Here is a 52761-nt window from a genome sequence, read left to right as displayed (position 1 = left end):
GGTACCCGCTGGCCACCGGGGGAGGCGCTCGGCGTCCTGCGCCGGTGTCGCCGGCGAGCCCGTCAGTTCGGCGAGCGCGTGGCGGGCGCTCAGCCGGCCAGCCAGAAACTCGGCCCGACGCTTGGGCGCCGCCGTCGCCAGGCGTTCCGGCAGCGAAAGGTGCCAGCCATCGAGATCGGCCTCGCACAGCACCCCGGTATCGAAACGCAGGGCACTGAAACTCGCCCAGGGCAAGGCTTCGCGCCAGGGCCACTCGTTCAATGGCGAGTGGCACCCTGGCGGCAATTCAGTGACAGCGGCTTCGAATCCGGACATCGCTCAGCGATCGACCAGGACGGCATTCAGCTCGACCGGCACCTCGTCGCCAATCTGCTGGTATCCCATCAGCGAGAGGATCGAACGCACGGTCTGGTTCTTCATCAGCTCCTTGCCGTCCAACGACACCGGCTCGGCATTGCGGGCGCGCACGACATCGGCGGCCTCGCGGGTGAAGCGCACCGGCAGCTTCTCCTGGCGCTGCTCGCCGTTGGAATCGGTGCGGAGCGTTAGTATTTCTACCGTCGACTGGCCGACGGCCAGCGAGTTGATCCTTTCCGGAGGCAGGTGAGTGACGACCGTCACCAGGGTGGTGTTGGTGAGCGAGGACATCCACGGCGGCAGATCGCCGAGGCGATCCAGCACATCGGTCTGGTTGAGCCGAATGGGCAGCTTCAGCGTGCCGTCCGCGCTGATCTGGCCCTCCATGCGGCGCAGGGCGTGCTCGTGGGTGATCGACTCGCCCCCGCTGGTGATCTCGGTCACCGTGGCCGTGACGCGGGACTGATTGGGGTCGAGCTGCCACGCCGCCTGGGCCAGGCCGCAGGACAGGAGCAGCCCGGTGGCCAGGCCGATACCCATGACGCGGCGAACGATCGGTTTCGGTGACATCGTGTCCTCCCTGGACATTCATGGCCTTCAATAGCGGCTGGCCTGTGCCGACCGCTTTGGTTATCATACGGCTCCCGCGTTTCAGGGCCTATAGCTCAGTTGGTTAGAGCAGGGGACTCATAATCCCTTGGTCGTAGGTTCAAGTCCTACTGGGCCCACCATCAAAATCAACATCTTACCGCAATTTATCTTTTCTGGCATTTTGCTAGGTGGCTGTACAGGGGGCTGTTAGGTATTCCCTTAGTGAGTCTGCTCCATCCGCTTCACTGACTCTTCGAACGTTGCCTTCCTCCATCCGCGAACGCCCGGTGAATACTCCGTGGGCGGCGGAAACCGACCATACTTCGCCCACCAGTTGTAGAGCGTCTTGCGGCTGATACCCAATGACTTCGCCGCTTCTCCTACCCGTATGATCGGGTTGTCGCTGTATCGTTCCATCATCTCAACCTCCTCTCAGGCGCTTTCGATGCGCCATGTCTTCGTCACGCTGCCGCTCTTGCTTTCGCTCATACTCGGCGGCGAGCGCTTCTCGGACCCCTGGGGTATGCAGTAGCTGGCGGTAATGCTGGCGGGCCTCCTCGAGCTTGCCGGCTATCCGATCGCGCTGGCGGCGCATCATCGCGAGCAGATCCTCGCGGGGCAGTGGCTCGCCGTCCTCTCCAACCAACCCGGTGCCGTCACACATCGCGCAGGGCCCCGAGCCGAACATGCCGCGCCACTCGCCGGATCCGTTGCACTGCGGGCAGTTCTCTGTCTCCGGCTCTTTCCAGTGGAGCGGTTTGGATTTAGCCATCGGCGCCCTCGGTGGTGTCGAGCTTCTCAGTTACCGTTACATGCAGCGGGTAGTAGATCTCATGGAAGCGCCCGCGCAGCTTGAGCCGGCGTAGCGCGGAGTACATGAGCTGCATCTCAGGCAGTTTATTGCCGTTGAATGGCTTCCCCATCCAGTATTGAGTGTTGTTTGGCACGCCGTGAACCTTCTCGACCCTCCTGGCGTGGCAGTAGAGTAGTCCCCAGCCTTCGGGTAGCTCGCTCGGAACAATCATGCCTGGCGGACACATATAGAAGCGCCAGTCGCCCATGCCGAGGGATGAATCGCTCCGGAATTGTTTCTTCTTGTCGGCAAGGAAATCTGCTCGGCTGACCTTCACCTCGACCAGAAAAGAAAGCCCATCTCGCCAGCCGATGGCGTCGGGTTGTTCGCCGTTATGGGTGGCCGCCTGGAAGCGATCATCGAAGGTCACACCACAACCGATTGAGTTTCGCAGCCACCTCTCGGCGCGCAGGCAAAGTTCTGAATGGGTCCGCGTCTCTGCCTGAGTTTCATCGCCCATATCACTCTCCTGGCTTCGGCAGCAGCGGCGGCATGCTGCCGCTGTCGTATGATTTCTTGACCTGCGGGAGCATCCATCCGCCGACCGTGCTGCCATTGGGTAGGACGATGTGGGCGAGGAACTCCTCTTCGAACATCGTGATGCCGGACTCGACCGCTTCGAGCTTGGCCTTGATGACCAGGGCGAGGGCTCGCCAGCGCTGGCGGCAAGCCTGCTCCCAGGCTTTGGCGGCCTGGGCTGCCGATCGGTCGCGGCCGGTCTCGGTCTTCGTGAACTCCTCGGCGTTGCGCTCCGGCATCTGCAGGTCGAAGCGAATCCGCCGACCGTGCATCTGGAACGCCAGTACCGCGGTACCGCCGTCCCAGCCGTACATGAAGCCGTCGGCGCCATAGCGGGAAAGCGTCTGCTCGATCTCGGCGCGGCTCCGCTCGCTCGAAACCGAGGTGTTTTCGGCGTATCGGCTCATGCCGTCTCTCCGGTCCGGTCATGCTCGATGGCTTTGTTGCGATCGGCTGTTCGCCAATCAGGCCACGAGCGGTTCTCGTTCTTGGTGAGCTTCGCGTCGAGAGCTCGGGCGATATCGTCCGGCGAGTGGCCAGCGCGCCAAGCGCCGTCGAGGGCGAGGGTGGCCACGTCGATCCACTCCTCTAGATCCCTTGGCGCTGACTCGATCTCGCGCAGCTCCTTCCGGATGTGGTCAACGACACCCTGTGCGCGATCACCTGGGCCGAAAGTCGCCTCGCTGAAACGCTGCTGGCGGGCGATGTGCTCGGCGAGATCCAGCCGGAAGGGCTCGGGGATGCCCAGATACTCACGCCACGGCACCTTCTCGCCGCCGACGAGGAAGCCCCAACTGCCGCGATTGGGTCCGGAGATGAAGAGCGTGTAGACGCCGCCGTGGCTGACGTGAGCGATGCGATGGAACTGGCCGAAGCCGATCCGGGCGGTGTCGCCTTGCTGGCGGAATTGACCGACACGCTGTCGGTGCAAGCGATGCCCTCGGATCGGATGGCGTCCGTCAATACCGGTTGGCAGTTCTTCGAGATAGCTCCCGCGCAGGATGATCGTGCGGGCGCTCCACGGGTGGTCGTGCAGGTGGCGGTCTTCATCCGGCTTCACGATGTGATGCACGCGGATCGAGATAGGGCACCACCGATGCCGCGGCTGGCGGCTCTCGTAGCCGTACGGATTGAACAGCCACCAGCGGCGCATGTAGGTCTCGCCGTCCTTCACGATGTCGAAGTAGGGCGTGCGCTGGCTGCGCTTGATCAGCCAATCGGCAACACGCCGGCGGCTGACGATCCAGGCGATCAGGTTCCAGATGTGGTTCATGCAGCACCTCGGCGGAAGTCGCGGAATAGGTGGGTTGAGAGTCGGCCACTGGGAGAGACAAGCCAGGCATTCAGGTCGCGCTGGAATCGGCGGACGCGGTCGGCCTTGGTCGTAGCCCGCGAGCGCTTGTAGTGATCACCCGTGGGCGGATCGATCAGCTCCGGGCCGCGCTGGTTGAGGTCGTAGTAGCGGTACCGGAGCGTGTCCTTGGCGATGCCGGAGAAGGTGGCGAGTTCCGAGAACGTGGTCGGCTCGCCGGTCATCGGGTGGTCGATAATCGTTGCGTTGCTCATACGGTCATCTCCCTTGTAGCAATCGAGCAGGGACGGCCATGGTTCCGTGGATCAGCCGGCGCTGCTCTTCAAGCGCATCGGCACCGCGGCTGGCGGTTCCGTCCCAGTGCTGGACGTAGGCCTGGCGATCGTTGCCATGGCCGCAGCAGGCGTTCATGACAACCTGCTCGGGGAGGGTGCCGAGGCACCCGTCGTGGCCCTCAGGCGTTGGCGGCTTGCCGCAGTGAGCGCAGATTCCGTGCTGCCCGCTGCCGGCCATGTCGGGGGTGTAATGAGACTGTTCCACTCCTTCTCGCTGGCGACGGGCGTGCACGGCGCGCTTGGCATTCCGCCGTGCCCGGCGTTCCTCGGCGGCGGCTTTGCGTTCCCGGCCATTCGAGGGCGGCCGCTTGGCCCGGTAGGGGCGGATCGGCGCGGTGTCGATCTCTTGACGCTTGCCGGTGTGAGCCAGCGCCAGGGCGAGTCCTCGGAGCCAGCCGCCCGGCGTGTTGCGTTGCACCTCTCGATTCATGACGACACCTCCAGGGCGTTGATCTTGTCCGGGCGGAAACCCGACCACTCGTCGAGCGTTTCGCCGTGGTCGTTGGTGACGACCACCACCGGCAGTGACCGGTGGCCGGCGGCTCGGAAACGCTCGCGATCTGATTCGCCGGTGTCCCACGTGCTGTACCCGTGGCCCGCCTTGTCGAGCGCGCGCTTGGTGGCTTCGCAGCGCGGGCAGGCCGGACCGGTGTAGACGGTGATGTTCATGCGGCCACCTTGGCGACGCGCTCGCCCAGCACCTGCTGCACCGCCGCACAGATGTCGAGAACGTACTGGCCGTGGCTGCTGGTGCGCTCACTCATGCATTCCCACCAGTCATCGCCGAGCGTCTTGTGGAGCAGCTCGGCTTCGCTCTCGCCGATAGATCCCCAGCGCTCGTCTGACGCGAATGCTTCGATCTCCTCCCAAAGTTCGCGCGCCTCACGCTCATCAATTTGCTTATCTCGCCGATCGGTAATGACGCCGTGCTTCATCTTCGCGACCAGTTCGTCACCATCGATCTCGGTGAACTTCTCGTCCGGCCGGCGCAGCTTGTTGGCGAGGTAGTGGGTGCTGACCTTGGCAACGAACGACTCGATGCCAAAGTCGCCCATTGCCGGCCAGTAATGGCTCCAGGCCTCCCCGAAGACGTTGATCGTGATTTGGCCCCGAGCAGGGCCGTGATCCTCGAGAATCACATCGATGGGGTCGATCTCGCCCAGGCCAGTTGCCCGACCCGCGCCTACGATGGTGAGCTGTGTCACCTGTTTCTCGATCACTTTCATGGCGTCTTCTCCATCGACGCTGCCGGATCGGCCTCGCCGCCCAGCCACTCGATCAGCTGGTTGGTGAAGGTGACGAGGGCGCCGGTCATCAGGGCGAAGTCGGTTTCGAGGCTGACCACGGGGTCGTCGCCGTCGTCGGTCTGGCTGGCTTCGTCGAGTAGGGCATCGTCGAACTGCAGGGACTTGAGCGCGAGGTCGTCATGCAGCACAGCGCGAAGCTGGCCTTCGCTGCCCAGGCTCAGACGGGACACTTGGCGGCCGCCTTCGAGCAGGCTCTGCATCTCCTCGCTGTCGAGGTCGACCGAGCGTGCGCCGATCACGCCTTCATCCTCAGCGGCGCGTAGCTCGACCCGGTCACCCAGCAGCAGGCTGGCGGGGCGTTGGCCGGGATCGGATAGCCAGGCCGTCATGCCGCGTGATGGCGGCGTCTTAGTGGCCAGCGGGGTGACTTTGAGCGACCCCAGCGTCTGGCGGAGCAGGTCGAGCACCTCCTCGGCACGCTTGCGGCTGGAGGCGTTGATGCCGATCAGGTGGCGGGTGGTGTCCCACCAGAGCTCGACACGCTGGGTGCGGGTGAACGCCTGGGGTAGCAGCTCCTCGAGCACCTGCTCCTTGAGAAGCTGACGTTCCCGCCGGGAGAGCGGCTGGCCTTCGGCAAGTTCCCTGGCCTCGGCGCGCTCGCTGACTTCGTCATTGACCACGGCGGCGGGGAGCAGACGCTCCTGGCGCAGCATCGCGATCAGGCGGTGCCCCTGGATCTCGTGGACGCGGACCTGGCTGCGCTTGCCGGCCGGCGTCGTCCAGCCGACCCGGCGAGCTTCTCGCGGCGACACCGGCCGGAAGGCGAACTCGGCCAGGGCGGCTTCGAGGGCGTCGAGCTCGATGATGTCTGCGTCATGGACTCGGAATAGGTGGGCGTTCTTGAACCACATGGGTAAGCCTCCTTGGCGGCGGTCACGCGGCGTTCGCCGGCGCGGCCATGAATTTCTGCTCGTGGGTGAAGTTGGCCTCGACCAGAGCGCGGGCCAGGGGCGGGCACACGCTGTTGCCGATCAGGCGCACCTGAGTGCGCTTGGGCACCGGCTTGCCGTCGATCTCTGCGAACTGGTAGCTGGCAGGGAAGCCTTGGGCGGCCGCAAGCTCGTGTGGCTGGAACATGCGCGTGCCAATGTCTGTAATGGTGTAGCTCTCGCCATCGATCGTGACGGTGACCAACTGGAAGCGATCAGTAGTAGTGATGGTGGGGAGCGGCTTGCGCAGATCTCGCCCTGTCTCGCCTGACCCGGTGCCGTAGTACGGTGCGAGGAAAGCGGCTACCAGAGCTGGCTTGGCACCACTGGCTTGCGCGGCAGGCGTAAGCGATACGGTGACGAGCCCGTTATGGTCGGTGGCGGTGATGGTGGGTAGCGGCTTGCGTAAGTCGTCACCGATCACGCCGGTGTAATGCTTGGCCACAAAAGCTGCGACCTTGCACGACTGATCTTCAGCGCTAGCGATTACCGGCGCTATGAATGGGTCTGATGCCTGGACGACAAAGCGCATCACGCCATTGGCGATACGGTCCAATGTGGCAGCTGCAAGCGTTTTTTTCCGGCCGAAGATGCTGGGGCACGGTATCGACCAGTCAATGCACTCTGCGGCGGTGCGGTAGGGCGCCAGCTTGCCGCGCTGGACAGCCGGTGCCGCCGGGTCTCCGTGGGTGGCCTTCGGCCAGGAGATCGGCAGGCTGTCGCGCCGCGCTATCAGGAACAGCCGCTTACGAATTGTCGGCGTGCCGTAGTCGCATGCTCGTAGGATGCGCCAGTCGACCTCGTAACCGTGGCGCTGGAGCGCGCGTACAAAGCCGCGGAACATCTGTCCCTTGCGCTTCGGGTCTGGCACCAGGTGGCCCTTGGCGTTCTTGACCAGGGGGCCCCAGTCGAGGAACTCCTCGACGTTCTCCAGAATGATCGCACGCGGTTTCACCCGCGCTGCCCAGCGCACTGACACCCAGGCCAGGCCGCGCACGCTCTTGCTCACCGGGCGCCCGCCCTTGGCCTTGGAGTGGTGTCGGCAATCGGGCGAGAACCACGCCAGACCCACTGGCTGGCCACCTGTGGCCTCGTCGGGGTTGATGTCCCAGACGTCGGCGACGGCATGCCTTGTGCCGGGGTGGTTGGCAGTGTGCGCGGCAATAGCCACGGCGTCGTGGTTGATCGCGAGATCCACAGGCCGGCCCAGGGCCTGCTCGATTCCCTCCGATGCGCCGCCGGCACCAGCGAAGTTATCCGCCGTCTGCTCATGGCATAGGTTGAGTGCAAGACTGGTCATGTTGTCGTATCTCCAGGGTCTTCCCATGCGCTCAGGCAAACAGCCGCCGGTCTTCGTCTACCGGGTAAGCTGGGTTGTGGTAGCACCAGAGCGAGCCGCGCCGGTGCGGGAAGTGGTAGCCGTCGCAGCGGCAGACCTGCTGGCGCCAGGGCTTGGCGTCGGCCCACTTGTCGATGCGCAGCGTGTTGACTCGGTGGCAGTTGCGGCACCGCGGCCCGCGCACGTATTCGTCGGGGTGCATGGGTTTCGTCTGTCGGGCGCCGCACACCCGGCATCGGCAATGCCGCCGGGTCGGCAGGTAGATCGGCATGGCTGACTCCGGTGGGTGTGCAGCACAGAGGCCAGCACCCGGACTGGGGCGCTCGCCGCTGTGCTGGTGGTGGAAAAAAGAGCCCGGCGCGGGGCCGGGCGAAGGTACGCAGGAGATGCCGCAGCATCGGGGAGGGCTCTGCTTCACCGGGCCCGCAGATTCACCCGGTGGTTAAGCCACCGACGCTGCAAAGCCCTCCCCGATGGCCAGCGGATTACGCACCGCTGGCACTGCGTGGGGTCCGAGTTGTTAAAGAGCTACTGCATCAGGCAGCGCCCGGTAGGCGCTCTCGGATACAGGCCGCCATACGCTGGCGGCTGCGTCGTTCAATTGCTGGCGTAGGCGCTGCCGTCGACCGGTGAGAGCACGGGGGCGCAGACCTCGGCGGCGATGCCGTCGTAATCCGGGTGGCCGTAGCGGCGGGCTGGTGCCACGCCGCGGGCGGCTTCGGCATTCCATGTCGCGACGCTTTCGCAGTACTTGTCCTGCTGCATCAGCTGGACGTCGTAGTCGCTGGGGCCGGTCAGGCCGACCGAGGCGACTGTCAGCAGCGCCAGGGTGGCGATCGCGCTGGCGATGCCTGCGGCCGGGTGGGTGATCAGTTGGCGCATGGGTTGTTCTCCTTCTGGCGCTTGCGGGTGATGGCGATCAGGCGGACCTGGTCGGCGATCCAGGCGCGGGCGTTGCCCTCTCTCCCGAAGCACTTGTCGATGATCACGATTCGATGGTTCTTGCTCGGCACGTAGAGAGCGGGGCGGTAGCCGCTGCTCGGCGTGCCGTTCTCGCGATCCCGCGCCAGGTACTGGGTCTCGACGTCAGGCACCCCGTCGGTGCAAATGTGGGCGTCATAGGCGGCGCTGATCTGGCGGGCCGGGTAGCAGAAGGTGGGCGCGTCCAAGGTCATGCCGCGATCCCCGAGAATTCGTGGCTCTCCTGCCGACGGCTCAGCTTGGTGATGCTGATCGTCTGGCGGCTGCCGCTGGAGCGCAGGCGCTGCATGTGAACGTCGGGCGAAATAGCGCTGACCGTAATGGCAAGCAGTAGCGGGGCTATCCAGCCCTTTGAGATAGCCAGCGCCACCAGCTGGGCAAGCGTTCTAGCGCCAACACGCTCGCGGGCCTGCTGCAGCGTGATGCGGGCGGTGTTCTCGGTGATGCCGGCAATCACGGCGATCTGCTTGGCCGACAAGCCCTGAGCAACCAGTGTGGTGATTGATGCTTGTCGAGGAGTAAGGTTGTTCATCACTTGACTCTTGTTGATCAACTGTTGCGCTTAGTTAATCCTAAGCGTTCAACAGTGTCAACAGAGTTGCGCAACAAAAAGCCAGCGAAGATTCTCTCCGCTGGCATCAAGTCCTGATTTCGGTAGCGATTTGGCAGGCTCAGCCCGGGTTTCGGACCTCTCTGCCCTTAACTGCAACGATCAACACTAGGAGGGGGCTCAGCGTGGGGTCCGAGCGTTCGAGTTGGCGTAGGCGGTCGCTTGCGCGACGGAGACGTTCATCCTGGTCGGGATTGGAAGTCACAACACACCTCGCTTCTTGTTACTGGATATATATACAGCATAACCAGTATAGCGATGCGGCTGGCGGATGGAACCGTTGAACGTGTAGGAGATTGGCTATTCACAACGTATGTGACTGACAGGCAATAAAAAACCCGCCGTAGCGGGTTCATGAAAATCCAGAAAACCTATTCCGATTCTGTGATAAATAATTTGTGCAGTTGATCCTGCTTGAACACTGGACGACCCCTCACCCTCAGTGGGGAGTGGGCATCAAGCGCACGTGAATAGGGGTTGCCGGGCTGTTTCAACCCGATGTCATCGACCTTGCCGTTCACGAGGCCTTCGAAACCCTCAATCTCGATTGTGCAGGCACCTGTATCGAGGCTAAGTGAATGAATCCGATTGACGATGAACGGTCCAGGCTTGCCCACCACTAACTCCTCCTGCGATCTGATCGCCATAGCCTCTGGCTCAGAGACGCTTACTGGTTCAGGCAGGTCATGAAATTGAGTCATCGTACTGCAGCTTGAACCAACCGGCGCGACGGCCTTTCGCATGCCAGATTGAGCTGCAGCGATAAGTGAAGGCAGGGTATCCAGAAGGCGTTCACTCAGATCCGCATGCCGCTCGTTGGACTTTATCAAGCCGTTGGCAAGAATCGTATTCAGCTCAGAATTTTTCTCAGCCTGAAGCTTGATAACTTCTACGAGCTCGTTCACGTCACCTTGCCCCGAAAGCTTGTCTTTGATGAAACCCACCAGCTTGGATATCAACCAGTCGAGTGCTGACTTGTAGACGTCTGAGAAGGCGGGGATCTCATGCGCAGCAGCTGTAAGTATAACCAGTAGTGCTTCGTATGAGCCAGACTTTGCGGGCAGGGTGTAGCAACGAAGATCAGATCGTGAGCGTGGCCTCAACACTTCACCGTGCAAGCAGTAATGGGCCACGAGCCGATAGATCCTTGAGCTCCCTTCAAGCGATTTAGCGTACTCAAGGCTATCAAGAATATGTCGGTCAGAAGAGAGGCCTTCATACCTCAGGCCCATAGCTGACATTGATCCGGGTGGGCACGCTATCGTCATAAGCTCACTATGTATCTTTTTGTATTCGAAGTGAGCTTAACCAGATTAGCCGCGGCTTGGCTACTCGCCTCCAGTTTTTTTCAGCAACGCCAGCCCGAGTCCGGTCATCTCGTTCTCGTTCATTTCCGGGCGCTCGGCGACGCGATCGAGCAGTTCCACCGTCGCCTTGGCAAACTGCTGGTCGCTGACATCGCGCGAGATGGAGCGCAGCTCTGCCATCATCGCCAGCACGTGCAGAAGCAGATCTCTGGGTATGCGTTCGTCCAGCGCCTGCTGCGAAAAATCGCCAGAGGGTGCGTCATCGTTGCCAACGAGGTACGCCGGATCGCACTCCAGAAGCTCGGCTATCCGTAGCAGATTCTCAACGCCTGGCAGCGAGCCCCGCATCCAGCGCGACACGTTGCTTTTGTCGATCACCAGTTCATTGGCAAGCTGCGTCTGCCAGCCGTAGCTCGAGTTCCCTGACTTCCGGTACTTCGCCTCAGCGAGCATCTTCAGACGCTTCGGAAATTCCTTCTTGGCCCACTCCGGGCTTGCCACCTTGAACGGCTCGTCAGCCATCTTCGCGGTCCTTGGTTTAGCGAATGCTCAGCATTCTACCAGTTGCGTCGACCGTGCCTATATTGCGCTTCCAATACATAAGTTGCTCAACAGTTGAGCATTCAGTATGCTTTGTTGACCAACAGTTGGGCGTATTCCATGCAACTAATCCCCGAACTCAATCTCTCGATGCTCATTGACCGTGCTGGTGGCACAAACCGTGTCGCGCGCGAATGCGGGCTGACATCCGGTGCCGTATCGCACTGGTTGCGTGCTGGCCGTCTCCCCGACAGCGACCTGAAAGGCGAGACCGATTACGCGGTCAAGCTGCTGGCGCTGGCGGGCCTGACGGGGGAGGTCGACGTGTGGGAAGTGCGCTTGCTGGGAAGACGAGATACGGCGCCCGAGAAGATCGGCGCCTGACGGGGAAGGGGGAGCACGACTATGACAGAGCGAAACGAAGGCCTGTTGGCCTGGGCAAAGACAGCAACGGATGCCGAGATCGGCAGTACCGGCACGACTCGCGATTACCTGCGACAGATCGGTTACGGACACAAGACCGCTTCCGTCGAGATGGCAGTGCGTATCGAGACCGTCTCTAAAGGCGCGGCAACTCGCCAGCAGCTTCGTCCGGATGACTGGCGTGAGATGTGGCCGGAGCTGGCTTTGGAGGCCACGCAGGAGCGCACGGCGTCTCACGATGTGCCGACCGCTGAGCCAGGCACCCCACAATCGAGTTTCATCCTGGAATCGAGGGGACCTTTACCAGGCACACACTTCTTCGACAATGACCGATCAGGCTTCCCTTCAGCTGAGCATATGCTGCAGAGCCGTCTGTGGTTCGAAGAGGGCGCCTCCGGAAAGCTCGAGCTTCGCTTCGCCTGCCGCCCTCAGCCTTTCCAAACACTCATTTTCTGCCTCAATGGCGGCTATCTCGTCTTTGATCTCCTCGACTTCGTGCGGTCTAGAGCAGTGTTTTCAGCGTCTGGATGGCATTCGGTGTTGCCTGAAGGGCTAGCTGAACCAATTGGCTGGTTAGATGCTTCAGGCCCTCTTCCGGGAGCGCCTCTAGCTGGCGGCGAATCAGGGTCTTCTCATGCTTAGGTGCCTGCGAAAGCTCAACCTGAGCCATGACGAGATCGCGGATCGTCTGCGCCTCCAGACGCACGGTGATGACTTTGCCCTGCGCGGTCAGTCCACCGTCTTCGCTGATGTGGTCAAGCCCCTTGGCGGTGATGGTTATCTCGGCGTAGCTATCGAGAGTTCCCATCCGTCGCCGTGCAGGACCTTCGGCCAATCCGTGCTGAACCAAGTAAGACACGGTCGGCGTAACAACGTCTTTGCCCAGAGCCTTGTTGTAGTCGTCGATCGGCAATGGCTGAGGATTTTTGTCGGCTGCCTTTTCGAGCAACTCATTTCCCAAATTCATATCCGGTTTGGCCATGTCGCCGGCCCTTCAGTCGGTTGTGTGAGAACTCCCACTGTAACCGCTGGCGGCATGGCCCTCTATTGCCCGGAGATTGGCCGTTCGCTGATCTCGGGAACGTCTCGGGGGAGCACGCTATGACAGTACACATTCCGGACTATTCGCAGTGGACGCGGGACGCTCTGCTCGACGAGACCCACAAGCAGGCCTCTATCCAGGCAAAGCTATCCGGCGAGCCCGGCGATGCCAACGCCCGACGGGTGAAGATCGCCACGGCCGGTGCGCGTTATCACGCCGCGATGCTGGCGCTGCTGGAGTTGACCGAGCCCTTCGACAAGGAGGCCGCTGCCCGTGTCGAGAAGGCCAAGGCATGGAACCGCAAGGAGCGTGACCGCTACTTCTCCGTGGCGCTCGGTACCGAGTTCCTCCAGCGACATGACGCGGACGCCATGGGGCAGGTGAGGGTATGAGCCTCCTCGCCATGAGCTGGGCGCGTCAGTCCCTCAAGACGCTGCCCACGGACGTCAAAACCCCATCGCGCTTGGCGCTGATGCTGCTGGCGGATTACGCCAACGAGCAGCATGTCTGCTGGCCGTCGATCCGCGCCATGTCGGACGAGATGGGCTGTTCAGTGCGCAGCGTCCAGCGTGCCATCGATCTCCTCGAGGAGCGCGGTCTGGTGGTGGTCGAGAGTCGCCAGGACAGGACGGGGCGCCAGCAATCGAACCGGTATCGGCTGGCCGTTGGGGGAGGGTGTCAATCTGACACCCCCACTACCTCTACCAATTCGGGGGAGGGTGACAATATGACACCCCGGGGTGACAGTCCTGACAGGGGGAGGGTGTCACCGGTGACACCCCTTGAATCTACCAATGAATCTACCACCAACCCCAACACTCACACCGCGGGGCCGGATGCGCTTCTCGATTACTCGGCCTTGGCCGACGACGGCCAACCGCTGACCGGTGCTCGCCAGTTCCCGATGACGCTGGACTGGCAACCGGATTCGGAACAGTTCACCGCGGCTTGCCTCCGAGCCGGTCTGCCGTTCGAAACCATGATCAACCCGGCCCAACTGGCGAACTTCACCGCCCACCATGCCGACAGCGGCCGCCGCTACGGCGCAATGGCCTGGACCCAGAAGCTCGTCGACTGGATCCGCCGCGACCTGAGCCAATCCCACACGAAACCGACCGGAGGTGCCCATGCAAACGGCCGCCAACGTACTCCCTCGCGCCGTCTCACAGCTGCCGAAGCGCGGGAACGAGATCGCCAGCAACGCGAACAGCCAGCCGGCGGGCAGTGCTTCGAAGGCGAATGGCGCCCTGGTCACTGAGCGCAACGTCGACCACTTGTTCGATGCCATGGGTCAGCTGTTCGGTAACAAGTTCAGCTCGCAGTGGGGCACCTACGACGACGGTTCATGGCTGGCGGAACTAGGCCACCTGAGCGAGCGGCATATCGAACTGGGCCTGGCGCGTCTCCGCCAGCAGGTCCGTGACGCTGCGAAGAGCGGCGACGAGGCATGGCCGCCGCAGCCGGTGGCACTCGCTGGCCTGTGCGAGCCGCGCCCGGAAGACGTCGGGCTACCAACCGTAGACGCGGCATGGCGCGAAGCCTGCGCCCATTGCCACGCCCCGGACGGCTGGCGCTGGAGTCATGAGGCGGTGCGGATGGCCGGGCAGACGGTGGGCTGGCGGGAAATCCACGGCACCACGGCTCAGTCGGTCCGGGCCCGGCTGGAGAAGCGCTTCGAGCGGGAATACGGCGCCCTGGTCAACCGGGTGATGGCCGGCCAACCGCTGCAGGCGCAGGGGCTGATCGAGAACGATGCGACGCGCAACCGGGCCGAGCTGGCGGAGCGAGCCAGCCGGGAGCAGGCCCAGCAGCAAGCGGAGGCCGCCGGCTTGCCGCACCGGATGAATGCCAGCCAGGGGCTGGCCGCACTGAAAGCCGCCACGGGGAGGGTGTGATGATGACGGATATCGTGATTGCCGGTGATTCCGGCGAGCTACTGACCACCACGGCGGCGATTGCCGAAGGTGTCGATCGTGACCACGCCTCGGTGATCCGCCTTGTGCGCGAGCACATGGAAGACCTGGAGGATTTCGGAAGGGTCGGATTTGAAATCGTACCCTTCACCACCGCCGGTGGAACCCAGCGTCGCGAGGTGGCCAGCCTCAACGAGCCGCAATCGACGCTGCTGCTGACGTTCATGCGCAACAGCGACATCGTGCGGGCATTCAAGAAACGACTGGTGCGCACGTTCTACGAGATGCGCGACCAGATCCACATGAAGCCGGCAACAGTGCAGATGGATGACACGACGGCTCTCTCCCGTGCATCTGCCATCGCCAGCGTTCTCGACGGTGCCGCGCGAGCGCTTGGGCTCGACGACAACATGCGGCTGCTCTCGGTCAATCAGGCCGTGCAGAAGCGTACCGGGGTCAACCTGCTGGGTGAGTTGGGCGCAACGCATCTCCTCAGCCCGGTCAATGAGCGCTATCTCACACCGACCGATCTGGGCCTGCCGTTCGACATGAGTGCGGTTGCCGTCAATCGCGCACTTCGCGACCTGGGTTACCAGCGCCAGGAGCGCGACGCCAAGGGCAAGGCCTACTGGGTCATGACCGAGCGCGGTCGTGCTGCTGGCGGCCGGATGATGGATACCGGCAAGAAGCACGGCGACGGGGTGGCAGTGCAGCAACTCAAGTGGCCGGAGAGCGTGGCCGACGTGCTGCGGGAGGAAGCGGCGTGAACGAGCGACAGATTCGAGAGAAGTTGGAAACCATCGATCGCCTGAGGGCCGATGCAGATACATGCCGGAGGATGGCCACCGGCTGGCTGGGCATGGACTTTGAGCTCGTGGCGGTAACACCGGTGGTGGTGAAGCGCCGTTTTCGGCATAGCAAGGTCGTGAGCCAAGAAATCACGATGGACGCTGCTGAGAGGGGCATCTTTCGAGACTGGTTAGCCGAGCGTGCTGGTCGCATGGATTTGGAGGCTGACAAGCTGGCCGGCTCGCTCGCTGGCGGCGAGAACGAGGTGTCGGCATGAACCCGCTACGCCACAAGATCCAGTGCCCGACCTGCCGGGAGTTCAAGTCGCTGGGCAAGATGAAGCGCCAGGGCGAGGTGCTGCCTTCCTGCGTCGATTGCCAACTGAGCAAGCATCGCCCGCACTACCGTGGCCGGAGGTACATGGCATGACGCGATCGACACGACCCAATCGCCCGCGCCGCCGGCGGCCGGCTCGCCGCCATTGCGGACTGTGCGGGCAGGCACGTGACGCGCTGGCCTACGAGCCCGGTTCCAGCCTGTGCGCGCTGTGCCGCAGCCGAAGGGGGATTTTATGACAATCAAGTTCAGCCGACGTCGGTTTCTTCAGTTGCTAGCAGGGCTCTCTGCTGCTGGTGTAAAAATCCCCGCGCTCGCCAGCTCTCGACAGCCATATGTCGAGAAGGGTGAGGTGGTGGACTATATCGGGAGATGCCCTGGTGGATTTACAGGCGGGCAAGCAGTCGCGATGGTCCATCCGTGGGATGGCTCAGGTTACCCCGTCGATCTGCGGTGCAACTCCTTTGGAGAGAACGTCGCTCTAGAGCGCTACTACGACTTCGAACTTGCGTGCTTTCGTCGGGAGGTCCCTCCGGGGTTCTGGCATCTTGTGGAAAACTGCCAGCGGTACAACAACGTGCATACCTATGTCCGGGTCAAACGGTTCGGCGAGACTGTCGAGCAAGCGGTTTCACACATGAATCTGTTTTCTGGTAGCCGTGAGGCTGGCCGATGACACGACACAGCAGCACCCAGGCACGCCGGGCGGCGTTGATCGGCACCAATCCACGCTTCCGGCTCTATCTCGACCATCGCCGTCGGCACAGGGAGGGCCTGACGCCCGATCAGCTACCGGATGGCACTCACGACGAGCAGGACGCCGCGGACGCCATCCGCCAGGCCTGCGGCGTCGAGAGTCGTCGCGAGCTCGACACGAACGACGACGCGCGCCAGATGCTGGACCGCATCGTGGCCGACTATCAAGCATGGGAACGCCGGCAGGCGAGGGGGTGGTGATGGAGGACAAGCTACTACTCGTGCTGGCGGGCATCGCGTTGTGCCAATCGTTCTGGGGAGTGGTCATCACCGGTAACTGGTCGGGTGCTGTGGTTATGGTTCCGCTGGCGGTGCTGGCCATCAGGATGGCTGGAGGTCCCCAATGACTACGTCGGCAATGCGGCGACGCCCAGTTCGGACCACTCGCGCCCCACGCATCGATCACGAGGGCGTCGAGCAGATGGCGCTGATTCGGTGGCTCTACGGCGAGCAGCAGCGGGGCGAGCCGGTCGGGGCGTTCTACGAGGTCATCTACCACGTGCCCAACGGGGGGCAGCGCAACAAGAAGACGGCGGCGGATCTCAAGCGCCAGGGAGTGAAGTCAGGTGTCTCGGACCTGGTGGTGATGGAAGGCCGCGGCGGCTGGCTGGGCCTGTACCTGGAGTTCAAGGCGACGCCGCCCAAGCATGCGGCCACGGCCGCAAGCCAGCGAGAGTGGCTGGAGAAAGCTGATCACCGGGGCTACTGCGCGGTGCTGTGCCGGGGACTGGAGGAGGCCAAAGCTGTACTGAGGGAGTACGCGTCGTGGGAGCTGACGATCACGCCCGGGCGCAACGAGATGACGCTGGGGAGCAATTGGAGGGGATGATGCGGCAACTGGAGCTGATGGGGATCAATCAACTGCTGGCGGTGATTCGTCGCGAGCCGGCAGAGAGCGAATTGAGGGCCCGGGCGTTGCGCCGGTGCCTTGATGAGCTGATCGAGGTCGAGATCGAGTGGCGGATCGACTATCGGCATCTCAACCTCGGGCATCACAACGTGAGCACGATCGCGAACATGGGCGAGGGGCGCGGGGATATGACGGGGCGTGTCGACCATGTGGGCGAGGCCGCCGAGCGATTCCGGTATGCCTGCCGCTGGCGGTCCATGGCCCAGGCGCTGCTGGGTCACGTCAACGAGCGGCAGCGGATGGCGTTGCTGCTGGCGGGTTATGCGATCCCGGCGCAGCGGTGGGCCCAAGTGTTCGATACCGATATGGCGCGAGTGCAGGCGATCAAGAACGGATCTCGCGGGCTGACGCTGGCGGAGGTTCGAGACGCCCAGTTGATCGTGCTGCAGCGACTGGGGTGGCCGGTATTCGCCGGGTACGGTGTCGATCAGTTCCCAGCGTTCCGGCGCAAGACTTGGCGGCTCTCGCCGAAATTCTCCCGCCAGCGCCAACGGGCCCGGATGACGTGCCTGCGGACGTATGAGAGGGAGGTGTTCGCGACGAAGAAGGCGCTAGAGAGAGTCGCCGAGAAAGCGCGGGCCAAACTACTGGATGTGGTCGGTCAACAAGCTCTAATGGCTGCTTGAACACAAGATGTTGTAAAAGAGGGGGAGAGCAGGTACAGTTCAGCTACTATGTGATTTCTGCGCCCTGGACGGTTCCAACCGTCCAGGGCGCTGTCGTTTCAGCGGGTGGGTCAGACGGCAAGACGCTGGGCTCATAACCCGGAGAAGTTGGTTCAACTCCAGCACCCGCTACCACGTTCGCCGCCCTTGCCTCGCTCCCGCGTGCTCCCCCACGTTTCCCAGGGCATGGGTGGCAACTTATTCGCGCCACCTGGCTTGCTGCGCGATCTTGCCGCCTGCTGGCGGCTTTTCTTTGCCTGGAGTTCCCCATGCGATTCATGCGCGATGTCGAGATGATCGGTAGCGGACGCTATCCGCTGCGCGTGCGCCTCGCCTGGGGCGCCCATGTGTCCGATGCCTTCGTCGATGCGCTGTTCGCGCTGGCGGCCGGTTTCGGATGGTCGTTGGATCACGTCAACTGGCTGATGGCCTGTATGGCATTCGAGACCGGTCGGACGTTCGACCCGGCCCAGAAGAACCTGGCCGGGTCGGGCGCCACCGGGTTGATTCAGTTCATGCCTCTGACGGCCCGCGGACTGGGCACGACTACCGAGCGGCTGGCGGCGATGACCGACATCGAACAGCTCGAGTATGTCGAGGCCTACTTCCGCCCTTATCACCGGCGCATCAACACGCTGGCTGACATGTACCTGGCGATCCTGATGCCGGCCTATGTCTCGCGCCCTGGCGGCACGGTGATGTTCACCGACGGCACCACCGCATATCGGCAGAACGCCGGGCTCGACGCAAACACCGATGGCCGCATCACGAAGGACGAGGCGGCCCAGCGCGTGCAGGCGATGCTGATCGAGGGGCAACTGGCGATCAATTCACGCGATGTCTGGCAAGCAGAGGAGGCGGCATGATCGGTTCCCTGATGGCAGCGGCCAACTTCCTGATCGCTGCCGGTCTCATCATCCAGTGCCTGATCGCCCTCAACCGCGTCGATGACGGCTGGACCCGCTTCGCCATCCACCTGGTAATCGCGACCGCCGGCGGGCTGTTGGCGTTTCGTGGCGCCGACGTGGCGGTGGACATCGCACTGAGCGACCGAACGGCCATTGGCCGATTCCTGCTCAACCTGTCGATGATCCCCGCCTGGATACTGATTCACCGGGCTTCGCACAAACGAGGGTAGCCGCGCGACATAACCGGGGATCGAGATGCCGGACCAAATCACTGAGCTCTGGCTGACCGTTTCCGCGTTCGCCCGAGAGCCTGCCCAGTCTGCGGCCCTCTGCGCGATCTTCATGTCGTCGTTGCGCGTGCTGACGTCTGGCGGGCTACGCAAGCCGAAGCGTTGGATAGAGACGCTGATGGTCGGCTTCCTGGCCTGGACCTCGCTGCCATTCATTCAGCATTGGGGATACGAGGCCGACACCGGCCGATTCTTCGCGGCTTTCCTGGGGTACATCGGCGTGCACGGCTTCGAGAAGCGTGTCGATCGGCTGCTGGACAACATCGCCGACGTTGCGTCGGCACTGAGGCGGAAATGATTCAATGGATCGGGAGGCTGAGCCGCGATAGCCGCTCGCATCTGCTGGTGGCGTCGGTGGCGGTGGCCTGGGCGGTGATGTCGCAGATGCAGGCGAGCGACGCGGGCAAGCGCTTGGATGCTGCGCAGGACTATCAGCAGGCCGTGGGATATGGCCTCTGGTACGCGCTGGTCGAGGAGCAGGACAAGGCCGGCGGGTTCGAGGCTCAACGCAACATCGCACGCGAGAAGCTGGCCGACCTGCGTTACCAGCTGGGCGTTGCCGATACGCGGCTGGCTGCCTGCCAAGCCACCACGAACATGACCACCGATGACGGGTTCACCGGTGAGCTGCTGCTGAGAACGGAGCGGAAGCGATGAAGCTGGTACCGGAAGCGCGCAAGGCACACAAGCTGTGGTCGGTGCGGCTGGCGATCCTCTCGACGCTGATCTTCGCGCTGCATGACGTGCTGCCGCATTGGGAGGGCCTGCTACCCGAGTGGGCCTACACGGTGCTGGCGTCCGTGGTGGGTGTCGCCGGCGCCGTCGCCCGGCTGGTCCCGCAGAAGGCCATCGACGAGCACATCCGGAGCCGGCTGCAATGAGTCGGCTCTATGGCTGGCTGGCTGCCGGTGTGGCCGTTGCCATGGGCGCGCTCGCATCTCTGGCTCTCCTCATGCGTGGGCAGCGAGACGCCGCTCGTGACGAGCTAGACAAGGCCAAGGCTAGGACCAAGGGCGTCGAGGCAGCACGAGCGGTAGAGCGACGAATCGATGAGCGCCAGCGCGCTGATCAGGCACAAGCACGGGAGGTCGAGCGTGAACAGATGGCCCAGCGCCGCGCTGGTTTTCGCCCTGAGCTGTTCGGCGATCCCCGGTTGCGCGACGACAGCACCAACACCGACCAGCCCTAAGTGCTCTGTTCCAGAGATGCCGGTGCTGCCGGTGATCAAGTCGAGCCAGCTGCAGTGCCTGGCCGACGATGACTACTGGATGCTGCAGGACCGCGAGCGCCGGCTGACCGACTGGGCGTTCGAGATGCGCGGGATGCTCGGGGAGTTGTGTGATGCCCCCTGATCAGGAGGCATCTTGCACCTGGGAGAGCATCGTGGCGATGTCGACGCGTGCATCGTCCAGACTTCTGAAGATGTCAGGAGTGCTGCCGTTTGATCTCGCCCTGAGTCTTCGTTCTGCCCCCTCTAGGGCCGGCTGGTAGAAGAACTCTTCGGACTCGGTGAGCGGCCGCCTATCGCCAGTCACTGTCCCAGCCTTTGCGGATGCAATGAGTCGTTGCTTAAGTGCGCCATAACGGCTTTGGATGTCGGTTGCCTCCCTCGGGGGTGATTCCTCAATCCCCTGCATGATGCTGTCGATTTCATCCTGAATCTGCTGCAGGGCTGACGCTACCTCAGCGCTGTTGTCCATTGATCGACTCCGGTCTCGAGAGCACCAAAGGATATCGAAGTGGACGCGACTGAGCGACCTCAAGGCATGCACCTCGATGGTGCAAAAAATCGCGGGTCCTTCCCGCCAGCGGCGGCTACGCCACGGGGACGCAGCAGCGCGGAATTCGACATTTTTTCGGCAGCACTGGGTCGGCAGCAGCACCGGGCTGCAGGGCGCATGGCTGCTTAGTTCAGGGGTGCCGATGGTGCCGAAGCGGATAAGGGGACGGTGCCGAACATAGGATGACCAGCGTGTGGCAGAGATCAATCGCCTTGAAGAGGCCTACAACTGGAACATATCCAGACTGGCCGACGCGTTTGGGCTGCATCGCGATACCGTCCGCAAGCGACTGAAGGAAGCCGGCGTCGTGCCGGCGGGCAGCCGCAACGGTGCCAATCTCTACGCGCTCAAAGATGCTGGCCCGGCGCTGTTCTCTGATCGGATCGGATCCGCCGGCCTCTCTCCCGACGATTATCCACCCCAGGATCGCAAGGCGTGGTTCCAGTCCGAAAATGAGCGCGTGAAGCTCGAACGGGAGATGCGCCTCTTGGTCCCCGTTGAGGATGCGCATCGCGAAATGAGCCGACTTGCCAAGGCGATGGCGAGCGCGCTGGACTCCCTGCCTGATCTACTCGAACGCGATGCCGGCCTGGCGCCGGAGGGATTGGAGCTGGTCGAGCGGGTGACCGATAACCTGCGCGAGCAGATGTATCAGGCCGTGATGGCCGATGACGACTATACGGAGATCGCGCATGGGTAGCTTTGCCAGTGCCGCGATGATCCGGAGAGACGTTGCCGAGCTGATCCGACCCCCGCGGCGGATCCGGGCCAGCGAGGCGGCCGCGGACGTGATGAAGGTGGTCGGTGGCGATGGCACGGTTCGCGACTGGAGCCCAGACGCCACGCCCTACATGACAGAGCCTCTAGATTGCATGGGCTCGCGCCGCTACGACGCGGTGATCTTCGTCGGCCCGGCACGGACGGGCAAGACGAATGCGCTGGTCGATGGATACGTCGCCTACAAGATCGAGTGCGATCCGGGCGACGGTCTCATCGTTCAGATATCCGAGGACAAGGCCCGCGAATTCAGTAAGAAGCGCATCGATCGGATGCTTGCCTATTCGCCGAAGCTGAATGCACGGCTCAGCCCGCGCGGGCATGACAACAACGTCCATGACAAGACGTTTCGCGCTGGCAACTACCTAGGCATCAAGTGGCCCTCGAAGAACGTGCTGGCCAGCTCCGATTATCAGTTCGTGCTGATCACCGACTACGACCGTATCGAGGATGATGTCGACGGTGAAGGTTCGGCGTTTCTGATGGGCAGCAAACGAACGCAGACGTTCGGCTCCACCGGCATGACGCTGGCGGAGTCATCGCCGGGCCGGTTGATCACCAATGAGGACTGGCGGCAGCCGGATGGCGAGCCTCACATGGCGCCGCCAACATCCGGCATTCTCGATCTCTACAACCAGGGTGACCGGCGACGGTGGTTCTGGCAGTGCCCGCAGTCATCCTGTCGGCGCTGGTTCATGCCGGTGCTGGAAACGTTCAACCTCGGGAGCGCCGTCGCATTCTGCCCGCACTGTTCGGTTGAAATCGATCCGCGGGAAAAACGAGCGCTCAACCTCAACGGTCGGTGGGTACCTGAAGGGCAGTCACTCACGGTCGATGGCGAGCTCATCGGTACCCCGCGCAAGACGCGCATCGCCTCATTCTGGATGGAAGGCCCGGCCGCTGCGTTTCAGACATGGCGCTCGCTAGCGGACAAGCTGGCGCGCGCCGAAGAGACCTATCAACTCACCGACAGCCAGCAGAGCCTGCAGACGGTGATCAATACCGACTGGGGCCGCCCGTACAAATTCCGCCGCGCGACCACCCAGCGCAGTAGCCAGCGGCTGCTCGACCGCGCCGAGCAAATCGAGCACCGCACGGTTCCGGCCGGCGTTCGCTTCCTCACCGCATCGGTCGATGTGCAGGGGGGGAAGAATCGCCGCTTCGTCGTGCAGATTCACGGATGGGGGCCGGATCGCGAGACCTGGGTGGTCGACCGCTTCAACATCAAGGAAGACCGCGGGCCGAACAATGATCGCCCGCCGCGTTCGATCAGCCCGGCAACGCAGCCTGAGGATTGGGACCTGCTGACGCGTGACGTGCTGCACCGTACCTACCGGCTGGCGGATGGCAGTGACCGGCGCATGCCGATCGCTGCGATGGGCGTTGATACCGGCGGCGAGGGCGACGGCACCGAGTCCGTGACGTCTCAGGCCTATGACTGGTACCGCCGTCTTGCGCGCGACGGCCTGCAGAGCCGCGTGTATCTGTTCAAGGGCGGCAGCGCCAAGACCATGCACCGGGTGCGCAAGACCTGGCCGGACAACTCAGGTCGCAAGAATCGCAAGAGCAGTGCTCGCGGCGACGTGCCTCTCTATCTGCTCGGCACCGATCTGCTCAAGGACGTGGTCGCGCAGATGATCGACCGAGACGATCCCGGAGCCGGCTACATCCATACGCCGCATTGGCTCGGGCGCTGGTGGTACGAAGAGCTGACCTACGAAATCCGCGATCCCGGCACTGGCAAGTGGTCGCGTCCAGGCAAGCGCCCCAATGAGGCGTTCGACCTCTGCGTTTACGCGCTGGCGATCTACATCCTGCTCAACGCTGAGAAGATCGACTGGCAGGCACCGCCGGCGTGGGCGGAGGAGTGGGAACGGAACATGCTCGTCCTGACGCCAGAAGGCGAGACACAGAGAGTCGAGGCGCCCGCCGCTGAACCCACGCGTAAGCGCCGCAAGCGCCCGCGCGTGCTCAAACCCAGAATCTGAGGAGTCACCATGGCCGCCTACACCGCAAAGGATCTGGCGCGGGTCAAGCAGGCGATCGTGGATCTCGCCAGCGGCGCACGCGTCACCAGCGTCACCCATAACGGGCGCACCGTTCAGTACGCCGCCTCCGACATCGACAAGCTGCGGACGTTGGAGAGAGACATCGCTGCCGAGGTCGCGCTACATGATCCCAGCCGCCGCCGGCGCAGCCGCACCCGACTCACCCGGACCACGAAGGGACTCTGATGACCGCACACGTCGCCAAACCGCGCATCCGGATGACGATGCGCGGCGGGCAGCTCGTGCCCGTCAGAAACCAGGCCTACGAGGGCGGATCGTCTGGCCGCCGGATGGCAGGCAAAGGCAATGTGCTGAGCGGCCCGAACATGCCCATCGCGCACTCGCTGCCGCTGCTGCAGTCCCGCAGCCACAACGCCATCCGCAACAACCCCTACGCGGGCGGTGCGAAAGAGAGCTACGTCACCAACCTGATCGGTACCGGTATCAAACCCCAGTGGGGTGATGCCCAGATTCAGGCGCTCTGGGATCGGTGGGTCAAGGAATGCGACGCCGACGGCATCGACGACTTCTACGGTCTGACGTCTCTGGCGACCGGCTCCCAGTTTGAGGCCGGCGAGGCGCTGGCGCGGTTCCGCTACCGACGTACCAGCGACGGCCTGAGCGTTCCGCTCCAGGTGCAACTGATCGAATCGGAGCATCTCGACCCCAACTACAACAGCCTGCTGAGCGGCCGGCTGGTCAAGATGGGCATCGAGTTCGATGCCATCGGCACCCGCACGGCCTACCACCTATGGCGCTATCACCCGCATGAGCAGCTTACCGCCGAGATCAATCGGCGAGTGCCGGTGCCTGCGGACTCCGTCGTTCACATGTACCGCCGCACTCGGCCCGGGCAACTCCGCGGCGTGCCAGAGTTGACCAGTGTCATCGTGCGTCTCTACGAGATTGACGAAATGCAGGACGCCACGCTGGCTCGGCAGAAGCTTGGACAGCTGTTCGGCACATTCGTCAAGCGCAAGACGACGGCAGATACCGATGATGAAGGGCCTGATTTCGGCACGCTGGTCACCATGCCGGGCGAAGCCGAGAACGATCCGATCAGCGAATTCACGCCTGGCGGCATCCACTACCTGGAAGACGACGAGGAAGTGTCATTCTCGACCCCGCCGGACATCCAATCTCAATACACCGAGTGGCTGCGCACCGAGCTGCTGGCACTGGCCAAGGGTGCCGGTATCACCTACGAGCAGCTGACCGGCGATCTCAAGGGCGTCAACTACTCCTCCATCCGTGCTGGTCTGCTGGAGTTCCGCCGGCGCGCCGAGGCGCTCCAGGCGCATCTCATCGTGCACCAGTGGTGTCGGCGTATCGCCGCCAAGTGGCTCGATGTCGCCATCACCAGTGGGGCACTCCGCATTGCCAACTACTGGCAGCGACGCGATGACCTGCTCGCCATCGACTGGATCGCACCGAAGTGGGCGTGGGTTGATCCGCTCAAGGAAGTCACCGCCGACGTCATGGAAGTTCGCGCCGGCTTCAAGCCACGCAGCGAAGCCGCCGGCGAACGCGGCTGGTCGCTCGAGCAGCTTGATGCCGAGATCGACAAGGGCAACAAGAGCGCCGAGCGCTACAGCCTGGTGCTCGACTCCGACCCGCGCACCACCGGCAAGAACGGCGCGCTGCAGGCCGCCGTCGAGGCTCTTTCCACCGAAGATGAGGAAAACGACGAATGAAATGGTTCACGGCCAAGGCGCAAGCCGGCAACTCCAAGGCAGCGCATATCACCATCGACGGCGAGATCGGTGAGAGCTGGTGGGATGACAGCGGCGTTTCGTCCAAGGCGTTCATGTCAGCGGTCAAAGGGCTGGGTGTGCTCGACGAGATCGCCATCGACATCAACAGTCCCGGCGGAAGCGTCACCGACGGTATCGCCATCGCCAACTACCTGCGCGACCACCAGGCGAACGTGACAGTCAACGTGTTGGGACAGGCATCCAGCATCGCGTCTGTCATCGCATCCGCTGGGGACACGGTCAATATGGGCCTCGGTGCCTGGATGATGGTCCACAACCCGTGGACGGTGGCGATCGGTAACGCCGATGAGCTGCGCGCGTTGGCGGGCGATCTCGACAAGATCGCCGACGGCATCATGGCGCATTACGTCGCCCGTGTAGGTGCTGACAATCGCGAGCGCATGCAGACGCTGATCAAGGGTGACGACGGCCAGGGCACGATCCTCTCCGCCGAAGAGGTCGTCGAGCTCGGTCTGGCCGACTCGGTCATGGTTGAAACGAAGGCCGCAGCCTCCCTCGCGGGTCTCGCCAAGGCGATGGCCCACGGTGCCGAGCAGGCCAAGGCCAAGCTGGCAAGCCGGCACAATGCACCGATGACGGCCGCCGATGCGCTGGCACTCGCCTTCGATCTCACGCCTGAAGAGGCCGAGGCCCAAGCGGCGGATCTGGGCGATCGCATCGTCGCGCTGATCGCGACGCCAACCGTGGCGAGCCTGCGTGAATCTCATCCTGATCTGGTCGCCGAGATCGAGGCCAGCGTGAGCGGGCAGGAACAGGCGCAAGCGGCCGTCACTGCCGAGCGGGGCCGAGCGGTCGCTATCGTCAAAGCATGCCAGACCACCGGTCAGCCGCAACTGCTCGAGAAGCTCATCGACAACGGCATGGCCGAGGCTCAGGCGTCCGAGTACGTCTACGACGTGGCTGCCGCGCATGGCAATCGGCTGAACATCAACGGCCATCACTCGCCTGAGGGTGGCGGCCAGGCCGCGGCGCTGGATCACTCCAAGATCTACAGCCGCTTCAATCGCAAACCGTCGGCCTGACGCCGGCACATTCCCCCGGCGCCTTGCGCCACTCCATCCCAGAGGTAGCAACTCATGGCAATGATCACCGAACCCCGCTGGACGGGGGAACACGTCGTGTCCGAAGCCAACGGCCAGCGCTCGCGTGAGCAGGGCATTCTGGCAGCAGGCAAGCATGCCGCCGGCACCGTGCTGGCAAAAAACGCCGATGGCGATTTCGTCGCGCTGGCGCCTGGGGCTAACGACGCAACCAAGACCGCCGCCGCGATTCTCTACGCGCCCACCGACGCCAGCGAAGGCCCCGTTCCCTGTGTCGTCCACGCCCGCGACTGCGAAGTTCACGACGAGTGCCTGGCCTGGCCGGACGGCATCACTGATGCCCAGAAGACCACTGCGCTCAAAGCGCTGGACGGCGCCGGCATCGTCGTCCGCTGATCGAATCAACCTCTCTGCCGCCGCAGAGCTGAAATCTCGCAAAATCTCAGGAGCAACGCCTCATGAATCTGTTTGAAACCGACCTGTTCACGGTCACCAGCCTGACGGCGGCCATCAACGAGCAGGAATACGTTCCGCGTCGTCTCGGCGAGCTTGGCTGGTTCCAGGCCGAAGGGCTCACGACCACCTCCATGGTGATCGAGAAATCCGGCGGCCAGCTGCAGCTGGTGCCGACCAAGGAGCGCGGTGCACCCGGCACGGTATTCGCCGGTGACAAACGCCACGGCGTGACGTTCTCCGCGCTGCACCTGCCGACCCGCGCCACGCTACTGGCGGACGAGACGCAGAACGTCCGGGCCTTTGGTACCGAAAACCAGCTGCAAGCCATCGAGACCCTGCGCAACCAGCGCCTGACGAAGATGGCTCGTAGCATCGACGTTACTCACGAGTACCATCGTATCGGCGCCATCAAGGGCAAGATCCTCGATGCCGACGGCATCACGGTGCTGGTGGATCTCTACAGCGCATTCGGCATCGAGCAGAAGACGATCAACTTCGCGCTCGGCACGGCCAGCACTGATGTGCAGATGAAGTGTCTGGACGTGCTGGAAGCGATCGAAGAGGGGATGGGCGAAACCATCTTCGCGGGCGCGCACGCGCTCTGTGGCAAGTCGTTCTGGCGCAAGCTGATCTCTCACTCCAGCGTGAAAGAGACCTACCGCTACCAGATGAGCCAGCGCCTGCGTGATGACGCCCGTGAATCGTTCGAGTTCGGCGGCATCGTCTGGGAGCGCTACCGCGGCACGGTGAAGGGCCAGGCGTTCGTCGAGGACACCGCGGCCTACGTCGAGCCGACCGGTACCGTCGACAAGCTCATCACCCGCTTCGCGCCGGGCGACTACCTCGAGACGGTCAACACCGTTGGCCTGCCGCTCTACTCGAGCGCCGAACCGCTGCCCCACAACAAGGGCATCGATCTAGAAGCGCAGTCTAATCCGATCCACCTCAACACCCGCCCCGGGGCGACCATCAAGCTGGTCGAATCCGGATCGTGACATTCCGCGACCTGACACGGCGGCTCAATGCCGCTGTGACTGACCATCTCGCCGACGGCCTGGCCACCTACCGGCGCGCCAACGGCGAGACGATCGCGGGCGTGCCGTATGAGCTGGACCTTTCGTTCGAGGTGTACCGCGAAGGCGATCAGCTCCCCACGTCGGTCAAGGCGGTCGAGATCCCCGTGGCGCTGGTGCCGACGTACCAGCGCGGCGACGAGATCGTCATCGACGGCAAGACCTGGGAGGTGCTGGGCACGCTCACCGACGACGGCGATTTTCGCCAACTGGAGGTCGGATGATCGAGTACAAGCACGACATCAACCGTCTCAACAGCCTGAAAAAGCGCTTCAACGATGGTGTGGTCGAGAAATCGCTACGCCAGTCGGTGGCCACGGCGACGAGCCGCGTGCGGACCTATATCTCGCGCGAGGTTCGCGGCGTGTATCCGCTGCGCGCCAAGGATCTCAACGGCAAGGTGCAGATCCGCAAATATCGGCAGATGGCAACCCGCGCGCTGATCTATACCGGCAGACGATTGCCGCTGGAACAGTTCGCGCCCAAGACCCGCTGGGTGACGGTCAGTTCCCGCCGCAAGGTCAAGAGCGGACCGCGCAAGGGCAGCATGGCACGGCGTCGGGGCGTCTCAGTCGCGATCCGCAGGGACAAGGGCCGGCAGCTGGTTGCCGGCGGTTGGTACGCCAAGGGCGAGATCATGCGCCGGGCCAAGGACGGATCGCCACGCATCCAGTATGGCCCCTCGATCCCCGGCATGGTCGCGCATGAATCCGTGATCACCGGCGCGACCGATGTAGCGCGCGACGTGCTACCGCGAGAATTCTCGCGGCGCATGGAGGTGCTGCTCGAGGAGGAAGGCAAAAAATGAGCGAGATAGCCAGTGGCGACGATCTGACGCTGGAGGTGATCGAGCGCCTGCGCGCCGAGTGCACCTTGCTGCAGAGCGTCAATGAAGCCTGGTTCGCCGAGCCGATCGATGACCTCAGCGAAGAACTACCCGCCGCGTTCGTCTACATCGAGAACGATGCGGCCGAAGGCGCGGCGGAGACGCTGCGACCCGTGCAAGCGGTCAAACAGGTCTATGGCATCTGGATCGTCTCGCCGCGCGACCAGTTCCGTGAGCTGCGCCAGCAGGTTCGCCGCGCGCTGTTCGGCCACGACTTCAGCCCCTATCACGACCCCATGGAGTATCAGAGTGGCCAGCAGGCGGACGTGAAGGGCCGCTATGTCTGGTGGCTCGAGATGTGGTCGACCGACACACACATTCGCTAACGCGAGGAATCCCCATGCCCGCAAGATCCGGCGGCAGCTATGTGCTGCGCGGCGGCAAGCGTGAGCTTGCCCATTTCAGCGGCGGCAAGAAGCAAGCCGAGCCGCAGCCAGACACCGAGGACGCGCCGGTAACGGCCGTCGAACCCGAACCCTCCCAGGAGCCCGACGCCGATGAAGACGCGTAAAAAGCTGCTGCTCGTTGCCCCGGAAGCTGAAGATGACGCAGGCGCTGACCTACAAAATGCCGTCGTTATCACCGTTTCCGAGCTGGACAACAGTCCCTATGAAGGGGATCGAGTCACCAGAGACAGGCTGCGGGAGTATTTCGGTGCCGTGCCCGAAGCCAACGCCGCGCCATACGCCACTGTGACGGCGACGGTTCCCATTGCGGGCTCCGGTACCGTGGGTACGCCTCCGGCCTATGGCTTGCTGCTGCGTGCCTGCTCGATGTCGGAGAGCATCGAGGAAGGTGTTTCGGTTACCTATCAACCGGCAACAAACAATGCTGAATCCGTGTGCCTTTGGTTCGTCGAAGACGGGCAGCTTCAGAAAGTCCCAGGGGCTCGCGGCACGGTGGAATGGTCTTTCACGGTCAAGCAGTACCCGACGATGTCATTCACCTTCACGGGCCTCTACAAGCGTCCCGAAGCGCTGACCAACCCAATCAATAAACAGCCGACCAACACTATTGCCGAGCTGATCGTGAATAACCAAAACACGCCTGATCGCAGCGTTCACGGCTTTAAGGCTGTTCTTCAATCGCTCAGTCTGAATGTGGGAAACACTGTTGAGTTCGTTTCGAAGTTGGGAAAAGAACAGTCTGAGGTAACCAATCGAGAGGGTGCTGGAAGCGTCGAGATTGAAGCGCCTGACATCACGACGAAGAACTACTTCGAGGCGATCGAGAGCCACGAGGTGATTACGCTGGAGCCGGTCACGCTCGTGCACGGCACGAATCCCGGCAACATCGTTACGGTCGCCGCGCCGAAAGTTCAGCTGTCCACGATCAGCCGCAGCGATAGCAGCGGTACCGTTCACTACACGATGGACATGCGTCTGAACCCCGACCAGGGCGATGACGAGTTCACCATCAAATACACCTGAGCCTTGGAGCGCGCATGATCGTCAAGAGCGATAGCACCACCATCAAGGTCGACGTGACTATCGTCGACCCGGAAAGCGGCGAGCCGGCGACCTGCCAGGCTCGCTGGAAGCTGTACCCGGTCGATGACAGTCAGGCGAGGGTCAAGGAGATCAACGCCGGCAACGTCAGCGACGAGCAGCTGGTCGAGGATGACCTGGTCGAGCTGATCGGCATCACCGACGACAAGGGCAAGGCGGTCGATGATGATGCCGACCTGCGGGCGTGGTTCCTCAGGTGGCCCCACACGCGTCGACCGCTGATTACGTCGTGGTTCCGCGCCCAAGAGGGGTACGCCTCGGCCGCGCAAAAAAACTGAGAGACCTGGGCCGGCATTGGGCCGGCGCTGGCTCAGGTGGCAAGAACGAGCTGGCCAGCGACGCCGAGATCCTCGGCGTTTCATTGCCTGATAGCTATTTCGAGCCGGAGACGTGCGACTGCTGGCCGGAACACTGGGATGCACTGCAGGTGTTCCTGTCGTGCGGCTCCCAGTGGCGCACCATCGCGGGCGCCAAGTCGATCATCTACCAGGGGCTGGTCTACGAGGCAGTGTACGGCCACCCGCGCTATGCGCGGCTCGGCTGGGAAGATCAGGAGAAGCGGCTTGCTCAGATTCAGGAGATCGAGCGCGGGGCCATGGAAGTGATCAACGAGTGACCGTTGCCATATCGGGCGCATCGTGGCCTAGTGTTGCGGATACGATACAAAGCGACACGCGCGGGGGAATTGATGAAAGTCATTGGAGGATCGTTTGGCACCAGCGGATCGGCCCATATCAGCCGGGACAACACGTTGGTGGTAAAGACGGGGAAAAAGCATCTTTTCAAACCCGAACAGGTCACTAGCATTGACACCCGCGTCGAAAGCGACAGCGGCTTCAATGCTTCGAAGGGTTTGGTGGCAATGCTGATATTGGGTGGTATCGGTCTAGTGGTGCTTCACCTGCTGGGCGCTATTGTGGGCCTCCTCATGGGCTTTGGCATTGGCTTTCTGCGCGAGAAACGGAACGTTGCAGAGCTGGATATCGAGGGTGGCAAGCGGCTCACGCTCGAGTGCTCACCTAAAGCTATTCAGTGGCTTCTGGAGTTCCAGCAATGAACGATGATCAGCTCTTGCCGCTTGATCGAGAGGGAATCAGAGAACTGATACTGGCTCAGATACGTATACAGCGTTCAGTAGGCTTCGATAGCGCTGAGGGGGAGCGCTTGGGGTTGCAAATGGAGCAGAACATCCAGGATCGACTGGATCTCATGACTGAAGAAGATCAACGTACTTTCGAGACCCTATACGTCGAAGAAAGCAAAGCGATCGTGAGAGATATTCAAGCTCCCCCTAAGTTTACCGAGAAGGAAGAGAAAGAGAGAGACAGTGCTAAATTTCTCTTGATTATAATTATCATTTTCGTGGTCATCATGTTTTTAACTATCCTCAATTGAGATTATAGGCCACACCAAATGCTACCCCGCTTCGGCGGGTTTTTTTATGCCTGTCGTTTGAGGTTCCCATGGCCAAGAAATTCGAAACCGGCATCATAATCTCGGGTGACGGCAAGGGTGGCGTGCGCGCCATCAAAGCGAACCGTGAAGAGCTCGAGCGGTTTGACCGTCAGTCCAGGCAGTCACGCAGTAGCACCGAAAGTCTCTCGAACAGTTGGAGTACGGCGACGCGTGTCGTTGGCGGACTGACAAGCGCCTTGGGTCTCTCCGCCGCTGGCTTTGCGGCCATGGTGACGCGTCAGGCCAGCGCGGCCCGTGAAACGGCAGCTTTGGCCAGTTCTATCGGTGTGTCCACTGGACGGCTGCAGGAGCTGCAATACGCAGCCAAAAGTGTAGGGCTCGAGAGTGACGCCATGGGCGACATTCTCAAGGACGTCTCCGACAAGATCGGTGACGCCTATGCCAACGGTGGCGGGGAGGCGTTGGACGTCATCAACAATCTGGGCTTGTCGGTTCAGGATCTGATCAACCTGCGGCCCGACGAGCAGCTGCTGGCGATTTCCGCGCGGCTCAACGAGCTACCGCGTGCGGCCCGGATCAACGCGCTGGAATCGTTGGGCAACGATCTATCGCGCCTGCTGCCGCTGCTGGAGAACAACGCGGCCGGGCTGAAAGCCGCAGCCGATGAGGCGCGAGACTTCGGCTACGCGTTGGATGAGGAGCAGAACAAGGCGCTCGTCGATGCCGGCAATGGCCTGACGCGCCTGACCGGTTTTGCCGAAGGCTTCGCCAATCGTATGACCATCGCGGTTGCGCCGGCGATCACTGAGACCACAAACAACCTTGGCGAGCTGAACGATCTCGTCTCTGACCCGGGTTTCCAGCAGGCGCTGAACGATGTCGCCAGCATCGGCGCCAAGATGGCCCAGGGGCTGGCTAAGGGCTCACTCCAGCTGGTGCGTGAGGTGGGTACGATCGATGACAAGCTCCGCGTCTGGGCGTCCGATCAGTTCGGCATTGGCGACGATTTCAGCGTGGATATGTCTCGGACCAATGCCCTGCGCACCGAGATCGACTACCTGCAGACGCTGGCCAACGGAAACTGGTTTGACCGTATCAGCAACGGCTATGCCAGTGTCGAGGCGGTCAACGAAAAGCTGGCTGAGAAGCAAGCCGAGCTGGCAGCGGTCAACGGTCGGGTGTTCGACAGTTTCGGGTCGCTTGTTTCGGGAATCGGTGTCGCCAACGGTGCCGCAAAGGCGCACGCCGATGCGACCGATGAAGATGCCGCCGCAACGGACAGGCTGACCAGCGCCCTCAAGCCGCTGCTGACCACCTACGACGCCGACCATGCCAAGCGTCAGCAACTGATCGCTGATCGCAAGACGTTGACTGATGCGCTCGATAAAGAGCCTGAGAAAGCCGAGGCAATCCGTCGCTCGATTGCCAACATCGATGATCAGCTGAAAAAGCTGAATGGCACGCAGAGCACGACGAAGTCAGAAGCCCAGAAACTCTCCGATCAACTCAAAAGCCGCTATGAGTCGACGGCGCAGAGCCTAGCTCAGCAGATCGCGCTGATGGGCAAGACGTCGAATCTGGCGCGCATCAATTACGAGGTCGAATCGGGAGCGCTGAAAGACCTCGATCCTGACCAGAAGAAACTGCTGCGGAACCGAGCGAAAGAGGTCGATCTACTCCAGCAGCGCCAGGACCTGCTCGACAACTACGTCAATTCGGCGAGCCTTTCGGACTTGTTCGACGCACGGAATCAGGCGCAGCAGATCGGCGGAGCGACCGGACGCATCGCCGAGCGCAACGTGGGCAAGGCGATCACCGATCAGGCTCGCGAAGGCGCGCCGCAGATGCAGGGGCTTGACGCGCAGTATTCGGGCGCGTTCGGTGAAGCCAACCGCATCGAGCAGGAACGCGCGCAGCTGCAGGCGTGGTACGCCGAACGCATCGCGATGTACGAGGACTTCAAGTCCGCCGAAGCCGACAAGGCCGACGAGTATGGCGCGGTGATCGCGGATCTCGAGCGGCAGCGGGCCACGCAGCTGCAGCAGATCGACATGCAGACCCAGCAGGCCCGGCTCGCGGGCTGGTCCTCGATGTTCGGCGATCTCGCGGGGCTGACCAGCGCCTTTGCCGGCGAGCAGTCAGGACTTTACCGCACGCTATTCGCAACGCAGAAAGCGTTTGCCGTGGCCCAGGCACTGATGAACGTGCCGTCTTCCTATTCCAAGGCATACGACGCCATGATCGGCATCCCCTACGTGGGTCCGGTTTTGGCACCGGCAGCGGGCGCGGCTGCCGCTGCGGCACAGGTAGCCCAGGCGGCAGCGGTTCAGGGCATCACATTGTCAGGCCAGGCTCACGACGGCATCGACAGCATCCCTGCCGACGGCACCTGGAACCTGCAGAAGAACGAGCGCGTCGTTGATCGCCGCACCAACGCAGATCTCAAGCAATATCTGGATCGAGCGAACGCGCGCAGTGAGACGAATGCGGCCGGCACCTCTAGCGGTAGCGAAGCGAGGACGGTTGTCACCAACACCTTCCATATCCAAGGGCAGGTTGATGAAGCGACGCTTCAGCGGATCGAGCAAGCCGAGGAAAACGCGTATCGAAGGGTTTTCCAGGACGCCAAGACTAATGGGCCCATTCGCCGGCAATTGAGGGTGTAACCAATGATCGAATGGCCGGAAGGTCTGTACTGCGACCGGATGCGCTGGGGCCGGGCGTTCAACAATAAGGCGTTCACCTCGGTATTCACGAATGCTCAGCAGATCCGTACCTATCCGGGGGCTTACTGGAAGTGCACGATGCAGTTCCAGAACCTCAATGATCGTGAGGAGCGGCTGCTTACGACGCTGGTTGGCTCCCTTCAGGGAATGGCTGGCACCTTCAAGCTGTATCCCTGGCGGCGCTCGGGCCGTCCAGATCATGGCACCGTTCGGGTCAACGGCAATGGAAATGCCTCAGGGACGCTGCCTAGCCGGGGCTGGCAGCCAAGCACATTAGTGCTTCGCATGGGTGATTACATTACGGTCAATGACCAACTCCTCGAGGTGCTGGCTGACGTGACGAGCAATGGTCAAGGGAACGCCACCATTCAGGTGGCGCCCTGGCTACGCTTGCCGCCGGCCGATGGCACGGAAATCAACTACACACGACCATTCGCGATCATGAGGCTCACGAGCGACGACGAAGAGAACACGATTCGTAGCGCGATGGCGGATGGCACGCTCGACTGCCGGGAGGCGTTCTGATGTCGGCATTCCCGTTTTCTGATCCGGTGGTGGAGCTGCTGAGCCGGCCCAACGTGAAACTGGCTTATGCCTGCGAGCTGGATTTCGTGAGTGGCATGGTGCGGGCGCATACCGGTACCGGCCCGCTGATCATCAACGGCGAGACGTTCGACGGCGTCGGCACGTTCGGGGATATCTCCTCGACGAACGAGAAGCTCGATAGCGGATCGCCGGCCAGCGTGACGCTGACGCTCTCCGGCCTGGACGCCGAGCTGATCGCCGGCACCCAGGTAGAGCGGTGCCGTGGCCGCTTCGGTCGCCTGCTGCTGGTGGCGATCGATGACGACGGCAGCTATGCCGCCGACATCCTGTTCAGCGGCAAGATGGATGCACCCCAGTTCAGTTATGCCGGCAGCGACGACGACAACGCGATCAGCGTGGCGATCACGGATCGGATGGCCGATTGGCAGCGGAAGGGCACCGAGCGCTGGACCGACGAAAACCACCGGCAGCGCCACCCCGGCGACCGATTCTTCTTCGCGGTGGCTCAGCTTGCCGATTGGCCGATATATTGGGGAGCGAAGAAGGATGCTCCCTCATTCACGTATCCGAGGTGATCTATGCCCCCGGCTCTATATCCCCAGGTGCTGACCGGTGTCTTCACGTTACTGGCGGCATTCGGCGCGATTGTCCTAAAGCACTTCCTTGATAAGAGCAAACGAAAAGACGCTGTGCGATATGCGCTATTCACTGAGGTCGCATCAATCATTGGGATTATCGAAAAGCGTAACTATCGGGAAATGATTCGTCTTCGAGCTGAGGGTGATGTCGATACACTCACGGCTGTGATACCCAACAGCTACAGAGTTGTCTACGACAGTTTGATTGGAGATATCGGTCTCTTAAATCGGGAGGATGTGATTGGCCTTATCTCGTTCTATATGTCGATCATGGCTGTTGTGGAGGATATAAAGCCTGGAGGGACATTCTCCCGGCTGGAGTCAGCGACTCCTGAAGCGTATCAAGAAGCTCTGCAGATACTCGACGATGCCCTTTCGACTGGGCGTGGTCTGCTAGGGATAGATCCCGAAAAATGAACCGATACCCCAACTGGCCACGCCAGCTACAGCAAGCCCTACAAGCCGCCCGCGAGGCGGCTTTTTCGTGGGGCGAAAACGACTGCTGCCTGTTTGCCGCGGACTGCTGCGTCGCCATCTGTGGCGTCGACCCGGCTGCCGATTATCGCGGCCGGTACCACACGGCCGTTGGTGCCAAGCGCGTGCTGGCCAACACCCACGGCAGCCTCGAGGCGGCATGGGATGCGTGCTTCGAGCGGGTGCCGGTGACCCAAGCGATGCGCGGTGACGTGGTGCTGTTCGATGCCCCTCTGGGCCGCTGCATCGGGGTGGTCTGGTCCGGCGGGATCTGGTGTGTGACGGAAGAGGGCGCGGCCCGGGCGAAAGCCGCGCCGCTGATCGCCTGGCGGGTCGAGGCCCGCGACGAGCAGAACGAGGAATAACGGATGGGTAAGGCGGTCAAGGCGGTAGCCAGCGTCGCGGTCGGTGTGGCCGTCGGATTCGCCACCGGCAATCCGTATCTCGGCGTGCTCGCCGGCGGGGCGATGTTCGCCTCGTCGTCGCTGACGCCGGAGGCCAACATCGGCGCGTCGACCCAGACTGAACTCAAGCAGGTCATCCGCTCGAGCAAGGAGCCGGCCCACTACCAGTTCGGCCGCTGTGCGGTCGGTGGCCTGCTGGCTTGGGCACAGGAGGAAGAGGGCGACCAATCCAAGCGCGAGTGGTTGCACCTGGTCTACGTCCTGAGCGAGGGCGATATCGAATCCCTCGACGAGCTCTATCTCAACCAGGAGCCGGCGGCCGATGCCGACGACCTGGTCCAGTACGCGCTGATCCGAAGCCCCAGCACGGCCAACCAGTACCTGCTCGACAACTCTCCGGACTGGCGAGACAGCCAGATCGGTAAGGGCCTGAGCTACGTTCGCATGTCGCTCAAGTACGACCGCGACTACTGGGCGTCGGGCATCCCCACACCGCTGTTCGTGATGCGTGGCAATCGGGAGATCTACGACCCTCGCACCGAGACCACCGGCTATAGCGATAACTGGGCGCTGGTGATCCTCTGGTACCTGCGCACCCGGCTTGGCGTGCCCGATGACGAGATCATCTGGGACATGTTCATCTCGGCGGCCAACGTCAGCGACGAGACCGTGACGACACCGGACGGCGGGACCGAGCGGCGCTACACCATCGGCGGTGGCTTCAAGGCCGATACGCGCAAGGACCGCGTCCTGGCCGATATGGAAGCCGCCGGCGGTGGCCAGGTGGTGAGAATCGGCGGCAAGTTCGGACTGATGGCCGGGGCCTACTACGGGCCCTACGAGCTGACCATCGACGAAGACATAGTGATCGGCGCCGTCAGCGGCCAGACCGAGGTGGCCCAGGCAGACGCGGTCAACACCATGACCGGCAAATTCATCGACCCGGACCAGCGCTGGAGCGAGACCGACTATCCGGCCGTGAGCGTGGCGGAGTGGATCGAAGCCGACGGCGGCCCGATCGAGGATTCGCTCGACCTGCAGTACGTGTTCTCGCCGTATCAGGCCCAGCGGCTGGCCAACATCGCGCTTCGCAAGAAGCGCGCCGGCGGCTCGCTGTCGCTGACGCTCAACTTCCGTGGCTATGCCTGCCGGCCGGGCCGGGTCGTGCGCGTCTACCTGCCGTCGATCAACATCGACGGCGAGTTCCGGATTACGGACTGGGACTTCCACGGCGACAGCGGCTGCAAAGTGACGCTCTCGGCGGAAGATCCTGAGATCTACGACGACGCGGTGGGCGAGCCCTATGACCCGTTGGGCTTCATCTCGCTGCCGACCGGTGGCATTGCCGCGCCCTCCGGGCTGATCTACACCCTCGAATCGATCGGGGAGACGGTGCAGGGCCGGCTCGACTGGTCCGCCGTCACCGGCGCGCAGAGCTATAGCGTCGTGCTGCGATCCAACGGCCAGGCCGTGCAAGCGATCGAGGTGCCACCCAGCGCGACCACCTGCACCGTCGGTGGGCTGCCGGCCGGGCAGTACGTCGCCGAGGTGCGCACCCGGGGCAGCTTCGGCCAGTCCGGCGCGGCCACGGTCACGTTCAGTGTCAACGCGCCGCCGATGCCGGACCGCGTCATCGTCCAGGTCACGAACAACGAAGTGACGCTGATCCCGCAACTGGCGTGGAACGGCACCCCGGTCTCGTTCCGGTTCTACTACTCGCCGACACTGCTCGACATCAACCAGGTGCGCGGCTCGGCCCAGCTGCTAAGCACCGGCGCCAGCCTCGTCCACACGGGCCGCGCCTTCGGCACGACCTATTACTACTGGGTCGAGAGCGTCAACGCTTACGGGCACAGCGACCTGTACTTCCAGGAAGTAGCGACGACGTCGGATTTCACCGAGATCTTCGGCGCCATTCAGTCCGACATCGAAGCCGAAGGCTCGCTTTACGAGGCCATGGTCAACGGTGTTTCGCCGGGCGTGATCGAACAGGTTGGTGGGCAGATCACGGAAGCGGCGGAGGAAGCTGTGGCGCCGTTCCGTGACAAGCTCGATGCGAACACGGAGTCGATTGGTGAGCTGCAGCACGCCGATCAGGAAACCGCCCTCAAGCTGCTGTTGATCAAGGCCGGTGGCGAGGCGTCAGCCTCAACCTTGCGCGTTGAGCAGGTCGTTCGCGCCGGGCTGGCGCAGCAGGTCACGACGCTGCAGACCGGGCAGTCGAGCCTGGTGCAGCGAATGACCGTCGCCGAGAACGCGCAAGGGTCGCTCGCTGAGCTGACAAACGAGCTCGAGGCCGGGCAGGCGCAGGCCAATACCCGGCTCTCCGCGGTGGAGACCACACAGGGCAGCCAGGCCACGCTGATCAACCAGGTCAAGACGGCCCAGGCGAACGTGCAGGACGAGTTCTACGCGATGTGGGACCCGCAGACGAATTCGTTTACCTCGACTGCGCTGCGTGTCGTCGAAGTCGGCGGCAAGAAGGCCGTGCTGGGAATGCGGTCGGATGGCCAGGTTGCGGAGATCGGCGCCGTTGCCAATCGCTTTTACATCTACAACGAAGTATCGGGTGAGATGGTGCTGGCGTTCGTCGTGGAGGGCGGCCGCGTCGTCATCCCCGAGGCGCTGATCGGCACGGTGAAATTTAGCAAACTGGTCAGCGATACCGGTGAAGTCCTGATCCAGAACGGGAAGATCAAGGCGAAGTTCCTGGATGCCGACAACATCACGGCGCGCGAGGTCATCTCTAGCATCAATGCTGCGAATGGGCGCCCGACATTCGCCTTGCGCAAAAACGGTACGTTCGAGTTCAACTCTCTCGACTCCAGCGGCGGCGGGATCAGATGGAACGGCAGCACGCGTGAGGTCTTGGACTCGCAAGGACGCGCTGTAATTCGCGAGGGGAGACTGGACTGATGGCGACTTACGGATTTCAGTTCCTCTCCCCTAGCGGTGATGTGCTCTACGACCTTTCAACCTCGTTCAGCCGAATACTCGGGATTGCCAGCACAGGCACATCGAACGGATCGTTAACAGTTCCCGGCAATGGGAAGGCATTCCTCTTTTCCCTTCAAGGAAATTCCACTGGAATGTTCGTTCCAGCGTTTTCGATCAACGGCATGACGATAAGCTGGGTGTTTGATCCAAGAGAATATACAAGGATAAACACCTCTTTCTATTACGGGTTTTATGTCAATGGCTGATTACGGAATAAGTATAGTTAATGATCAAAGCGAGATTTTGGTTAACGGCTCATACGAAAATCTGTGCTTAAGATACAAGTTCAATGTATCCGTTGATGAAAGCCCGGGTTCTGCCACTGGGTACACAAAGCAATTTTCAAGGCAGTGCGATACCCCGGCAATAGTCCTCACGGGTGACCCCGCTTTTGTTCGTCTGATAGAGAAAGATGGCAATGGCTTTACGTTTTATGTCATCGCGAATCGAAGTGATGATAGCCCTAATCCAAAAAACATTACCGTATGGATATTCGACAAGCCCCGCTATGGTGAAAAGTTCAACACCAACTATGGAATCCAAGTTTTAAACCCTTCAAACAACTCGACCATTTTTGACTCACGTAACAAATATCTGAGAATCATCGACGTAATATCAGGCGATAGAGGCGACATCATCAACGGCGGGTCTATCTCACGGAGCTATCCCGGGCGAATTGTGGGAATGCTTCCCGCGACCAGGCAGGCGGGAGCGACATATCAGATTCTCAACCCTGGCAGCATTCCGACATACCTACTCACCATCAACATATTTCCCGTCTCGTCGGCTAATAGTGACGACGTTCGCGTGGAGCGTGGTGGATCGTCTGTACAGCAGGTTGCTAATAGCACATCAGAGCAGCCAGCCTCTAAGGAAGACTTCTCTTTCCTATACCTAGTCGTTGATTTGACAAACTTTTGATCCCGGAGGAACTATGGCAAACGACGGCACGGTCGACCAGCAGCAGCTGCAAGCGACGATCGACGAGGCATACCAGACAGCCAGTCAAATGATCGCCAAGATCCTAGCGGCTGCCCAGGTCGTCGACGATCGCACGCTAGGAGAGCTGTCACTATTTGATACGCTCTCAGCAGCAGAAGTCGGTAATGCATCAACGCTACGTTCGAAAATAAATTTTGCAGGTGCTTCTTTATCTGAAATGCAAAAATACGGTATTGGGACTAGTACTACCCCTCCGACATGGCCGCTAGAAAATCTAGATTCTGATCCAACTAGTGTGCCCTCCGGTTTATATCGCGTCACAAGCAATTTTTCATATCAAGGCACTGTCCTCTGGTCATCATATAACTCGGGTGTTGGTTCTATGATTCTAGTGGAAGTGACGTTCTCAGCAGCTCAATTGAGAACGCGGGCATACGGATCAACCGGGTGGGGTGATTGGTATACATATTATAACTCTACCCAGGATTCCGGCTGGATATCACCAACGTTGAATAGTGGCTGGACTAATTATAGCAGTGGGTCATATGACACTGTGCAATATCGTCGTGACGCCTTGGGGTATGTGCATCTTAAAGGTTTGTTGAGAACCTTCGAGGGGTGGTACAAAACTAATATTTTCAACCTGCCCAGTGGTTTCCGCCCTGGAGATAATCAAATTCATTTGGTGTTCTGCGACGAAGGTGCGTCTAACGTCAACGTTGGTCGACTTGATATTACGAGTGGTGGCGGGGTGAACGGTGGCAGCGGGGCCTGGGGAGATGATCCAACAAACGTCGATTGGGTGAGCTTGTCTGGTATTACATTTCGAGCAGAAAGGTAACCAATGAAACTATTATTTGAAATAGATAGTGATGGGTATTTTGTCGGTGATGTAATTTTTGATGGTGCTGATGAGTCGCTACCATCAAATGTTATTGATGTTAGGCCGCCTCAGCCTTGCGTTAAGCCCCGGTGGCTTAACGGCAAATGGATAGAGGAAGACCAGGAGACTCTCGACAAACTGATTGCGCCGAATCGTAATTTGAACCGCGCCCGCAATCAGGCCTTAGTGGAACTCAACGCTGACTACGAAGCCGCTGCCACGCCGTTACTGCGCGAGTACCCGACGATCGAGCGCCTGAGTTGGACCCAGCAGCAGAACGAGGCGACAGCGTATCAGGCGTGGCTGGACTCTGGCAGCGAAGGCGATATGCCCGCGACGCCGGCGCTCTCTGCGATCCTCAAGGGCAGGAACGGCACTGACGGTACAGAGTCCCTGGCGGATCTCGTAGCCGCCGTGCTGCGCAATGCCGAGGCGTTCATACAATGGCAGGAATACACCGGCCTGCGCCAGAGAGGGGAGTGGATGATTCAGGCGGCCGAGACGGTGGAGGAGGCCCAGGCGGTGACGTGGGAGAGTCTGGCGGTGGGATAGTTAGCTGACGCTTGCCGTGTTTTTCCTCGCTTCGTACCCGATTCCGTCTCTATCTCTGATTAGTGTCCTCGCCGCGTGGTCATCGACTTTAGGAGATAGATAATGCGGAAATTGACGTTCGTTCTCATGGCTGCACTCGCGCTATCCTTGAGTGGGTGCGCTTGGTGGGGACCACACCACGGTGGTTCTGATCATGGTGGCGGCCATAGCCATGGTGGCGGCCCTGGAGGCGGCAGCGGGCACCCTTGAGGATGCATATCTCCCGCTGTAACTGACTCCCCGGCCACTACGGCCGGGGTTTCCTTCAAGCTTCCCATTGCGCGTTTGTTACGGCTAGCTATTCATCGGCTATGCTGCGGGTATGTGCGGCCGATTCGCTTTCCATTCACTCGACCTCTCAACGCTCGCCAAGGCCGTCCATCAGCACGACCTGTTCGTTGACGCCGAGCCTCGCTACAACGTGCCGCCAGGCACGCTGATCAGCGTTGCGCGCCGTGTTGCGGCTGAGGCGCCAGTAACGATTGAACAGCTTTGGTGGGGGTACCAGCCCTACTGGGCGGATGCCAAAGCCCCACAGCCGATCAATGCCAAAGCCGAAACCATTGCCACCAGCCATTACTTCGCACCTGCCTTCAAGCGTCACCGCTGCCTGATCCCGGTTGATGGCTGGTATGAGTGGCTCAACGTGGACGGGCGCAAGCAGCCGCACTACCTGACGCGGGTGGATAACCAGACGCTGTATCTTGCCGGGGTCTGGACCGAGCGGGGTGATGACAAGCCGCCCGGGGTGGCGATCATCACCGAGCCGGCGCGGGGTACTGCTCGCGAGGTTCACGACCGGATGCCGCTGGCGCTCGACGATGACTCGCTCGAACCGTGGCTCGATCCGCATTTCACGGAGCGCGAGGCGATCCGTGGTGTCATCCGTCACATCGGCGCCGAACTGATACAACACTGGACGGTGAGCACCGCTGTCAATCGCCCCGGCGATAATGGGGGCCCGGCGCTGATCGACCCACTGTAATTACGGTCACTCTTTAGAAGCCTCTGCTTTTAATTTTTTATCAATGGGATTTTGCAACATAAAATACCAAAGCAGGAATCCCGCCAATATAAAAAACAAGCCGATTGCCAATAGTGCCCACTTGACAAGCTTTACCTTGTCCTCGTATCGGATTAGCGCTTTGATTCTTTTTGTGTGGTATTTATTTTTAATATTTGCTATCGCGTTTTCTTGGTTGACTTTTTTAACTCTTTTTACCAGATTGTCTATTTTTGCTTTAGAGACTTGGTTGGACTTTTCGGCTGCATCACGCATTTTGTTGAGCCTTTCCACATCAGATGTGTTGTAGTCAATTCTTTTTCCTAATATTGCCTGATTCATGTCTTGAATATCTAACTCTTTTGTAATTGTGAAGTTGAGGTAAGCGCTTGCTCCTAACGTACCGAAAAAGATAAAAATGCCTGTTATGGCAAAAAATTTATATAGATTGTCTGTTGGTATGCTGGGTATGTTCACGGCTCTTCCATAGGTGTGGTTATGATGTTTTTCCAATCAACGGCTGTAATGGTGTAGTAATTTATCACGAGTCTGTTCTTGATTTTAACCTGACTGTTAGCGATGAGATGCAGCCAATCTCCTACAACCCTTGGAGGTAATGTCTTACTCAATCAAGCCAGACAGTCGCCGATAGTCTCTTTGTCAGGAGCGACTCTCTCCGCGCCTGGCGATATTGTTGGGTGGAATGATGACCCGGCCCCTCGTGGGGCCGGGTTTTTCTATGGCGGGATTCGAGTTCGTGGGCCACATTGAGTTCGGCGCCATGGACCGGCGCCGAGTCCTCGATCCGGTGAATCGGGACGCTGGGCATGGATGCCTTGACTCACTGGGCGTGGATTGGTCCGGCTGGCAACAGCCGGCTTTCTTGTACCCTCGGTTACAAATCTCTCTCGAAACTTGATCTGTATCAGTATCGCTAATCATTCTTTGCGCGTAGCCTGTGCTCGTCCACGGAATGGACGCTCGCTAGGAACCCGGAAACGGATTTCCCTGTGCCAAGGACGTACGGATGCGAGGGCCGTGATAGCAGCACCTATCGGCAGTGCTGACTGAGGGCCCTCGCGCATGCGCATTGGCCCTCTTTTATTTTCTCCTACAGTTTGGCCACCGGCAGTTCATCCCACCGCGTTGTGTAGCGCTGCGTCAGAAGCTCTGCTTTCAACTTCCAATCTGCCTTTCCCTTCGTTCCGCCCAGCCTTACCGTGCCAAGCCCCATGCGTCGGTTCAGCTCGTCCATCACCGCGCTGGCCTTGGCCGATCGCTCTCGCTCGGCATCGCTCTCTGGTGAATCGAATATGTCGTGCTGCAGAGAATCGCTCTGGCATAGATCGAGCATCATCACGCCGGCCTTCATGTAGCGATAGCCGCCGCGGTAGATCCGTGTGAGCGCGGCTTGGGCGGAGCCAACGATCACGCGCGTGTCGTTGCTGGGGTGGGGGAGTTGGACGACCAGGGCGGGGTGGTATTGCGCCAGGTCTTCCCTGTGCTTGTTGGTTTTCAGGTGCACCTGGATTGCCCGGGCGACCGATCCCTGTTTCCTCAGCTTCTCGGCGCCGCGGGCCGCATGCGCACGGATCGCCTGCTCGACTTCATGGCGGTCACTCGTCAGCCGCCCAAACGATCGGCTGGTCATGATGTTCTTCTTCGGCTCGCCGTAGTCATCGGTGTCGATGCAGTCGATGCCGCGTAGCTCGTAGACGAGTCGCTCCTGCACTACCGAGAATCTGGACCGGATCCGCTTTGGATCTGCCTCTCTCAGCTGCCAGGCAGTGACGATGCCCATCTGCGCCAGCCGCTGGCCGAGCCGGCCGGAGACGCCCCACAGGTCAGTGACGGGCATGTCTTCGAGTATCTGCCGCGTGATATCGCTGTCCGGCTGGAGCAGACAAACGCCCTCATAGGCCGGGATCTTCTTCGCCAGACGGTTGGCAGCCTTGGCCAGCGTTCGGCTAGTCGATAGGCCCACGCTCACCGGAATACCGGTGTTGCGACGGACGACGTAGCGTAGCCGCTGGCAATGGTCCTCGAGCTGCTCGACCGGGAAACCCTCGAATCCCAAGAACGACTCGTCGATGCTGTAGATCTCGACGTAGGGTGTGAACTCGCGAAGCGTCGCCGTCACGCGCCGGCTCATGTCGCCATAGAGCGTGTAGTTCGACGAGACCAGGATCAGCTCGCGCCGCGCCGCCGGCGGTATCTTAAATGTCGGCGCGCCCATCTCGACCAATTCCTTCGCTTCGTTCGATCTGGCGATCACGCAACCGTCGTTGTTCGACAGCACCGCGATAGGCCGGCCTCCCCAGTCCGGGCGGAAGACCCGTTCGCACGAGGCGTAGAAGTTGTTGCAGTCGACCAATCCGATCATCGCGCTACCTCATACGACTATAGTTATCTTGACCATCTGGTTTATGAGTGGACACTCGAAGCTGCCCTCCAGTGCGGGGGCAAAGGAGCTCCATTGGCAGGGACGCCTCCTACCGCTTTCTGCGCAGCGAATGGACGTTGTCTGTCACCACACCCCAGCAATGGCACTCGCACCCTGCGAGCGGGATCGGCGGGAAGTGTTCATTGCCCGAGCACAGGTAGTAGCGCTGGCCGATTTTCTGCATCTGCTTGCACGTCAGCTCGCCGTCCACCGCCATGATTAGCACATCGCCAACGCCAGCCTCCAGGGATCGATCGACGATTAGCAGGTCGCCGTCGTAGATTCCGTGACGCTCCATTGAGTGGCCTTTGGCCCTGACGAAGAACGTCGCCGTCGGGTGCGGGATCAGCAGCTCGTTGAGATCGAGCGTCGTCTCCAGATAGTCATCCGCGGGCGAGGGAAAGCCCGCGCGGACCTCTCCCGCGGCGAGAGGAATGGAAGCGACCGGCGCGCCCAGGTCGGCCTGGCCTAAAACATCGACGACGGTATTCATGACGCCGCCTCCGCTTCCGCTGCATTCCAGGTGATCAGCGCCTCGGCCACGCCGACGCGGCTGACCGTGACATAGTCCAGCTCCTCGAACTCGTTGAGCATGCGATCCCACGCTGCGGGGTCGTCTTCATCGAAGCGGTAGACGGTGACCGCGTACTGCTTGCGATCGCGCGCCCGGGCGATCTGCTGCTGGATGCGCTTGGCCGAGCGCTGGTATGACGCGGCGGCTTTGAACTGTGCAGACATGACAGCGTGCTCCCTAAGAATACTGTATGCACGTACAGTATCAGGCAAGGAGCCCGCAGGAGGCAAATCAATGCGTGCCACTTTCGTCTAGCGCATGAGGATAGCCAGTCACGTGGCCTCGAACTTATGATGTATGACAAATACCTGAGGTCGAGTCGACGATGACCCACGATGTTTCTCTCCGCCTTGAAGAGGCCGAGTCGCTGAGTCTCCGCATTCTGGACAAAGCGGGATTCAGCCCAGCCCATGCGAATGCCATCACGCGCAGCGTCGTTGCAGCCCAGCGCGATGAGTGTCATTCCCACGGGCTCTATCGCCTGATCAATTGTGTGGATGCCGCGAGAAAGGGCGGACTGGATCCCCAGGCCGAACCGGTAGTTCGTGACCAAGCGCCGGGCGTCGTCAAGATCGACGCTTGTGGCGGATGCTCGCTACTGTCGTTCGAGACCGGCAAGGCGCACCTGAAAGAGAAGGCGGAGCGCAACGGTGTAGCGGTGCTAGGCATCAATCATTGCTTTCACTTCTCCGCACTCTGGTCCGAGGTGGAGGCGCTAGCCGAATTGGGTCTTGCAGCGCTGGCGATGAACCCGACTCACGCCTTTGTCGCGCCGACCGGCGGATCAAACCCTCTGCTCGGCACCAACCCCTTTGCCTTTGCCTGGCCACGACCGGGTCGGTTGCCCTACGTTTTCGACTTCGCCACGAGTGTCGTGGCACGCGGGGAGATCGAGCTGCATCGGCGCGCCGGCGACTCGATCCCGGAAGGGTGGGCGCTGAACTCAGAGGGGGAGCCGACCACAGATCCTGCCGCGGCCCTTGAGGGAGCCATGCTCCCTTTCGGCGGCCACAAGGGGGCAGCGCTTTCCACGATGATCGAGCTGCTTGCTGGCCCGTTGATCGGTGATGCCCTGAGCCACGAGACATCACCCGCCAATGATGCTGGTACCGGCAGACCGCAGCATGGCGAGATCGTCATCGCGTTCTCGCCAGAGACGTTCCTCGGTGCACAGAGCGAGTCTCAACTCATCCATGCTGAAGGGCTGTTCGATCGGATTCTGGACCAGGGCGCACGGCTACCTTCTCAGCGTCGTTTCGAAGCGCGTGAGCGGAGTCTTGAGCGCGGCGTGACGATTCCGATGCCACTGTACGAGGAGTTGGAAAGGCTGGCTTGATTCATTCTATGGCGCCGGCGGTGGGCCTGATAGAGGAATTAGGCCATTGCCCGGAGTCATGCATTGACGCGTCTATTGGCCAATGTCGTCCAGGCCGGCAGGCGTACAAAACCATGGGGCAAAAATGGGGCAAACCGAGCGCCAAACTATGCCAATTTGGCGCTGTCGAAGGATATAGTCTGGCAGTGCTGAGGCCAGATATGGCGCGGCTTACGCCGTTTCGGCGCTGGATAAACCGACAGTGCGCAGCATCATTGGCGTATGCTGGATGTTATCGAACCATCACCACCAAGGTCCTAGCCGATCACTCAAAGCGGCCAGCAGCTGAAGAGCGAAACCGGCAGCGATTAGAAAGATGCCTGCTCGACGGACGAGCCGCTGGGCTATCAGCCATCTACGACTGCAGGCGTTGTACTCGGGAACAGTCAACTCTGAGTCTTTCTTTTCGATATAGACCTTCGTGAACTTCCCCAAGATCCAACTGTTCGGATCAATCAGCAGGCATATGGCCCCAATGAAGCCAGCTATGAGTCCAATTATGTTGAGCATGCAATTCTCCCCAAGCGCACGCGGGGAATGTAAGTCACTGTGACGCTGGTGGGAATAGATAGTGGTCGCATTTTGGTCGCAGATGCTGCGACCGCGACGATTGCGGTGTGACTTGTGGGACTGTCTAACTAACTGATTTATATAGAAAGGCCCGTTGCAAGCGCGGCCGTGGATCATATTGGAAACGGATTCAAAATCCGCTGTAATAGCTAGATCTGAACCAAATCCTCTGGCGCAGGAGAAGGGGAGTCAGCAGACGATAATCTGAGCCTCCTTATGGCAATGCTATCAAACTCAATCACGCTATCGTAAAAACGGTTAGAAACATCCACAAGCTCCTCGCTTTCTCGCCGACAGCGTTGCTTCTCATGATGGTCCGCCCTGGACCTATTAGACATCGTGGTTATAATCGCGTTAGGTCGCTGACCCTCCGGAGTCGTTCTTGACGGAACCTCCTTCGAAAACTCTTCGGCGGCCGCTATCACTCTTCGCAGCGCTTCGTGTAGTTTCCTATCGTGGAAGTGCCAGTTGTTCTTATTGTCGTCGAGCCTGGCTATGTCATAGATTGGATACACAACCCACTGGGGCAATCCGTCGAAGAAGTCGGCATTCTTGATATAAGTTAAAGAGTTGTTTGAGCACAGCTTTTTGATGGATAGGTAGGTTGAAATATCAGCCTGCTTCTTTTCAGACATAATCCCTGTCATGTAGGAAACGATACCTGAGCCTAAGAAAGCTCCAACTATGGAAGCCCCGCCGCCTATTAAAGCTTGTTGGATCTCTGGTGACATGTTTTATCGTCCTCGTTTTTAAATTTGTTCGCTTCTATTTCATACCTGGTTGATGACTCCATTCAGCCAGGCGGCCCAAACCTGCATAGCTGCCCGCTTCTCCGCTAGGTAGTCGTAGCGATCGTAATGCCTGCTCGAGACGTCGTGCATCGCGTGCCCATGCAGTCGGTCACGATCTTCCTTCGAGACGCCGAGTTGCCCAAGCACCGTCTTAGCGGTTCGCCTGACGTCCCGCGGCGACCACCTTTCCCGTTTGCCATCGCGCTGCCACTTGCCTAACAGATGAGGCACGGAGGTAATGCCGATGTGCTCGTCGGGATTCTTCGGGCTGGCGAAGAGCAGCGGAGAGTGACGAGCCAGCGCCTTCTCGCAAAGGTAGGTGAGGATGTCGCGCGAATACTCGTTGAGCGGCACAACGTGGGGCTGGCCGTTCTTGCTGGCGGCCGCTGGGATTTCGATGATGCCCTGATCAAAGTCGATGTTTTCGACCCGGAGCCTCAGCAACGACTGGGGGCGCTGGCCGGCTGTGGTCATGACGAGGCGAAGCGCCATTGCCGCGGGCGAGTATTGGGGTAGGCCGTGCCAAGCCGCTGACAGCTCATTACCGGAAACGACGCGCTCGCCCTGGCGCTCCCAATCCGCTTGCCGGGGCACCACCGACACCGGATTAGTCTCCAGCTCCCAGCGGATTACGGACTGGCGCCGCGGATCATGCTCGATCGCCAGCCCGTACTGGTAGGCGGTGTGCAGCCAAGAGCGAAGGCGGTTGGTGGTGGTCGTCAGTCCACGCTTGATGTGATGGGCGAGGATGTCACGGATATCGCCGCTGGTGACTTCCTTCGCTGGTTTCGACCACAGGGCAGGGAAGGGCCCTTTCACGTACCGCTGGCAGCGCTCCATCACCTCGTCGGCAGTGTTCCGCCCGCGCTCCTTCATGTCGGCGGTGTATGCTTGGATCAGGTCGCCCAGGGTGCCGTAAGAGGTTTCGCTGGCGGCGCGCTTCTCGCGTACGATCTTTGCCGGGTCGTCTCCATCAGAGAGGTGGCCGGATAGCTCTGCGGCTTTCCGGCGCGCGTCGGCGAGACTGATGGATGGATAGGCACCGATGCCGACCTTGCGTCGGCGCTTGTTGAGGTAGTAGACGTATAGCCAGTCCTTGGCGCCGCCGGGCCTGACCCGGATCTGCAAACGACCGACGCCACGCTGCCCGTCATCCGAGAGCGTGAACTCTTTTTCTCGCGGCTTTAGGGCCCGCAGCTGTTTCTCGTTGAGCATGAGACTAGGGGATTATCCAGGGGGCTGTATGGGGGGCTGTTAGGTCGCCACATGATGGGGTCAGCTTACACAACCATTCCCCGCTAAGCCACGTCGCAGGCCGCGCCGTTACTCACTTAGTCCCATCCTGCCACAGTCGATGTAATCGACTCATAATCCCTTGGTCGTAGGTTCAAGTCCTACTGGGCCCACCATTCAAATCAGCTACTTAAGAATTTTCTGTGGTGAGTCCCATAGTCCAAGGGTACAGTTTCGGTACAGTGCCGATCCTTCAGCCCCCTGGAGACTTTCATGGCCACCATTGTCAAGACCCCTGCCGGTAGCTGGAAAGCCGTCATCCGCAAGACCGGCTGGCCCACCACCGCCAAGACCTTCCGTACCAAACGAGACGCTCAGGACTGGGCACGCCGTACCGAAGATGAAATGGTGCGTGGCGTCTATATCCAGCGCAGTGCCTCGGAGCGCATGACGCTCGAAGCCGCGCTCAAGCGCTACCTGGCCGACGTTACTCCCACCAAGAAGCCCAGCACCCAAAAGAGCGAACGCCACAAGGCCAACACGCTGGTTGAGCACCTGGGCAAGTACTCCCTCGCGGCCCTGACGCCAGACCTGGTGGCCAACTACCGCGATGACCGGCTGAACAGCCTCGGGTATCGGGGCCAGCCCATCAGCCCCAATACCGTGCGCCTGGAGCTCGCGCTGCTCGGGCACCTCTACACCGTAGCCATCCAGGAGTGGGGACTGGGCCTGACCTACAACCCCGTCCAGAACATCCGCAAACCCAGCCCTGGAGAAGGGCGCGACCGGCGCCTGAGCGCCGACGAGGAGAAGCGCCTGTTCGCCGTGCTACGGCAGCACAGCAATCCCATGCTGGCCTGGATCGCCAGAATCGCCCTGGAGACGGGCATGCGCTCCTCAGAGATCCTGACCCTCACTCGCTCCCGGGTCGACGTGAAACGCCGCGTGGTGCGCCTCACGGACACCAAAAACAACGAAGCCCGCCTGGTGCCGCTGACTCAGGTCGCCACCGAGGTGTTCAAGCAGGCGCTGAACAACCCGGTGCGCCCGCTCGATTGTGATCTGGTGTTCTTTGGCGAGCCTGGAAAGGATGGAAAGCGCGGCCCCTACGCCTACACCAAGCTCTGGAACCAGGCGAAGAAGCAGGCCATGCTCGATGACTTTCGCTTTCATGACCTACGCCATGAGGCCGTCAGCCGGCTGGTAGAGGCGGGGCTATCCGACCAGGAGGTCGCCGCGATCAGTGGGCACAAGTCGATGCAGATGCTGAGGCGGTATACACATTTGAGAGCGGAGGATTTAGTCGCCAAGCTGGATAGGATTAGTGAAATATAGTTCAAGACCGAAAAAAATATAGCCCTTTTGTTTGAAAGATGATGACAATGTCGCGAAATTTTAGCGGTTTGGGGTGAGTGCATTATTAGTTAGTGGGTGGTTATATTGCTTTTTTTGTTTAATGTCAGTGCTTTATGTTGAGTCAAAATGGAGTTGCCAGTATGCTGCGCATTGTTAGTATGATATGAATTTGTTTCATGTTTCTTTGGTTGAGGTGTTGTGGTGGAATATGTTTATATCCTGAAGAATCAGTCTTATCTTCCATATGTGCTTAAAATCGGGAGGACTAAAAATTCTCCGGTAATACGGGCCAAGCAGATTTATTGGAACGCTACGGGTGTGCCGGAGCACTTTGAACTGGTTTATGTTTGTCAGGTTCCGGACTGTGTTGTCGCAGAGGATGCAATCCATAAGGTTCTTTCTTCATATAGGAAAAACGGAAGCAGAGAGTTTTTTCACATTCCACTTAAGGTTGCTAAGAATGCATTATGGTCGGTATGTGAAAACTTGTTTGGTTCCGCAGCAGTGGAAGTGGTGATTGATGAAGAAGTAAGCGGCGCTGATGTTAAAAAAGAAAGCAGTGTAAAAAGGCATCTTAAAAAAGAGGGTGGTGGTAGGCTTGTTTCTTGTTCTATAGATGAGATAAGTGAGTCGCCTATAGGGACCAGCGTGATTGATGATGGTCAAAAAGCAAGAATTGCAGTGATTAATGAGGTTTTGAAAGAGGTTTTTCCTATATCTTTGGATGAGATGGGCGAGTCTTTCTCCCGTGACAAAGAGCCTGAAAGAGAGATTAAGGTATGGGAGCACATGGCTAAAGCATATATGAAAGTAGCAACTGATGAGTTGCTTAGCTATGAGTTTAAGAAAGAAGCCTACCACCTATTGCTATTCAGGTCGATGGAGTATAAGTCGGAGGTGTTAAAAAGAATAAAAGGGAAGGTTATAAGCAGGCGAGTAGCTAAAAAGATATTAGATGCTTACGAGCTTAAGCCAAAGCCTTTGTCCGTGAGGAGGGGGAGAAGTAATTATAACTGAATTCACGGGCAGCTAATGGCATAGCCTCCTTGTCTAAAACTTGTGAACAACGAAGCCCGCCTGGTACCGCTGACCCAGGCGGCTACCGAAGTATTCAAGCAGGCGCTGAACAATCCGGTGCGCCCGCTCGACTGCGACCTGGTGTTCTTCGGTGAGCCTGGAAAGGATGGAAAGCGCGCCCCCCTACGCCTACACCAAGCTCTGGAACCAGGCGAAGAAGCAGGCCAGGCTCGATGACTTTCGCTTTCATGATCTACGCCATGAGGCCGTCAGCCGCTTGGTAGAGGCGGGGCTATCCGACCAGGAGGTCGCCGCGATCAGTGGCCACAAGTCAATGCAGATGCTGAGGCGGTATACGCATCTTCGGGCGGAGGATTTGGTTGCGAAACTGGATAGTATGGGTAGCACTGATCTTGCCCAGCAGCA

At 60.8% G+C, this 52761-nt stretch carries 75 protein-coding genes and 2 tRNA genes (1 of these 77 only partly in view); 51 read left to right on the top strand and 26 right to left on the bottom strand.

Translation table 11 applies throughout. The features are described from left to right. Together DOM54_RS13035 and DOM54_RS13030 are read right to left on the bottom strand one after the other, a co-directional pair. Window positions 1-315, bottom strand: the 5' end (the start) of a protein-coding gene (locus DOM54_RS13035) for a 4'-phosphopantetheinyl transferase family protein (RefSeq protein WP_162619871.1). It extends 432 nt beyond the left edge of the window; 315 of the gene's 747 nt are visible here — the first part of the coding sequence; it begins with the start codon at window positions 313-315; its stop codon lies beyond the left edge, outside the window. A gap of 3 nt (window positions 316-318) precedes the next feature. Beyond that, window positions 319-927: a hypothetical protein gene (locus DOM54_RS13030; RefSeq protein WP_240613892.1), complete on the bottom strand. Its 609-nt coding sequence runs from the start codon at window positions 925-927 to the stop codon at window positions 319-321. An 84-nt stretch (window positions 928-1011) separates the two neighbouring features. Between DOM54_RS13030 and DOM54_RS13025 the strand changes: the two genes are divergently transcribed. Beyond that, a tRNA-Ile gene (locus DOM54_RS13025) sits at window positions 1012-1088 on the top strand. A 281-nt stretch (window positions 1089-1369) separates the two neighbouring features. Here the strand turns inward: DOM54_RS13025 and DOM54_RS13015 are convergent. The 16 genes from DOM54_RS13015 to DOM54_RS12940 form a co-directional block, all read right to left on the bottom strand. Then, the gene (locus DOM54_RS13015; protein ID WP_110716759.1) at window positions 1370-1720 is read right to left on the bottom strand and encodes a hypothetical protein; all 351 of its coding nucleotides are present in this window, start codon (window positions 1718-1720) and stop codon (window positions 1370-1372) included. Further along, complete coding sequence (locus DOM54_RS13010) at window positions 1713-2261, bottom strand: hypothetical protein (protein WP_110716758.1); 549 nt, start codon at window positions 2259-2261, stop codon at window positions 1713-1715. The genes DOM54_RS13015 and DOM54_RS13010 overlap by 8 nt, the downstream gene beginning before the upstream one ends. A 1-nt stretch (window position 2262) precedes the next feature. Beyond that, a complete protein-coding gene (locus DOM54_RS13005) occupies window positions 2263-2727 on the bottom strand; it encodes a hypothetical protein (RefSeq protein WP_110716757.1) in 465 nt (154 codons plus the stop codon). Further along, complete coding sequence (locus DOM54_RS20280) at window positions 2724-3593, bottom strand: dATP/dGTP pyrophosphohydrolase domain-containing protein (protein WP_206019099.1); 870 nt, start codon at window positions 3591-3593, stop codon at window positions 2724-2726. The genes DOM54_RS13005 and DOM54_RS20280 overlap by 4 nt, the downstream gene beginning before the upstream one ends. Further along, window positions 3590-3886 carry a hypothetical protein gene (locus DOM54_RS12995; protein ID WP_110716756.1) on the bottom strand — a complete coding sequence of 99 codons (297 nt, stop codon included), beginning with the start codon at window positions 3884-3886 and terminating at the stop codon, window positions 3590-3592. Before DOM54_RS12995 ends, DOM54_RS20280 begins: the two co-directional genes overlap by 4 nt. A 4-nt stretch (window positions 3887-3890) precedes the next feature. Next, complete coding sequence (locus tag DOM54_RS12990) at window positions 3891-4397, bottom strand: hypothetical protein (protein ID WP_110716755.1); 507 nt, start codon at window positions 4395-4397, stop codon at window positions 3891-3893. Then, window positions 4394-4636, bottom strand: a complete 243-nt coding sequence (locus DOM54_RS12985; RefSeq protein WP_110716754.1) for a glutaredoxin domain-containing protein — start codon at window positions 4634-4636, stop codon at window positions 4394-4396. The genes DOM54_RS12990 and DOM54_RS12985 overlap by 4 nt, the downstream gene beginning before the upstream one ends. Beyond that, window positions 4633-5193, bottom strand: coding sequence for a phiTE_072 family protein (locus DOM54_RS12980; protein ID WP_110716753.1), 561 nt, complete (start codon window positions 5191-5193; stop codon window positions 4633-4635). Before DOM54_RS12980 ends, DOM54_RS12985 begins: the two co-directional genes overlap by 4 nt. Beyond that, window positions 5190-6125: a recombination-associated protein RdgC gene (locus DOM54_RS12975; protein ID WP_110716752.1), complete on the bottom strand. Its 936-nt coding sequence runs from the start codon at window positions 6123-6125 to the stop codon at window positions 5190-5192. Before DOM54_RS12975 ends, DOM54_RS12980 begins: the two co-directional genes overlap by 4 nt. A gap of 22 nt (window positions 6126-6147) precedes the next feature. Further along, the gene (locus DOM54_RS12970; protein WP_110716751.1) at window positions 6148-7503 is read right to left on the bottom strand and encodes a DNA cytosine methyltransferase; all 1356 of its coding nucleotides are present in this window, start codon (window positions 7501-7503) and stop codon (window positions 6148-6150) included. Between the two features lie 31 nt (window positions 7504-7534). Next, window positions 7535-7813, bottom strand: a complete 279-nt coding sequence (locus tag DOM54_RS12965) for a hypothetical protein (protein ID WP_162619870.1) — start codon at window positions 7811-7813, stop codon at window positions 7535-7537. A 326-nt stretch (window positions 7814-8139) separates the two neighbouring features. Next, window positions 8140-8424: a hypothetical protein gene (locus DOM54_RS12960; protein ID WP_110716749.1), complete on the bottom strand. Its 285-nt coding sequence runs from the start codon at window positions 8422-8424 to the stop codon at window positions 8140-8142. Beyond that, window positions 8412-8717: a hypothetical protein gene (locus tag DOM54_RS12955; RefSeq protein WP_110716748.1), complete on the bottom strand. Its 306-nt coding sequence runs from the start codon at window positions 8715-8717 to the stop codon at window positions 8412-8414. Before DOM54_RS12955 ends, DOM54_RS12960 begins: the two co-directional genes overlap by 13 nt. Further along, on the bottom strand, window positions 8714-9055 hold the full coding sequence (locus DOM54_RS12950) for a response regulator transcription factor (protein ID WP_110716747.1): 342 nt from the start codon (window positions 9053-9055) through the stop codon (window positions 8714-8716). The genes DOM54_RS12955 and DOM54_RS12950 overlap by 4 nt, the downstream gene beginning before the upstream one ends. 449 nt (window positions 9056-9504) lie before the next feature. After that, on the bottom strand, window positions 9505-10365 hold the full coding sequence (locus DOM54_RS12945; RefSeq protein WP_110716746.1) for a DUF7946 domain-containing protein: 861 nt from the start codon (window positions 10363-10365) through the stop codon (window positions 9505-9507). A 96-nt stretch (window positions 10366-10461) separates the two neighbouring features. Next, window positions 10462-10962 (bottom strand): helix-turn-helix domain-containing protein, encoded by a 501-nt coding sequence (locus DOM54_RS12940; RefSeq protein ID WP_110716745.1) that lies wholly within the window; start codon window positions 10960-10962, stop codon window positions 10462-10464. A gap of 138 nt (window positions 10963-11100) precedes the next feature. On the opposite strand from DOM54_RS12940, the gene DOM54_RS12935 reads away from it, so the two are divergent. Continuing rightward, the gene (locus DOM54_RS12935; RefSeq protein ID WP_162619867.1) at window positions 11101-11364 is read left to right on the top strand and encodes a helix-turn-helix domain-containing protein; all 264 of its coding nucleotides are present in this window, start codon (window positions 11101-11103) and stop codon (window positions 11362-11364) included. Window positions 11365-11905: 541 nt separating this feature from the next. Here DOM54_RS12935 and DOM54_RS20080 read toward each other — a convergent pair. Continuing rightward, window positions 11906-12385 carry a hypothetical protein gene (locus tag DOM54_RS20080; RefSeq protein WP_162619866.1) on the bottom strand — a complete coding sequence of 160 codons (480 nt, stop codon included), beginning with the start codon at window positions 12383-12385 and terminating at the stop codon, window positions 11906-11908. A gap of 119 nt (window positions 12386-12504) precedes the next feature. On the opposite strand from DOM54_RS20080, the gene DOM54_RS12920 reads away from it, so the two are divergent. From DOM54_RS12920 to DOM54_RS20525, 18 genes are all read left to right on the top strand, one after another. Further along, window positions 12505-12837, top strand: coding sequence for a hypothetical protein (locus DOM54_RS12920; protein WP_110716742.1), 333 nt, complete (start codon window positions 12505-12507; stop codon window positions 12835-12837). Further along, window positions 12834-13703, top strand: coding sequence for a helix-turn-helix domain-containing protein (locus DOM54_RS12915; RefSeq protein WP_110716741.1), 870 nt, complete (start codon window positions 12834-12836; stop codon window positions 13701-13703). Before DOM54_RS12920 ends, DOM54_RS12915 begins: the two co-directional genes overlap by 4 nt. 16 nt (window positions 13704-13719) lie before the next feature. Further along, window positions 13720-14340 carry a replication protein P gene (locus DOM54_RS12910; protein ID WP_110716740.1) on the top strand — a complete coding sequence of 207 codons (621 nt, stop codon included), beginning with the start codon at window positions 13720-13722 and terminating at the stop codon, window positions 14338-14340. Then, complete coding sequence (locus tag DOM54_RS12905) at window positions 14340-15125, top strand: Rha family transcriptional regulator (protein ID WP_206019098.1); 786 nt, start codon at window positions 14340-14342, stop codon at window positions 15123-15125. The genes DOM54_RS12910 and DOM54_RS12905 overlap by 1 nt, the downstream gene beginning before the upstream one ends. After that, complete coding sequence (locus tag DOM54_RS12900; RefSeq protein WP_110716739.1) at window positions 15122-15424, top strand: hypothetical protein; 303 nt, start codon at window positions 15122-15124, stop codon at window positions 15422-15424. The genes DOM54_RS12905 and DOM54_RS12900 overlap by 4 nt, the downstream gene beginning before the upstream one ends. Further along, the gene (locus tag DOM54_RS20075; RefSeq protein WP_162619865.1) at window positions 15421-15576 is read left to right on the top strand and encodes a hypothetical protein; all 156 of its coding nucleotides are present in this window, start codon (window positions 15421-15423) and stop codon (window positions 15574-15576) included. The genes DOM54_RS12900 and DOM54_RS20075 overlap by 4 nt, the downstream gene beginning before the upstream one ends. A 142-nt stretch (window positions 15577-15718) precedes the next feature. Further along, window positions 15719-16159: a hypothetical protein gene (locus DOM54_RS20070; RefSeq protein WP_162619864.1), complete on the top strand. Its 441-nt coding sequence runs from the start codon at window positions 15719-15721 to the stop codon at window positions 16157-16159. Next, the gene (locus tag DOM54_RS12895; protein WP_110716738.1) at window positions 16156-16440 is read left to right on the top strand and encodes a hypothetical protein; all 285 of its coding nucleotides are present in this window, start codon (window positions 16156-16158) and stop codon (window positions 16438-16440) included. The genes DOM54_RS20070 and DOM54_RS12895 overlap by 4 nt, the downstream gene beginning before the upstream one ends. 142 nt (window positions 16441-16582) lie before the next feature. After that, entirely contained in the window at window positions 16583-17068 is a 486-nt protein-coding gene (locus DOM54_RS12890) for a VRR-NUC domain-containing protein (RefSeq protein ID WP_110716737.1), read from the top strand. Beyond that, entirely contained in the window at window positions 17065-17775 is a 711-nt protein-coding gene (locus DOM54_RS12885; protein ID WP_110716736.1) for a hypothetical protein, read from the top strand. The genes DOM54_RS12890 and DOM54_RS12885 overlap by 4 nt, the downstream gene beginning before the upstream one ends. Before the next feature lie 100 nt (window positions 17776-17875). Continuing rightward, window positions 17876-17949: transfer RNA gene (locus DOM54_RS12880), tRNA-Met, on the top strand. A gap of 134 nt (window positions 17950-18083) precedes the next feature. Beyond that, window positions 18084-18680 carry a hypothetical protein gene (locus DOM54_RS12875; RefSeq protein ID WP_206019097.1) on the top strand — a complete coding sequence of 199 codons (597 nt, stop codon included), beginning with the start codon at window positions 18084-18086 and terminating at the stop codon, window positions 18678-18680. Further along, complete coding sequence (locus tag DOM54_RS12870) at window positions 18677-18952, top strand: hypothetical protein (RefSeq protein ID WP_110716735.1); 276 nt, start codon at window positions 18677-18679, stop codon at window positions 18950-18952. The genes DOM54_RS12875 and DOM54_RS12870 overlap by 4 nt, the downstream gene beginning before the upstream one ends. 25 nt (window positions 18953-18977) lie before the next feature. Then, window positions 18978-19310, top strand: coding sequence for a phage holin family protein (locus DOM54_RS12865; protein WP_110716734.1), 333 nt, complete (start codon window positions 18978-18980; stop codon window positions 19308-19310). After that, window positions 19307-19669, top strand: a complete 363-nt coding sequence (locus DOM54_RS12860; RefSeq protein ID WP_110716733.1) for a hypothetical protein — start codon at window positions 19307-19309, stop codon at window positions 19667-19669. Before DOM54_RS12865 ends, DOM54_RS12860 begins: the two co-directional genes overlap by 4 nt. Continuing rightward, entirely contained in the window at window positions 19666-19893 is a 228-nt protein-coding gene (locus DOM54_RS12855) for a DUF7940 domain-containing protein (RefSeq protein WP_110716732.1), read from the top strand. Before DOM54_RS12860 ends, DOM54_RS12855 begins: the two co-directional genes overlap by 4 nt. Further along, a complete protein-coding gene (locus tag DOM54_RS12850) occupies window positions 19890-20201 on the top strand; it encodes a hypothetical protein (RefSeq protein WP_110716731.1) in 312 nt (103 codons plus the stop codon). Before DOM54_RS12855 ends, DOM54_RS12850 begins: the two co-directional genes overlap by 4 nt. Window positions 20202-20232: 31 nt before the next feature. Further along, window positions 20233-20364, top strand: coding sequence for a hypothetical protein (locus tag DOM54_RS20525; protein WP_276309679.1), 132 nt, complete (start codon window positions 20233-20235; stop codon window positions 20362-20364). On the opposite strand, the gene DOM54_RS12845 is transcribed toward DOM54_RS20525, so the two are convergent. Beyond that, window positions 20365-20712 (bottom strand): hypothetical protein, encoded by a 348-nt coding sequence (locus tag DOM54_RS12845; protein WP_110716730.1) that lies wholly within the window; start codon window positions 20710-20712, stop codon window positions 20365-20367. 274 nt (window positions 20713-20986) lie between these two features. Between DOM54_RS12845 and DOM54_RS12840 the strand changes: the two genes are divergently transcribed. The 27 genes from DOM54_RS12840 to DOM54_RS12730 all read left to right on the top strand — a co-directional run bounded on the left by DOM54_RS12840 (window position 20987) and on the right by DOM54_RS12730 (window position 42958). After that, the gene (locus tag DOM54_RS12840) at window positions 20987-21493 is read left to right on the top strand and encodes a DUF1441 family protein (RefSeq protein ID WP_110716729.1); all 507 of its coding nucleotides are present in this window, start codon (window positions 20987-20989) and stop codon (window positions 21491-21493) included. A gap of 91 nt (window positions 21494-21584) precedes the next feature. Next, a complete protein-coding gene (locus DOM54_RS12835; RefSeq protein ID WP_240613906.1) occupies window positions 21585-23558 on the top strand; it encodes a phage terminase large subunit family protein in 1974 nt (657 codons plus the stop codon). Between the two features lie 9 nt (window positions 23559-23567). After that, window positions 23568-23804, top strand: a complete 237-nt coding sequence (gene gpW / locus DOM54_RS12830; RefSeq protein WP_110716727.1) for a gpW family head-tail joining protein — start codon at window positions 23568-23570, stop codon at window positions 23802-23804. Further along, window positions 23804-25312: a phage portal protein gene (locus tag DOM54_RS12825; RefSeq protein WP_110716726.1), complete on the top strand. Its 1509-nt coding sequence runs from the start codon at window positions 23804-23806 to the stop codon at window positions 25310-25312. The genes gpW and DOM54_RS12825 overlap by 1 nt, the downstream gene beginning before the upstream one ends. After that, window positions 25309-26415 (top strand): head maturation protease, ClpP-related, encoded by a 1107-nt coding sequence (locus DOM54_RS12820; protein ID WP_110716725.1) that lies wholly within the window; start codon window positions 25309-25311, stop codon window positions 26413-26415. The genes DOM54_RS12825 and DOM54_RS12820 overlap by 4 nt, the downstream gene beginning before the upstream one ends. A gap of 54 nt (window positions 26416-26469) precedes the next feature. Continuing rightward, window positions 26470-26829 (top strand): head decoration protein, encoded by a 360-nt coding sequence (locus tag DOM54_RS12815; protein WP_110716724.1) that lies wholly within the window; start codon window positions 26470-26472, stop codon window positions 26827-26829. 62 nt (window positions 26830-26891) lie between these two features. After that, window positions 26892-27884, top strand: coding sequence for a major capsid protein (locus DOM54_RS12810; protein WP_110716723.1), 993 nt, complete (start codon window positions 26892-26894; stop codon window positions 27882-27884). After that, window positions 27881-28186 (top strand): head-tail joining protein, encoded by a 306-nt coding sequence (locus DOM54_RS12805; protein WP_110716722.1) that lies wholly within the window; start codon window positions 27881-27883, stop codon window positions 28184-28186. Before DOM54_RS12810 ends, DOM54_RS12805 begins: the two co-directional genes overlap by 4 nt. Next, entirely contained in the window at window positions 28183-28770 is a 588-nt protein-coding gene (locus tag DOM54_RS12800; protein WP_110716721.1) for a hypothetical protein, read from the top strand. Before DOM54_RS12805 ends, DOM54_RS12800 begins: the two co-directional genes overlap by 4 nt. Beyond that, a complete protein-coding gene (locus DOM54_RS12795; RefSeq protein WP_110716720.1) occupies window positions 28767-29174 on the top strand; it encodes a phage tail terminator protein in 408 nt (135 codons plus the stop codon). Before DOM54_RS12800 ends, DOM54_RS12795 begins: the two co-directional genes overlap by 4 nt. Window positions 29175-29188: 14 nt before the next feature. Then, window positions 29189-29359 (top strand): hypothetical protein, encoded by a 171-nt coding sequence (locus DOM54_RS20065; RefSeq protein ID WP_162619863.1) that lies wholly within the window; start codon window positions 29189-29191, stop codon window positions 29357-29359. Continuing rightward, on the top strand, window positions 29346-30278 hold the full coding sequence (locus DOM54_RS12790) for a phage tail tube protein (protein ID WP_110716719.1): 933 nt from the start codon (window positions 29346-29348) through the stop codon (window positions 30276-30278). Before DOM54_RS20065 ends, DOM54_RS12790 begins: the two co-directional genes overlap by 14 nt. Window positions 30279-30292: 14 nt before the next feature. Beyond that, entirely contained in the window at window positions 30293-30634 is a 342-nt protein-coding gene (locus DOM54_RS12785) for a hypothetical protein (RefSeq protein ID WP_110716718.1), read from the top strand. 83 nt (window positions 30635-30717) lie between these two features. After that, window positions 30718-30972, top strand: coding sequence for a DUF1799 domain-containing protein (locus tag DOM54_RS20060; protein WP_162619862.1), 255 nt, complete (start codon window positions 30718-30720; stop codon window positions 30970-30972). A 72-nt stretch (window positions 30973-31044) separates the two neighbouring features. Beyond that, entirely contained in the window at window positions 31045-31413 is a 369-nt protein-coding gene (locus DOM54_RS12775) for a hypothetical protein (RefSeq protein WP_162619861.1), read from the top strand. After that, window positions 31410-31751: a hypothetical protein gene (locus DOM54_RS12770; RefSeq protein ID WP_110716715.1), complete on the top strand. Its 342-nt coding sequence runs from the start codon at window positions 31410-31412 to the stop codon at window positions 31749-31751. Before DOM54_RS12775 ends, DOM54_RS12770 begins: the two co-directional genes overlap by 4 nt. 68 nt (window positions 31752-31819) lie before the next feature. After that, complete coding sequence (locus tag DOM54_RS12765; RefSeq protein ID WP_110716714.1) at window positions 31820-34438, top strand: hypothetical protein; 2619 nt, start codon at window positions 31820-31822, stop codon at window positions 34436-34438. Window positions 34439-34441: 3 nt separating this feature from the next. Next, window positions 34442-35023, top strand: coding sequence for a hypothetical protein (locus DOM54_RS12760; RefSeq protein ID WP_110716713.1), 582 nt, complete (start codon window positions 34442-34444; stop codon window positions 35021-35023). Then, window positions 35023-35619: a hypothetical protein gene (locus tag DOM54_RS12755; RefSeq protein ID WP_206019096.1), complete on the top strand. Its 597-nt coding sequence runs from the start codon at window positions 35023-35025 to the stop codon at window positions 35617-35619. Before DOM54_RS12760 ends, DOM54_RS12755 begins: the two co-directional genes overlap by 1 nt. Before the next feature lie 3 nt (window positions 35620-35622). Then, window positions 35623-36099, top strand: a complete 477-nt coding sequence (locus DOM54_RS12750; RefSeq protein ID WP_110716711.1) for a hypothetical protein — start codon at window positions 35623-35625, stop codon at window positions 36097-36099. Beyond that, entirely contained in the window at window positions 36096-36521 is a 426-nt protein-coding gene (locus tag DOM54_RS12745; RefSeq protein WP_110716710.1) for a DUF6950 family protein, read from the top strand. The genes DOM54_RS12750 and DOM54_RS12745 overlap by 4 nt, the downstream gene beginning before the upstream one ends. Before the next feature lie 3 nt (window positions 36522-36524). Beyond that, window positions 36525-39476, top strand: a complete 2952-nt coding sequence (locus DOM54_RS12740; protein ID WP_110716709.1) for a phage tail tip fiber protein — start codon at window positions 36525-36527, stop codon at window positions 39474-39476. Continuing rightward, the gene (locus DOM54_RS20055) at window positions 39476-39763 is read left to right on the top strand and encodes a hypothetical protein (protein ID WP_162619860.1); all 288 of its coding nucleotides are present in this window, start codon (window positions 39476-39478) and stop codon (window positions 39761-39763) included. The genes DOM54_RS12740 and DOM54_RS20055 overlap by 1 nt, the downstream gene beginning before the upstream one ends. Continuing rightward, entirely contained in the window at window positions 39756-40478 is a 723-nt protein-coding gene (locus DOM54_RS20050) for a hypothetical protein (protein WP_162619859.1), read from the top strand. The genes DOM54_RS20055 and DOM54_RS20050 overlap by 8 nt, the downstream gene beginning before the upstream one ends. A 13-nt stretch (window positions 40479-40491) precedes the next feature. Beyond that, a complete protein-coding gene (locus DOM54_RS20045) occupies window positions 40492-41340 on the top strand; it encodes a hypothetical protein (RefSeq protein ID WP_162619858.1) in 849 nt (282 codons plus the stop codon). A 3-nt stretch (window positions 41341-41343) separates the two neighbouring features. After that, a complete protein-coding gene (locus DOM54_RS12735; RefSeq protein WP_162619857.1) occupies window positions 41344-41934 on the top strand; it encodes a hypothetical protein in 591 nt (196 codons plus the stop codon). A 361-nt stretch (window positions 41935-42295) separates the two neighbouring features. Beyond that, a complete protein-coding gene (locus tag DOM54_RS12730; RefSeq protein ID WP_110716707.1) occupies window positions 42296-42958 on the top strand; it encodes an SOS response-associated peptidase in 663 nt (220 codons plus the stop codon). A gap of 6 nt (window positions 42959-42964) precedes the next feature. Here the strand turns inward: DOM54_RS12730 and DOM54_RS20040 are convergent, their stop codons facing one another. The 4 genes from DOM54_RS20040 to DOM54_RS12710 all read right to left on the bottom strand — a co-directional run bounded on the left by DOM54_RS20040 (window position 42965) and on the right by DOM54_RS12710 (window position 46157). Then, a complete protein-coding gene (locus DOM54_RS20040; protein ID WP_162619856.1) occupies window positions 42965-43453 on the bottom strand; it encodes a hypothetical protein in 489 nt (162 codons plus the stop codon). 634 nt (window positions 43454-44087) lie between these two features. Then, a complete protein-coding gene (locus DOM54_RS12720; RefSeq protein WP_110716705.1) occupies window positions 44088-45359 on the bottom strand; it encodes a Y-family DNA polymerase in 1272 nt (423 codons plus the stop codon). A gap of 109 nt (window positions 45360-45468) precedes the next feature. Continuing rightward, window positions 45469-45912 carry a LexA family protein gene (locus DOM54_RS12715; RefSeq protein ID WP_110716704.1) on the bottom strand — a complete coding sequence of 148 codons (444 nt, stop codon included), beginning with the start codon at window positions 45910-45912 and terminating at the stop codon, window positions 45469-45471. Next, a complete protein-coding gene (locus DOM54_RS12710) occupies window positions 45909-46157 on the bottom strand; it encodes a DUF1654 domain-containing protein (RefSeq protein ID WP_110716703.1) in 249 nt (82 codons plus the stop codon). The genes DOM54_RS12715 and DOM54_RS12710 overlap by 4 nt, the downstream gene beginning before the upstream one ends. A 161-nt stretch (window positions 46158-46318) precedes the next feature. Here DOM54_RS12710 and DOM54_RS12705 point away from each other — a divergent pair, with 161 nt between their 5' ends. Then, window positions 46319-47329, top strand: coding sequence for an Ldh family oxidoreductase (locus DOM54_RS12705; protein ID WP_110716702.1), 1011 nt, complete (start codon window positions 46319-46321; stop codon window positions 47327-47329). A 758-nt stretch (window positions 47330-48087) separates the two neighbouring features. Here DOM54_RS12705 and DOM54_RS12695 read toward each other — a convergent pair. Then, window positions 48088-48669: a hypothetical protein gene (locus tag DOM54_RS12695; protein ID WP_110716700.1), complete on the bottom strand. Its 582-nt coding sequence runs from the start codon at window positions 48667-48669 to the stop codon at window positions 48088-48090. Between the two features lie 39 nt (window positions 48670-48708). Further along, window positions 48709-49944, bottom strand: coding sequence for a tyrosine-type recombinase/integrase (locus DOM54_RS12690; protein WP_110716699.1), 1236 nt, complete (start codon window positions 49942-49944; stop codon window positions 48709-48711). A gap of 291 nt (window positions 49945-50235) precedes the next feature. Here DOM54_RS12690 and DOM54_RS12685 point away from each other — a divergent pair, with 291 nt between their 5' ends. The 3 genes from DOM54_RS12685 to DOM54_RS12675 form a co-directional block, all read left to right on the top strand. After that, complete coding sequence (locus tag DOM54_RS12685) at window positions 50236-51297, top strand: site-specific integrase (protein ID WP_110716698.1); 1062 nt, start codon at window positions 50236-50238, stop codon at window positions 51295-51297. 222 nt (window positions 51298-51519) lie between these two features. Continuing rightward, window positions 51520-52335, top strand: a complete 816-nt coding sequence (locus tag DOM54_RS12680) for a GIY-YIG nuclease family protein (RefSeq protein ID WP_162619855.1) — start codon at window positions 51520-51522, stop codon at window positions 52333-52335. A 166-nt stretch (window positions 52336-52501) separates the two neighbouring features. Beyond that, window positions 52502-52761: tyrosine-type recombinase/integrase (locus tag DOM54_RS12675; RefSeq protein WP_240613891.1), on the top strand; the 260-nt coding region annotated here is incomplete at its 3' end.

The organism is Salinicola acroporae (assembly GCF_003206615.1).
Lineage (GTDB): Bacteria > Pseudomonadota > Gammaproteobacteria > Pseudomonadales > Halomonadaceae > Salinicola > Salinicola acroporae.
Note: the sequence above shows the minus strand (reverse complement) of the source record. Positions and strands in the feature narration are given on the sequence as shown.

Coding starts and splice junctions, on each gene's coding strand:
- DOM54_RS13030 (WP_240613892.1), bottom strand. CDS start 927: ATGTCACCGAAACCGATCGTTCGCCGCGTCATGGGTATCGGCCTGGCC.
- DOM54_RS13015 (WP_110716759.1), bottom strand. CDS start 1,720: ATGGCTAAATCCAAACCGCTCCACTGGAAAGAGCCGGAGACAGAGAAC.
- DOM54_RS13010 (WP_110716758.1), bottom strand. CDS start 2,261: ATGGGCGATGAAACTCAGGCAGAGACGCGGACCCATTCAGAACTTTGC.
- DOM54_RS13005 (WP_110716757.1), bottom strand. CDS start 2,727: ATGAGCCGATACGCCGAAAACACCTCGGTTTCGAGCGAGCGGAGCCGC.
- DOM54_RS20280 (WP_206019099.1), bottom strand. CDS start 3,593: ATGAACCACATCTGGAACCTGATCGCCTGGATCGTCAGCCGCCGGCGT.
- DOM54_RS12995 (WP_110716756.1), bottom strand. CDS start 3,886: ATGAGCAACGCAACGATTATCGACCACCCGATGACCGGCGAGCCGACC.
- DOM54_RS12990 (WP_110716755.1), bottom strand. CDS start 4,397: ATGAATCGAGAGGTGCAACGCAACACGCCGGGCGGCTGGCTCCGAGGA.
- DOM54_RS12985 (WP_110716754.1), bottom strand. CDS start 4,636: ATGAACATCACCGTCTACACCGGTCCGGCCTGCCCGCGCTGCGAAGCC.
- DOM54_RS12980 (WP_110716753.1), bottom strand. CDS start 5,193: ATGAAAGTGATCGAGAAACAGGTGACACAGCTCACCATCGTAGGCGCG.
- DOM54_RS12975 (WP_110716752.1), bottom strand. CDS start 6,125: ATGTGGTTCAAGAACGCCCACCTATTCCGAGTCCATGACGCAGACATC.
- DOM54_RS12970 (WP_110716751.1), bottom strand. CDS start 7,503: ATGACCAGTCTTGCACTCAACCTATGCCATGAGCAGACGGCGGATAAC.
- DOM54_RS12965 (WP_162619870.1), bottom strand. CDS start 7,813: ATGCCGATCTACCTGCCGACCCGGCGGCATTGCCGATGCCGGGTGTGC.
- DOM54_RS12960 (WP_110716749.1), bottom strand. CDS start 8,424: ATGCGCCAACTGATCACCCACCCGGCCGCAGGCATCGCCAGCGCGATC.
- DOM54_RS12955 (WP_110716748.1), bottom strand. CDS start 8,717: ATGACCTTGGACGCGCCCACCTTCTGCTACCCGGCCCGCCAGATCAGC.
- DOM54_RS12950 (WP_110716747.1), bottom strand. CDS start 9,055: ATGAACAACCTTACTCCTCGACAAGCATCAATCACCACACTGGTTGCT.
- DOM54_RS12945 (WP_110716746.1), bottom strand. CDS start 10,365: ATGGGCCTGAGGTATGAAGGCCTCTCTTCTGACCGACATATTCTTGAT.
- DOM54_RS12940 (WP_110716745.1), bottom strand. CDS start 10,962: ATGGCTGACGAGCCGTTCAAGGTGGCAAGCCCGGAGTGGGCCAAGAAG.
- DOM54_RS12935 (WP_162619867.1), top strand. CDS start 11,101: ATGCAACTAATCCCCGAACTCAATCTCTCGATGCTCATTGACCGTGCT.
- DOM54_RS20080 (WP_162619866.1), bottom strand. CDS start 12,385: ATGGCCAAACCGGATATGAATTTGGGAAATGAGTTGCTCGAAAAGGCA.
- DOM54_RS12920 (WP_110716742.1), top strand. CDS start 12,505: ATGACAGTACACATTCCGGACTATTCGCAGTGGACGCGGGACGCTCTG.
- DOM54_RS12915 (WP_110716741.1), top strand. CDS start 12,834: ATGAGCCTCCTCGCCATGAGCTGGGCGCGTCAGTCCCTCAAGACGCTG.
- DOM54_RS12905 (WP_206019098.1), top strand. CDS start 14,340: ATGATGACGGATATCGTGATTGCCGGTGATTCCGGCGAGCTACTGACC.
- DOM54_RS20075 (WP_162619865.1), top strand. CDS start 15,421: ATGAACCCGCTACGCCACAAGATCCAGTGCCCGACCTGCCGGGAGTTC.
- DOM54_RS20070 (WP_162619864.1), top strand. CDS start 15,719: ATGACAATCAAGTTCAGCCGACGTCGGTTTCTTCAGTTGCTAGCAGGG.
- DOM54_RS12895 (WP_110716738.1), top strand. CDS start 16,156: ATGACACGACACAGCAGCACCCAGGCACGCCGGGCGGCGTTGATCGGC.
- DOM54_RS12890 (WP_110716737.1), top strand. CDS start 16,583: ATGACTACGTCGGCAATGCGGCGACGCCCAGTTCGGACCACTCGCGCC.
- DOM54_RS12885 (WP_110716736.1), top strand. CDS start 17,065: ATGATGCGGCAACTGGAGCTGATGGGGATCAATCAACTGCTGGCGGTG.
- DOM54_RS12875 (WP_206019097.1), top strand. CDS start 18,084: ATGCGATTCATGCGCGATGTCGAGATGATCGGTAGCGGACGCTATCCG.
- DOM54_RS12870 (WP_110716735.1), top strand. CDS start 18,677: ATGATCGGTTCCCTGATGGCAGCGGCCAACTTCCTGATCGCTGCCGGT.
- DOM54_RS12865 (WP_110716734.1), top strand. CDS start 18,978: ATGCCGGACCAAATCACTGAGCTCTGGCTGACCGTTTCCGCGTTCGCC.
- DOM54_RS12860 (WP_110716733.1), top strand. CDS start 19,307: ATGATTCAATGGATCGGGAGGCTGAGCCGCGATAGCCGCTCGCATCTG.
- DOM54_RS12855 (WP_110716732.1), top strand. CDS start 19,666: ATGAAGCTGGTACCGGAAGCGCGCAAGGCACACAAGCTGTGGTCGGTG.
- DOM54_RS12850 (WP_110716731.1), top strand. CDS start 19,890: ATGAGTCGGCTCTATGGCTGGCTGGCTGCCGGTGTGGCCGTTGCCATG.
- DOM54_RS12845 (WP_110716730.1), bottom strand. CDS start 20,712: ATGGACAACAGCGCTGAGGTAGCGTCAGCCCTGCAGCAGATTCAGGAT.
- DOM54_RS12835 (WP_240613906.1), top strand. CDS start 21,585: ATGAAGGTGGTCGGTGGCGATGGCACGGTTCGCGACTGGAGCCCAGAC.
- gpW (WP_110716727.1), top strand. CDS start 23,568: ATGGCCGCCTACACCGCAAAGGATCTGGCGCGGGTCAAGCAGGCGATC.
- DOM54_RS12825 (WP_110716726.1), top strand. CDS start 23,804: ATGACCGCACACGTCGCCAAACCGCGCATCCGGATGACGATGCGCGGC.
- DOM54_RS12820 (WP_110716725.1), top strand. CDS start 25,309: ATGAAATGGTTCACGGCCAAGGCGCAAGCCGGCAACTCCAAGGCAGCG.
- DOM54_RS12815 (WP_110716724.1), top strand. CDS start 26,470: ATGGCAATGATCACCGAACCCCGCTGGACGGGGGAACACGTCGTGTCC.
- DOM54_RS12810 (WP_110716723.1), top strand. CDS start 26,892: ATGAATCTGTTTGAAACCGACCTGTTCACGGTCACCAGCCTGACGGCG.
- DOM54_RS12800 (WP_110716721.1), top strand. CDS start 28,183: ATGATCGAGTACAAGCACGACATCAACCGTCTCAACAGCCTGAAAAAG.
- DOM54_RS12795 (WP_110716720.1), top strand. CDS start 28,767: ATGAGCGAGATAGCCAGTGGCGACGATCTGACGCTGGAGGTGATCGAG.
- DOM54_RS20065 (WP_162619863.1), top strand. CDS start 29,189: ATGCCCGCAAGATCCGGCGGCAGCTATGTGCTGCGCGGCGGCAAGCGT.
- DOM54_RS12790 (WP_110716719.1), top strand. CDS start 29,346: ATGAAGACGCGTAAAAAGCTGCTGCTCGTTGCCCCGGAAGCTGAAGAT.
- DOM54_RS12785 (WP_110716718.1), top strand. CDS start 30,293: ATGATCGTCAAGAGCGATAGCACCACCATCAAGGTCGACGTGACTATC.
- DOM54_RS12775 (WP_162619861.1), top strand. CDS start 31,045: ATGAAAGTCATTGGAGGATCGTTTGGCACCAGCGGATCGGCCCATATC.
- DOM54_RS12770 (WP_110716715.1), top strand. CDS start 31,410: ATGAACGATGATCAGCTCTTGCCGCTTGATCGAGAGGGAATCAGAGAA.
- DOM54_RS12765 (WP_110716714.1), top strand. CDS start 31,820: ATGGCCAAGAAATTCGAAACCGGCATCATAATCTCGGGTGACGGCAAG.
- DOM54_RS12760 (WP_110716713.1), top strand. CDS start 34,442: ATGATCGAATGGCCGGAAGGTCTGTACTGCGACCGGATGCGCTGGGGC.
- DOM54_RS12755 (WP_206019096.1), top strand. CDS start 35,023: ATGTCGGCATTCCCGTTTTCTGATCCGGTGGTGGAGCTGCTGAGCCGG.
- DOM54_RS12750 (WP_110716711.1), top strand. CDS start 35,623: ATGCCCCCGGCTCTATATCCCCAGGTGCTGACCGGTGTCTTCACGTTA.
- DOM54_RS12745 (WP_110716710.1), top strand. CDS start 36,096: ATGAACCGATACCCCAACTGGCCACGCCAGCTACAGCAAGCCCTACAA.
- DOM54_RS12740 (WP_110716709.1), top strand. CDS start 36,525: ATGGGTAAGGCGGTCAAGGCGGTAGCCAGCGTCGCGGTCGGTGTGGCC.
- DOM54_RS20055 (WP_162619860.1), top strand. CDS start 39,476: ATGGCGACTTACGGATTTCAGTTCCTCTCCCCTAGCGGTGATGTGCTC.
- DOM54_RS20050 (WP_162619859.1), top strand. CDS start 39,756: ATGGCTGATTACGGAATAAGTATAGTTAATGATCAAAGCGAGATTTTG.
- DOM54_RS20045 (WP_162619858.1), top strand. CDS start 40,492: ATGGCAAACGACGGCACGGTCGACCAGCAGCAGCTGCAAGCGACGATC.
- DOM54_RS12735 (WP_162619857.1), top strand. CDS start 41,344: ATGAAACTATTATTTGAAATAGATAGTGATGGGTATTTTGTCGGTGAT.
- DOM54_RS12730 (WP_110716707.1), top strand. CDS start 42,296: ATGTGCGGCCGATTCGCTTTCCATTCACTCGACCTCTCAACGCTCGCC.
- DOM54_RS12720 (WP_110716705.1), bottom strand. CDS start 45,359: ATGATCGGATTGGTCGACTGCAACAACTTCTACGCCTCGTGCGAACGG.
- DOM54_RS12715 (WP_110716704.1), bottom strand. CDS start 45,912: ATGAATACCGTCGTCGATGTTTTAGGCCAGGCCGACCTGGGCGCGCCG.
- DOM54_RS12710 (WP_110716703.1), bottom strand. CDS start 46,157: ATGTCTGCACAGTTCAAAGCCGCCGCGTCATACCAGCGCTCGGCCAAG.
- DOM54_RS12705 (WP_110716702.1), top strand. CDS start 46,319: ATGACCCACGATGTTTCTCTCCGCCTTGAAGAGGCCGAGTCGCTGAGT.
- DOM54_RS12695 (WP_110716700.1), bottom strand. CDS start 48,669: ATGTCACCAGAGATCCAACAAGCTTTAATAGGCGGCGGGGCTTCCATA.
- DOM54_RS12690 (WP_110716699.1), bottom strand. CDS start 49,944: ATGCTCAACGAGAAACAGCTGCGGGCCCTAAAGCCGCGAGAAAAAGAG.
- DOM54_RS12685 (WP_110716698.1), top strand. CDS start 50,236: ATGGCCACCATTGTCAAGACCCCTGCCGGTAGCTGGAAAGCCGTCATC.